Origin of the sequence: Pseudomonas sp. ICMP22404, from assembly GCF_006227205.1 — a bacterium.
Taxonomy (GTDB): Bacteria; Pseudomonadota; Gammaproteobacteria; order Pseudomonadales; family Pseudomonadaceae; genus Aquipseudomonas.
Window position 1 is genome coordinate 172,625 of record NZ_VCNG01000001.1, and the last position, 56,485, is coordinate 229,109.

The following is a 56,485-nucleotide window of genomic DNA, read 5'->3' on the forward strand; positions in this document are numbered from 1 at the left end:
ACCGAGACAGACCTGCAACGTTTGAGCGAAGGCCTGCAACAGCTGCGCGATACCCTGCCGCTATTGCCCCGGGATCCTTATCTACTGCTCAACCATAATCACTGGCAGAGCAACAATGTGCAGGACCATCCGTTGCCGGAGACCGAACAGGCCGTGGACGAAATCGCCCGAGCCGCCGAAGGCCTGGACCTGGTGGGGATCTACGCCGCCGGCCCCATCAGCCGCGGTTTCGCCAGTTCTTCGGGGGCATTTGGCTGGCATCAGGCCAACAGCTTCAACTTCGACTTCAGCCTGTTCCACGAAAACGGCCAGGCAGTGAAAGCCAGCTACGCCGGCCATGAGTGGAGCAGCGAAGGATTTGCCAAGCGCTTTGCCCAGGCCCGCGAGCAACTGGCGTTTCTCGGCCGGCCGCTGCGCACACTGCCACCCGGTGAGTATCGTGCCTACCTGGCACCGGCCGCGCTGGAAGAGATCATGGGCATGCTCAGTTGGGGCGGGTTCTCGGCCCGGACAATTGCCAGCAAACAGAGCCCGTTGCAGAAGTTCTACGCCGACGAGTCCACCTTCAGCCCCGTCGTAGGGCTGAGCGAGCAGGTGAGCGGCTCCTTGAGCCCGGCGTTTTCCGATGAAGGCTATCCGCGCGATGACCTGACGCTGATCGCCAAGGGCAAGGCCAACGCCCGGTTGGTCAATTCACGCAGCGCCGCCGAATACGGCCTCACCGCCAACGGCGCGAGCAGCTACGAATACCCTTCGGCGCTGGTCATGCAGGAAGGCCAGTTGGAGCAGGAGGACATTCTCGAGCGCCTCGGCACCGGTTTGTACATCAGCAACCTCTGGTACCTGAACTACTCGGACCAGCCAGCGGCACGCATGACCGGCATGACTCGCTTCGCCACGTTCTGGGTCGAGAACGGCCAGATCCAGGCACCGGTCAGCACCATGCGCTTCGACGACAGCGTCTATAGCCTGCTCGGCTCGCAACTCGAAGGCCTGACCCGGGAGCGGGAACTTCTGCTCTCGGCCAGCACCTACAGCCAGCGGGCCACAGCCTCGATGCTGTTGCCGGGGGCGTTGGTCAAGCGGTTGACGTTGACCTTGTAAAGCATCGCGGGCAAGCCTTGCTCCCACAAGGGCAATGACATCCGGTGGGAGCAAGGCTTGCCCGCGATAAAGCCACCACGAACACCCTGAGACACAGCAAGAGGCCCCATGCCCAACCGTGCACCGCTCGACGCAACCACCGCCCGCTGGCTTCCGTGGGTCGTGGCGATCGCTTTCTTCATGCAGTCCCTCGACGGGACGATCCTCAATACCGCCCTGCCTGCCATGGCCAGTGACCTGGCAGAGAACCCGCTGCGCATGCAGGGCGTGATCATCGCCTACATGCTCACAGTGGCGCTGCTGATCCCGGCCTCGGGCTGGATCGCCGACCGCTTCGGCACCAAGAAAATCTTCTTCGGCGCGATCCTGTTGTTCAGCTTCGGCTCGCTGCTGTGTGCCTTGTCCAGCTCCCTGACGATGCTGGTCGGCGCCCGGGTCATCCAGGGCCTGGGCGGCGCACTGATGCTGCCGGTTGGTAGGCTGGTGGTGCTGCGGGCCTATCCGCGCTCGGAACTGGTGCGGATCATGGGTTTCATCACCATTCCGGGCCTGCTCGGCCCGCTGATCGGCCCGACCATGGGCGGCTGGATGGTGCAATACCTGACCTGGCACTGGATCTTCATCATCAACCTGCCAGTGGGGGTGATCGGCTGCTACGCGGTATGGAAATTCATCCCCGACCTGCGCGGCAGCGAGCGCACCCGCTTCGACGGCGTGGGTTTCCTGCTGTTCGGCGCGGCGATGGTGCTGATCACCATTGCCATGGAGGGCCTCGGCGAGCTGCACTTGCCACACCTGCGGGTGATGTTGCTGCTGTTCGGCGGCCTGGCCTGCCTGGCGGCTTATTGGCTGCGAGCCGGACATGTCGAGAATCCGCTGTTCGCGCCGTCGCTGTTCAAGACCCGGACCTTCGCGGTGGGCATCCTTGGCAATCTGTTCGCCCGCCTGGGCAGCGGTGCCCTGCCCTTCCTGGTGCCGCTGCTGCTGCAAGTGGCCCTGGGTTATTCACCGTCCCAGGCCGGGATGAGCATGCTGCCCCTGGCGGCGGCGGCCATGGTCGCCAAATCCGTGGCCCGGCCATTGATCGAGCGGCTGGGCTATCGCATCGTCCTGACCGGAAACACCCTGGCCCTGGGCGTGATGCTGGCGAGCATGGGGTTGGTCAGCGAACAGACCCCGTACTGGCTGCTGTTGGCGCAACTGGCGGTACTGGGGGCGATCAACTCGCTGCAATTCACAGCGATGAACACCGTGACCCTGATCGACCTGGACGATGCCAGCGCCAGCAGCGGCAACAGCCTGCTGTCCGTGGTGGCGCAACTGTCCTTGAGCCTCGGCGTCGCCTGTGCCGGCGCCCTGCTCGGCGGCTTCACGGCCCAGGTGGGTAACGATGGTGTCGACACGGTGCTGGGCGCGTTCCAACTGACGTTCGTGACGGTGGGGGTCATGGCGATGCTGGCGGCGACGATTTTCTCCCAGTTGTCGAAGCAGGACGGGCGGCGGCAGAAACGTCACGATGAGCATATCGAGCATTAACCCAAGCTTGAGTGGCTTCGGTAAGTTTTTGTGGCGAGGGGATAAATCCCCTCGCCACAGGTTAATCACCCAGCCTTCCAAGAGCCCCATGGCTCGCACAGCTCGTCCAGAACTTTCGAAGAAAGTGGCACGAGGCTGCTACACTGCGCGACATTTTGTTTTGCAGGCCTGTCCCGTGACCACCATTGCCACCGCTTTCAACACTTTGCCGCTGTCCGCCGCCATGCTGGCTAACCTCGAATCTCTCGGTTATGCCCAGATGACGCCGATCCAGGCGCAGAGCTTGCCGGTGATCCTCAAGGGCCTGGACCTGATTGCCCAGGCCAAGACCGGCAGCGGCAAGACCGCGGCGTTCGGTATCGGCCTGCTGAATCCGATCAATCCGCGCTACTTCGGCTGCCAGGCGCTGGTCATGTGCCCGACCCGCGAATTGGCCGACCAGGTCGCCAAGGAAATCCGCCGCCTGGCCCGTGCCGAGGACAACATCAAGGTCCTGACCCTGTGTGGCGGCGTATCCTTCGGCCCGCAGATCGCCTCCCTCGAACATGGCGCCCACATCATTGTCGGCACACCGGGACGCATCCAGCAGCACCTGCGCAAAGGCTCGCTGGTACTCGATGGCCTCAACACGCTGATCCTCGACGAAGCCGACCGCATGCTCGACATGGGTTTCTACGACGCCATCGAAGACATCATCCAGCAGACCCCGGAGCGTCGCCAGACGCTGCTGTTCTCCGCCACGTACCCGGCGGGCATCAAGCAACTGTCTTCCAAGTTCATGCGTGATCCGCAGCAGGTGAAGGCCGAGGCACTGCATTCCGACGCGCAGATCGAGCAGCGTTTCTACGAGATCTCCCCCGAGGAGCGCATGGACGCGGTGGTCAAGGTACTGGCGCACTTCCGCCCGGCCTCTTGCGTGGCGTTCTGCTTCACCAAGCAACAGGTCCAGGAAACCGTCGACCATCTGACGTCCAAAGGCATTTCCGCCGTCGGCTTGCATGGCGACCTGGAGCAGCGCGACCGCGACCAGGTGCTGGCGATGTTCGCCAACCGCAGTACGTCGGTGCTGGTGGCCACCGACGTGGCGGCCCGTGGCCTCGATATCGATGCCCTGGACATGGTGATCAACGTCGAGCTGGCCCGGGACTCGGAAATCCATATCCACCGCGTCGGCCGCACCGGCCGCGCCGGGGAAACCGGTGTTGCCATCAGCCTGGTAGCGCCCTCCGAAGCCCACCGCGCCCAGGCCATCGAGCAATTGCAGAAGGCCCCACTAAGCTGGGACCAATTGGACAACCTCAAGCCCCAGGGCGGCGGCCCACTGCTGCCAGCCATGAGCACCCTGTGCATCGCCGCCGGTCGCAAGGACAAGGTTCGCCCCGGCGACATCCTCGGCGCCCTGACTGGCGACGCGGGCATCCCCGGCACCCAGGTCGGCAAGATCGCGATTTTCGATTTCCAGGCTTACGTGGCCGTTGAACGCGGGATCGCCAAACAGGCACTCAAGCGCCTGAACGAAGGCAAGATCAAGGGACGTTCGTTGCGGGTGCGAATCCTGTAACCATCCCAACCAACGAAGTTCCCCTGTGGGAGCGAGCCTGCTCGCGATTGCGGCGGGTCAGCCAACCTTTATTTGACTGACACACCGCAATCGCGAGCAGGCTCGCTCCCACAATGGGTTTTGTGGCGAGACTGAGAGGACACCGTTTTGCGCTCTACCGAAGTCGTGATCATTGGCGCTGGCGCCGCAGGGTTGATGTGCGCGTTGACCGCTGCGGGGCGCGGACGGCAGGTGATGTTGCTGGACCATGCCAACAAGGCCGGCAAGAAAATCCTCATGTCCGGCGGTGGACGCTGCAATTTCACCAATATGTACACCGAGCCGGGCAACTTCCTCTCGCAGAACCCGCACTTCTGCAAATCGGCCCTGGCCCGCTACACCCAATGGGACTTCATCGCTCTGGTGGCCAAGCACGGCGTGCCGTATCACGAGAAAAAACTCGGCCAGTTGTTCTGCGATAACAAGTCCAGCGACATTCTCGGCGTACTTCTGGACGAGTGCGAACAGGTCGGGGTCAATCTGCACCTGGACACCTCGATCGAGCACATCGAGAAAACCGACGGCGGCTATCGGCTGCAAACCACCCTCGGCGTCATCGCCTGCCAATCCCTGGTGATCGCCACCGGCGGCCTGTCGATCCCGACCCTGGGGGCAACCGGCTTTGGCTATCAGGTCGCCAGGCAGTTCGGCCACCAGCTATTGCCAACCCGCGCCGGCCTGGTGCCGTTCACCATTACTGATCAGCTCAAGGCCTTGTGCACCGAACTCTCGGGCACTTCGGTCGATTGCCTGGTGAGCTGCAACGACCAGAGTTTTCGCGAAAACATCCTGTTCACCCATCGTGGCCTCAGCGGTCCGGCCATCCTGCAGATCTCGTCGTTCTGGGAGCCGGGGGACACGGTGCAGATCAACCTGCTGCCGGACCACGACGTGCCCCAATGGCTGCAACAACAGCAGGCCGAGCGCCCCAACAGCGAACTGAAAACCCTCTTGGGCGAGTTGTTCACCAAGAAAATGGCCAACCTGCTGGCCGATACCTGGTTCGTCTCCAAACCCATGAAGCAATACACCCACGCGGAACTGGCGGACATTGCCGAGAAACTGGCGAGCTGGAACGTCATCCCGGCCGGCACCGAAGGCTATCGCACCGCCGAGGTCACCCTGGGTGGCGTCGACACACGGGAAGTCTCATCCAAGACCATGGAATCGCTGAAAAGCCCCGGGCTGTACTTCATCGGCGAAGTGCTGGACGTCACCGGTCACCTGGGCGGGTTCAACTTCCAGTGGGCCTGGGCTTCGGGCTATGCCGCCGCACAATACGTCTGACTACCTGTCCTGTGGGAGCGAGCCTGCTCGCGATAGCGGTGGTTCAGTTGGTAATGAATTGACTGACACGCCGCTATCGCGAGCAGGCTCGCTCCCACAGGGTTAAGTGTCGGATGACGGAACACTTTTTGCTGTCAGATGTGATCGCCGCCATTGCGTCGGCGTCATTACTGCCTCAATTTAGTGTCATCGCCCGTCAGGCCCTTGCATTTCATGTCATCGACCTCGTTCCGCCAGTCTCTGCGTCGCCTTTGGGCGTTGGATAAATTCAGTTATAGCGTGCGGGTGTTCATCGCCCTGACCGGCAGCATGGCGCTGTGCTGGTACCTGGATGAGATGACGCTGCTGATTCCCTTGTTCCTGGGCATCATCGCCAGCGCCCTGGCCGAGACTGACGACAACTGGCAGGGCCGCCTCAATGCGCTCGCTGTGACCCTGGTCTGCTTCACCGTCGCGGCATTGTCGGTGGAGCTGCTGTTTCCCTATCCCATCCTCTTCATCATCGCCTTTGCCCTGGCGAGTTTCGGCCTGACCATGCTCGGCGCCCTGGGCGAGCGCTATGGCGCGATTGCCTCGGCCACCTTGATCCTGTCGGTCTACACCGTGATTGGCGTGGACCAGCGCGGTGGCGCGGTCACCGATTTCTGGCACGAACCCTTGCTGCTGGTGGCCGGCGCGGCGTGGTACGGCATGCTCTCGGTACTGTGGCATGTCTTGTTTTCCAACCAGCCGGTGCAACAGAGCCTGGCACGATTGTTCCGCGAGCTGGGGCGTTACCTGAAGCTCAAGTCGTCGCTGCTCGAACCGGTCCGCCAGTTGGATATCGAAGCACGACGCCTGGAACTGGCCCAACAGAATGGCCGCGTGGTGGCGGCCCTCAACGCGGCGAAGGAAATCATCCTGCACCGCGTCGGCAACGGTCGTCCGGGCTCGAAGGTCAGTCGTTACCTGAAGTTGTACTTCCTGGCCCAGGATATCCATGAGCGTGCCAGTTCCTCCCACTATCCCTACAACGCCCTGGCCGAGGCGTTCTTTCACAGCGACGTGCTGTTCCGCTGCCAGCGCCTGCTGCGCCAGCAAGGCAAAGCCTGCCAGGCGCTGGCCGAATCGATCCAGATGCGCCAGCCGTTCGTCTACGATGATCGCTTCGCCGAGGCCTTGAACGACCTGCACGCGTCCCTGGAACACCTGCGTATCCAGAGCAATCCGGCCTGGCGTGGCCTGTTGCGTTCGTTGCGGGCCTTGTCGGCGAACCTCGGCACGCTTGATCGTTTGCTCAGCGACGCCAGCAACCCCGATGCCCTGGCCGACGCTACTGACAGCAGCCTGCTGGACCGCTCGCCACACAGCCTCAAGGATGTCTGGCTACGCCTGCGCACGCAGCTCACACCGACTTCGCTACTGTTCCGTCATGCCCTGCGCCTGCCCCTGGCGCTGAGCGTTGGCTACGCGATGGTGCACTGGATTCACCCGTCCCAGGGCTACTGGATCGTCCTCACCACACTGTTCGTCTGCCAGCCCAACTACGGCGCCACCCGGCGCAAACTCGGTCAGCGGATCATCGGCACCGCCATTGGCCTGACAGTGGCCTGGGCGCTGTTCGACCTGTTCCCCAACCCGCTGGTGCAGTCGTGCTTCGCCATTGCCGCCGGGGTGGTGTTCTTCACCAACCGCACGACCCGCTACACCCTGGCGACCGCCGCGATCACCGTCATGGTGCTGTTCTGCTTCAACCAGGTCGGCGACGGCTATGGCCTGTTGCTGCCACGGTTGTTCGATACCTTGCTCGGCAGCCTGATCGCCGGCCTGGCGGTGTTCCTCTTCCTGCCGGACTGGCAGGGCCGCCGACTGAACAAGGTCCTGGCCAACACGCTGACCTGCAACAGCATCTACCTGCGCCAGATCATGCACCAGTACGCCGCCGGCAAAAGTGACGACCTGGCCTATCGCCTGGCCCGACGCAATGCCCACAACGCCGACGCGGCGTTGTCCACGACACTGGCGAACATGCTGATGGAGCCGGGGCATTTCCGTAAGGAAGCCGACGTCGGGTTCCGTTTCCTGGTGCTGTCCCACACCTTGCTCAGCTACCTGTCGGGCCTGGGTGCCCACCGGGGGACCGAACTGCCAACGGATGTGCGCGAGCAGTTGATAGACGGCGCGGGGGTGAAGCTGGCCTCCAGCATCGACGAAATCGCCCAGGGACTGGCGACCAAAACGTCGATCGTGATCCAGAGTGACGAGGAAGAAGCCCTGGCCAACGAGCTTGAGCAGATGCCCGACGAAATTGATGAGGGCCAGCGGCTGGTGCAGACGCAACTGGCGTTGATCTGCCGTCAGCTTGGACCGTTGCGGACCTTGGCGGCGCATCTCATCAAGGATACGAGCGAGGCCTGAAAGCTGCGGCGGTCAATCGGGCCCCATCGCGAGCAGGCTCGCTCCCACAGGGGTATGCATTTCAATGTGGGAGCGAGCCTGCTCGCGATGGGGACCAGCATGGGCAGCGCAAAACTCGCTCACATACCGTGCATTTCCAGGATCCGCGCATAACTCCCATCCGCCTTCATCGCTGCGATCTCCCGATCGAACCCCGCCACGATCTGCTCATGCTCCGGGTTCTTCAGGCTGACCAGGATATGCAGGCTGTTTTCGCTCAACGGCTTGGGCAGGAACTCCACGGAATTACGCACCTTGGGCGATTCGCGGGCCAGGTAATAACGAGCGACATACTCGTCTTCCAGGGTCAACTTCACGCGGTCGGCAGCCACCATGCGCACTGCCATCGCAAAGTTATGCACGGGGACCTTCTGCATTTGCTGGTCCTCATCGAACGTCTTGGAATAGGCATAACCGCGAACCACGGCAATGGGGTAATCGTATAGCTGTTGCAGGCTGTCGAACTGGATCGGAGCGTCCTTGCGCTTGAGAAAGCGCACGCGATTGAGCAGGTATTCGGCCGAGAACTGGCCTATATGAGTGCGCTCCTCGCTGTACCAGGCGTTGACCAACACGTCATAACGCCCTTCGCCGATGCCCAGCATCGCCCGGGCCCAAGGCACCTGTTCAAACTCGGTGGCATAACCGGCACGCGCCAGGGCGGTGCTGACGATATCGGTCGCCAGGCCACCATTGACCAGCGTTGAGTCGGTAAAGGGTGGCCATCCATCCGCAACCAGGCGCAATTTCTGCGCACAGGCGTTGTGACTCAACAACAGCAACCCAATCAAAACAAGAGCTCGGTGCAATCGCGGCATGCCATACATCCTTGAAGGTTGCGAAGCCCATGTTTTTTGCCGAAATTCGGGAGATAAACAGAGACATCCCACCTAACATTAGCTCATTGAAACCGCTGCGCAGCGCTTGCACGAAGATTACATAAAGACGACAACGCTGCGAAAGCAGAATGATGGCAATTTGGCCTTTATCACATATTTTCGCTCACCCGGAAAAGAGACTTCCAGGCGCAACGCACTTAATATCGGCCTCGGGCTCTTCAGGAAATTCACAACATGGACATCGATTGGGTCTGCAAACACCACAGTGACCTGAGCAAGGAACAGCTGTACGCCATTCTCAAATTGCGCGCCGACGTGTTCGTCGTCGAGCAGAACTGCGCCTATCCGGACGTCGACGGGCTGGACCTGGAAGGCGACACGTTCCACCTGATGGCCTGGCGGGATAACCACCTCGTGGCCTACCTGCGCCTGCTCGATCCTCATTCCCAGAACAGCGACGTGGTCATCGGCCGCGTGATCATCGCCCCTGAGGCACGGGGACAAGGGCTGGGACATACCTTGATGGAGCACGGGCTCAAGCACGCCGAGAAGAACTGGCCTGGCACGTCGATTTCATTGTCGGCGCAAGCGCATCTGCAGGGGTATTACGGGCGGTATGGATTTGAAGTGGTGGGGGTCGAATACCTGGAGGATGGTATCCCGCACATAGGCATGCATCGACCTTGAGGCTATCGTCGCGAGCAGGCTCGCTCCCGCATTTGAAACACATCCCCCTGTGGGAGCGAGCCTGCTCGCGATGGGGCCAGTACAACCACTATCCCTATCAGGGGTAGTCGAGCACCGCCTTGATCCGTGGCAGATTGGCCTCGATCCACCCTCGATCAATCGCCCCCCAATCGCGGATCCGATAGCCACCGGCATGGTTGCGGGCTCCTTCCTGCTGCTCGAACTCGCACACGATATCCAGGTCCGTCAGCGCCGCGACGGTGTCCTGGGCGGTGCGTCGAGGCATGCCGGTCGCTTCCATGAGCGCCGGGACATTGCTGGCCACGCCGCTGTCGATCAGGTAAGCCACATACAAGCGGCGATAGAAGCTGCTCTTGGTCTTGCTGACATCCATCCGGTCATTCCTTCGGTTGTTGCAGATCGCGCCAGGTCAGGTACACCCGCAGGTCGAATTCCAGCTGGTGATACCCCGGGAGCATGTGCTCGCAGAGTTGGTAGAACGCCTTGTTGTGGTCCGATTCCTTGAAGTGGGCCAGTTCATGCACCACGATCATGTTCAGGAACTCGGGCGCTGCGTCCTTGAACAGCGACGCGATGCGGATTTCCTTCTTCGCCTTGAGCTTGCCACCTTGTACCCGCGAAACCGCAGTGTGCAGACCAAGGGCACGATGGGTCAGGTCGAGGCGGTTGTCGAACAACACTTTGTCGATGGCCGGCGCATTACGCAGGTACTGTTGCTTGAGCTCCAGTGCATAACTGTACAGCGCCTTGTCGCTCTGGATCGGATGTCGGCCCGGATAGCGCTGGTGCAGGTAATCCCCCAGGCGATCCTGGGCAATCAACTGCTGCACCTGGGCTTGCAGCGCGGCGGGGTAGGCCTGGAGGTACTTGAGCGCGGTCATCGAGCGGCGATACTGTGGAAAAAGACCGCCAGTGTAGCGAACTCAGACCGTTAGCGCGCCCCAGTCAAAGGGTCTGGCGAACGCATCGGTGTCTGCCGCCGTCAAGGGTCGCGCCACGAGGAATCCCTGCACATACTCACAGCCATGGTCCTTGAGCCACTGATATTGCTCCAGGGTTTCCACACCTTCGGCGATTACCCGCAAGCCCAATTGCGTGCACAGATCGATCACCGAGGCCGCCAGGGCCGCATCGCGCGGCGAATCCGGCAATCGGGCGATCAGGTGCCGGTCGAGCTTGAGGGTATCGAGCTCAAGGTCACGCAAATGAGTCAGGGAGCACGGTCCCGAGCCGAAGTCATCCAGCGCCACCCGCACCCCGAGATGGCGCAGCAGCCGCAACTGCTTCTGGGTTTCGTCGGGATTGCGCATCAGCGCGTCCTCGGTTACCTCGACCTCCAGTTGCCGGGGCTTCAGGGCATGGCGCTCCAGGACCTGACGCAACTCGGTCACCAGGTTCGGCATGCCGAACTGGGTACTGCTCAGGCTCACCCCCAGCACCAGGTCATCGGCGAAATTTCGCTCCCAGACTTTGCGCTGGGCCGCGCTACGATGATAAATCCAACTGCCTAGCCGGCTGATCAGCCGCGCTTCCTCCAACAAAGGCAGGAACAGACCCGGCGGCACATCGCCGACGCTCGGGTGCTGCCAGCGCAACAACGCCTCGAAGCCACGAATCCGCCCATCGTGGATATTCACCTGGGGCTGGTAGACCATATTGAAGTCGCGGTTCTCGATGGCCGAGCGCACGCTCTCCTCAAGCATCAGCCGTGAACGGGCTCGACCGTTCATTTCGTGGTCATAAAAACGATATTGCTGGCGGCCGGCACGCTTGGCTTCGTACATGGCAATGTCGGATGCGCGCAACAAACCGTCCAGATTGGCGCCGCAATCCGGGTAGGTCGCAATGCCGATACTGGCCCCCAACGCCACATCCATGCCTTCGATCTGCTGGCAGATCGCGACCCGTTCGATGAGTTTTTCCGCGATCTTGGCCGCCTGCTCCGGGAGCTCCAGGTCCAGCAGGGCCGTGAATTCGTCACCGCCCAACCGCGCCAGGATGTCGAAGGGACGCAGACAGGCTTTCAATTGTTCCGAGACCCAGCGCAACACCCGGTCACCGGCATCGTGCCCCAACGAGTCGTTGACGCGCTTGAAGCCGTCGAGGTCGAGGTACAACAGCACCCAGTTGCTTTCCAGTCGCTCGCTGCGCATCAGCAGGTTTTCGGCGGTCTGATAGAACCCCCTGCGGTTAAGCAAACCGGTCAGCGGATCCGTGACGGCCTGGAATTCGAGTTGCTGGTGCAAGTGCCGGATTACGGACATGTCCTGGAGTGTCACCACCATGGCCTTCTGTTCCGCGGGCAGCGGGGCGCAGGACAAGGCCACCGACACCTGTTGACCGGGCGCGGTGCGCAGGATCGCATCGTGCAGACGCCAGGTCTGGCCACGGCAATAGGCAGCATGAATATCGGAGTCGGCCCATTGTGGAATGTGGGGTTTCTGCAGGTAATCCAGGAAGGGCGTCCCCTGCAACTGCTCGGCCGTTGCATTGAGCAGACGGCAAGTGGATGGGTTGGCGAAACGGATGCAGCCGGCCTCGTCCACCACGAGGATCCCCTCGGCCGCGTTGTCCAGCACCGAGGCGTTGAACGCTCTGGCAGCCTCCAGGTCCTGACTCAGGCGCTGCAAAGCCCGGCGATTGCGCTGGTGCTCCAGCAACGCTTGCACCTTGGGCTTGAGGATCTGCGGATCGAAGGGTTTGAACAGATAGTCCACCGCGCCACTGGCATAGCCTTTGATCACCGCATCCTGGGATTGCTCATTGGCGGTCAGGAAAATGATCGGCGTGAGGCGCGTGCGCTGGCTGCCGCGCATCAGGCGCGCCACTTCGAAACCGTCCATGTCCGGCATCTGCACATCCAGCAGAACCAGGTCGATGTCATGTTCGAGCAGCAGGTCAAGGGCCTCGACACCCGAGGTTGCGGTCATGACTTGCCAATCCTGACGCTGCAACAACGCTCGCATGCTGAGCAGATTTTCAGGGTAATCATCAACAATCAAAAGGACGGAGTTGTTTTCACCAAGCGTAGGTTGCGCGCATTCCATGCTGCTTCTCTTATCGGGGCGCCATGTCCGTTTTTCGTAGCAAAACGGACAAATACTGTGATCTCACTCTAGACCGTGATTTTGAAAAGCAGTAGGTGTCATCACGCCATCATCCCGACAATGCCCGAAATAGCCGACTAACGGTCACCCTTCTCGGGCACAGAAACTGCAATAGACCACAGTGACGATCACTTGACGTCAATCATTCGCCGCAAAACGACAACAAGCTCAAACCGGTGCTATCAGGACGCCCCAACTCGCGGGCTAGAGCCTCGCGTTGTTGCGCCTAACATTTCACTGCAGGAACTGAACATGATCGACCTTAACACTTGGAATTTGAGCATCCCCGAAGGCAGCCCGGCGATGACCATCGAAACCCCTCGCCTCGCGCAAGGGTTCAAGGATCAGTACTTCAACGCCGAAACCGGCACGGTATTTTTCTGGGCGCCGGTGACCGGCACCAAGACCGAGAACGCGATCTACCCCCGTAGCGAACTGCGGGAAACCTACAGCGACGGTACCCTGCGAAACTGGCTGTACTCGGCGGCGGACAACACCCTGCGAGCGACGATAACCGTCAACCAGGTGCCCAGCAGCGGCAAGATCGTGATTGGCCAGATCCACACCAAGAACAGCACCAGTCCCTTGGTGAAACTGGAATACCAGTACAAGACCTACAGCACCACCGGCAACATCGTTGCCAAGGTACGGATGCGTCCCGACGACGAAACAGGCCAGGTCATCACCATTGCCACCGGCGTGAAGCTCGACCGTGCCTTCTCCTACATGATCCATCTCAGCCCGAAAGGTGCACTGGGCATTACCGCGGCGGGTTACAACTGGAGGACGACTATCGATCCGACCTGGAAAGACAAACCTCTGTACTTCAAGGCGGGCGTGTATGTCCAGGACAACACCGGCTACCCCACCGAGGGCGGAAAAGTGACGTTCAGCCTACTGGAAATCAAACACGTCACCCTCTGAATGTTGCGCCACCTGTGAAGGCATCCGTCTGCGGGTGCCTTTTTTTTGTGCATGAAAGGCAAAGCGTCAAATGGCCATCGCCCAATTGTTCCGAGAAAAATCCAACTAGCCGACCAACGGTCATCCGTCTCGGGCACAAAAGCGGCAAACGCCACTCTGACGGACTGTTGACGCCAACCCTCCGCCGGACGAACGTGCCAAATACCCGTTCGAGCCCCCTTCTGGCCTCAGCAAAAGCGCGTCTTAGAGCCTCCGGCTGTGGCGTAAATCATTTCTTCTTCTCAGAAAGGATCCGAACATGGTCGATCTTGCAACCTGGAACCTGAGCATCCCTGAAGGCAGTCCGCCGAAAACCATCGAAACCCCTCGGCTGGTGGATGGATTCCGGGACAAATATTTCAACTCCGAAGGCAGCACCGTGTATTTCTGGTCGCCCGTCACCGGGACCAAGACCGAAAACGCGATCTACCCACGCAGCGAATTGCGCGAGACCTACAGGGACGGAACCTTGCGCAACTGGCTGTATCCCGATGCCGATAACAAATTGAGCGCGACCCTGGTCGTCAATCAGGTGCCCAGCAGCGGCAAGATCGTGATCGGTCAGATTCATGCCAAGGACAGCAGCAAACCCATGGTGAAACTGGAATACCAGTACAAGGACGCCAGCGACACCGGCGACATCGTCGCCAAAGTCCGCATGCGTCCCGATGACAGCAAGGGCCGAGTCATCACAGTCGCCAGCGGTGTGAAACTTTCTCAGGCGTTCTCTTACCGGATCCACCTGGATCGTACCGGAGATCTGGGAATTACGGCGGCGGGTCGTAGCTGGTACACCACCATCAGTTCTACGTGGCGGGTCAAGCCGTTGTATTTCAAGGCCGGGGTGTATGTGCAGGACAACACGGGCTATACCAGCGAAGGCGGGAAAGTGACGTTCAGCAAGCTGGATATCGATCACAACACCTGATATCGCCTCAGGCGCCGCAGCAGCGAAATGCTGCGCGCCTGCCCTTCTGAAAATCTCGTAGGAAAACACCTACCGGGGCGAGGGAACTTGCTCCCGCTGGGCTGCGAAGCGGCCCCTTCTTTTGTCAGACTCACCCCTCACCTCAAGCTTTACGGCGGCTACGCCACCGAGCGGGAGCAAGCTCCCTCGCCACAGGGGTTGCGGGCGTCCTACAGGTCGGTTGTTGCGCCGAAAATCGCCTTCTATAGTTCGGCTCGTCTGCTGGCTTTGGTCAGGGACAGGGTTTCGCAGCCCGGGTGAGTTAGAATCACGACCGTCAAAAATCGACATAGGAAAATTTTCCTCGTTCGGCTTTTTATGGCGGCTGTGTGTGGGAGATCCTCGGATCTGCCGAGTTCCTAACTCCTCGGTCTGCGAACCTGCAGGGGCTGCCCCCCCCCCCAAACTCCACGCCTGCGCCAGCGAACGCCTGCACGCCACACTCGACTACCTGATGCTCATGGCCTGCGCCACCCTGCGCGATTTCGCCGCTGGCGGCTTCAATACCCTCACCAATATCGCCCGGATTCTGGTTCAGGATGTCACCGACGTGTTCGGGGTGATTGAACAACGCGGGCTCGAAGAAAAAATAAAGACCCTGTGGGGAGCGAGCCTGCTCGCGATGCGCTGGTTCAGCAACATGAAGGGTGACTGACACAGCGCTATTCCGAACAAGCTCGCACCTGGCGAATCTGGCTAGCGGGCGCCTGTCGGAAGCTGCGCTACTTCATATCGAATATCAAATACGCCAAAAAGTGCAAAAACCTATAAAGAACTGTCATCTATGACAGTAGTTTTCAACATTAAAAAGTTTCAGGCTGGCTCCACCCCGTTTGTAAACGGAGGCCCATACAAAGGGAGCTTATCTATGAAAAATAAATTACTGCTCCTTGCATCGACCCTGTTGTTGAGCGCAGCCGCCCATGCGCAGGCCGCCTGCGATGCAACACTCGTCAAGGACCTTATCGGCAACAAGTTCGACGCCGCTACTGAGAAAGATGCAAAGGCTCGAGCGGGAGCGGATATCGTAAGAAGCACACAGCCCGGAGGGATCTTTATGACTAAAGAAGGAAAAAAGGATAATCGCCTCAGCATTATGGTCGACGGAGAAGGCAATATAAAGAGCATCGACTGTAACTAGCCAGCCATGGAATATTAAGGCCCGGAAAAACGCAAAAAATATATAAATAACTATCAGTTATGACAGGTCACATGAACGCCAATTTTTCCATCATGAAACCAGCACCACTGAAACTCTAACGGTGCTTTTAACGAACGTTTATCATCGAAAATAAAAGGGAGTACATGACATGGCACAAACACCAGTCATCCACGGAAATGGCGGAGGTGGAGTTGGTCCTACACCCAGACTTTGGGGAACGGCAGAGCCTAACCACTCAGTTCGAATTGTTCAAGCTAATACTGGCGTAGTGTTTGGACAAGGGGTAGCGGGTCCCGATGGACAATGGGCCATCGACGTAAACCTCAATACCGACCAGTGGGTTCAACTTCAAGCTCAATCCTATGTAGTTCAAGGCGATCCCAGCACAGAATCAGGTTATAGCAACCCTATAAACTTACAAAGGTAACGGCATCACTTGCTGTTAATCATAAAAACCCGCATCTGCGGGTTTTTATGATTCCAAAGACTTAGTTGACCTTAGCGTTCAACTCACCCTTCAGATAACGCTGGAACATGGCTTCCAGGGAGATCGGCTTGATCTTCGAGGCCTGGCCGGCAGTACCGAACGCTTCATAACGCGCAATACACACATCACGCATCGCAGTCACGGTCGCGCCAAAGAACTTGCGCGGATCGAACTCGCTCGGGTTGGTCGCCATCAAACGGCGCATGGCACCGGTGGACGCCAGGCGCAGGTCGGTGTCGATGTTGACCTTGCGCACGCCGTGCTTGATACCTTCGACGATTTCCTCGACCGGCACGCCGTAGGTTTCCTTGATGTCGCCACCGTACTGGTTGATGATCGCCAGCCATTCCTGCGGCACCGACGACGAGCCGTGCATCACCAGGTGGGTGTTGGGAATGCGCTTGTGGATTTCCTTGATGCGGTCGATCGCCAGCACGTCACCGGTGGGCGGCTTGGTGAACTTGTAGGCGCCGTGGCTGGTGCCGATGGCGATGGCCAGGGCGTCGACCTGGGTTTTCTTGACGAAGTCGGCGGCTTCTTCCGGGTCGGTCAGCATCTGGCTGTGATCCAGCACGCCTTCGGCACCGATACCGTCTTCTTCACCGGCCATGCCAGTTTCCAGCGAACCCAGGCAACCCAGCTCACCTTCCACCGACACACCGCAGGCGTGGGCCATGGCAACGGTTTGTTGGGTGACGCGTACGTTGTATTCGTAGTCGGTCGGAGTCTTGCCGTCTTCGCCCAGGGAACCGTCCATCATTACCGAGCTGAAACCCAGTTGGATGGAGCGCTGGCAGACGTCAGGGCTGGTGCCGTGGTCCTGGTGCATGCACACCGGGATGTGCGGAAACTCTTCGATTGCCGCCAGGATCAGGTGACGCAGGAACGGCGCACCGGCGTATTTGCGGGCGCCAGCCGAAGCCTGGACGATCACCGGAGAGTCGGTCTTGTCAGCGGCTTCCATGATGGCGCGCATCTGCTCAAGGTTGTTGACGTTAAAGGCTGGGACGCCGTAGCCGAATTCGGCTGCGTGGTCCAGCATCTGACGCATGCTGATAAGTGCCATTGTGTGTCTCTCCCGTCGAGGGTCGTTAATCGTACCAGCCTGCCGTAGCGGCGGCGGCTATTCAAGTCATTGCGGGTCGGGGTTAGCCCTCGACCGCGAATTCGGTGTTACCTGTCTCTTCAGCGTTCACAGAACCCTGTGGGAGCGAGCCTGCTCGCGATAGCGGTAGATCAGTCGACATCCGATTGGATGATATATCGCTATCGCGAGCAGGCTCGCTCCCACATGAGTCCATGGGTTCAATTACTGCGCCTTGCAACCCCGACCAATCAAATCATTGGTGGCAACCCAGTACGCCAGGCCTTCGTCACCATTGATGTGGAACGCCAGCATGTCGTCGCTGTACAGCGCGCCCGACGCACCCGGCTCCTGCTTCAGGCGGTAAACCTGCTCGGCCCCGCCGAGGCGCACGTCGACGGCCTTGCGGGTGCCATCGGTATAGCGCCAGAGCACCTTGGCCTCGCTGTCACACGTCCAGGTCGTCCAACCTGCCACGGGCTCGGACGCGCTCGAAAAACCCAACTGCGCGCAACCGGCCAGCAATGCCAACGCCACAACGGCGATCAAGCCTTTCATCCGTGTTCCTCGACCGGCGACGCATGCCGCCAGCCATGAGTTAAAGGGTCAGACCCGTCAAGGACAACCATGTTCCTTGGTCGGGGTTTGCGTTTCGTATTTGTCCAGACCATCCGGCCCGGAACGCTTGTTCAGCACCGGGTTGGTTTCCGCCTGCCAGTCCGCCTGGTAGCAGCCAGGCTCCGGATCGCTGGCGGCCGGTTCCGGCGTCGCTTGCGGGTGACTCCCGCAAGCGGCCAGGGCCGCGGTCAACAACAAAAGCGTCCACGTCTTGACCATAAAAACACTCCCTTGCCTGGTCAATGCAGGCTCAGGCCTTGGCCCGGCTTTCCAGGACTTCAACCGCTGGCAGCACCTTGCCTTCGACGAACTCGAGGAACGCACCGCCGCCCGTGGAGATGTAGGAGATCTGTTCGGCCACGCCATATTTGTCGATCGCCGCCAGGGTGTCACCGCCACCCGCGATGGAGAACGCAGCGCTGTCGGCGATGGCCTGGGCCAGGACCTTGGTGCCGTTGCCGAACTGGTCGAACTCGAACACACCGACCGGGCCGTTCCACAGAATAGTCTTGGAAGATTTCAACAGTTCGGCAAAGTTGGCCGCCGTCTGCGGGCCGATGTCCAGGATCATGTCGTCGTCGGCCACATCAGCGATGGCCTTGACGGTAGCAGCAGCGCTTTCAGCGAATTCCTTGGCAACCACCACGTCCACTGGCAGCGGCACGCTGACCTTGGCGGCGATTTCGCGGGCGGTGTCCAGCAGATCCGGTTCGTACAGGGACTTGCCGACCGGGTGACCGGCTGCGGCGAGGAAGGTGTTGGCAATACCGCCGCCGACGATCAACTGGTCGCAGATCTGGCTCAGGCTGTTCAGCACGTCGAGTTTTGTCGACACCTTGGAACCAGCGACGATGGCGGCCATCGGCTTGGCCGGCGCGCCCAGGGCCTTGCCCAGTGCGTCCAGTTCAGCGGCCAGCAGCGGGCCGGCCGCGGCGACCTTGGCGAACTTCGCCACGCCGTGGGTCGAACCTTCGGCACGGTGGGCGGTGCCGAAAGCGTCCATCACGAATACGTCGCACAAGGCTGCGTATTGCTGGGCCAGCTCATCGGCGTTCTTTTTCTCGCCCTTGTTGAAGCGCACGTTTTCGAACAGCACGACATCACCGGCCTTCACGTCGACACCGCCCAGGTAATCAGCCACCAGCGGCACTTCGCGACCCAGGGCACGGCTCAGGTAGTCGGCCACGGGCTTGAGGCTGTTTTCGGCCGAGAACTCGCCTTCGGTCGGACGGCCCAGGTGGGAGCAGACCATCACGGCCGCACCTTTTTCCAAGGCCAGCTTGATGGTCGGCAGCGAAGCCAGGATACGCGCATCGCTGGTGACGACACCGTCCTTGACAGGGACGTTGAGGTCTTCGCGGATCAGTACGCGCTTACCTTGCAGATCGAGGTCGGACATCTTCAACACGGTCATGGGTCGCAATTCCTGGATAACTGTTTAGGGAGCAGATTGGTTGGAAACAGAGGCCGCCGTCTGCAGATAATGTTCGGCAACATCGAGCATTCGGTTGGCAAACCCCCATTCGTTGTCGAACCAGGCCAGGATGTTCACCAGCCGCGGGCCGGATACACGGGTCTGGCTGGCATCGACGATGGCCGAATGTGGGTCATGGTTAAAATCACAACTGGCATGAGGCAACTCGGTGTAGGCCAGCAAGCCTTTGAGCGGGCCGCGGGTAGCAGCTTCGCGCAGGATACGGTTGACCTCGGTGGCGTCGGTATCGCTCACGGTCTGCATCGTCATATCGAGGCAGGACACGTTGACCGTCGGCACCCGCACGGCTTTGGCCTGAATTCTCCCCGCAAGTTCCGGCAGCAGCCGTTCAATGCCTCGCGCCAGACCAGTGGACACCGGAATCACCGACTGGAACGCCGAGCGGGTGCGGCGCAAGTCTTCGTGATGGTAGGCGTCGATCACCGGCTGATCGTTCATCGCCGAATGGATGGTGGTGATCGATACGTATTCCAGGCCAATGGCCTGATCCAACAGGCGCAACAGCGGCACGCCGCAGTTGGTGGTGCAGGAGGCATTGGATACCAGCAGTTCGTGACCGGTCAGGCAATCCTGGTTGACGCCGTAGACGATGGTGGCGTCCACATCCGCCTCACTGGCCATCGGTTGGGAAAACAGCACCCGCGGCGCACCGGCAGCGAGGAAACGCTCACCGTCTTGGCGGGTGTGGTAGGCCCCGGAACACTCGAGCACCAGATCGACGCCCAAGGACGCCCAATCGATGCCTTCGGGGGTGGCACTGCGCAGGACTTTCACGCAGTTGCCCTTAATGTGCAGACAATCGCCCTCGACCCGCACTTCGCCGGGGAACCGGCCATGGGTGGAGTCGAAGCGTGTCAGGTATTCGATGCTGGCCATGTCGGCCAGATCGTTGATGGCCACAATTTCGAAGCCGGCCTCTGCCCCTCGCTCGAACAACGCACGCAAGACGCAACGACCAATCCGGCCGTAGCCGTTGAGTGCAACTTTGTAGGAACGCGGTTGGGGCATGGGGTCTCTGACCTGAGTGAATCCATGAATATGGCGCTGAACATTGGATTGCCATCGCGGGCAAGCCTTGCTCCCACAGGTTGGCATTTCCCTGTGGAAGTGCACATCCTGTGGGAGCAAGGCTTGCCCGCGATAGCGTCAGAACAGGCGATACATTCCTGGGCTTAGTCTTCCAGCAATTCTTCAGCCTGACCCAGGATGTTTTCCAGGGTGAACCCGAATTCCTCGAACAACGCCGGGGCAGGCGCCGACTCGCCGTAGGTGGTCATGCCGATCACGCGGCCTTCCAGGCCCACGTACTTGTACCAGTAATCGGCATGGGCAGCCTCGATAGCGATTCGGGCGCTGACCTGCAGTGGCAATACCGACTGCTTGTAGCCGGCGTCCTGGGCATCGAAAACGCTGGTGCAAGGCATGGACACTACGCGCACGTTGCGGCCCTGCTCGGTCAGCTTGTCGTAGGCCTGGACAGCCAGGCCGACTTCGGAACCGGTGGCGATCAGGATCAGCTCAGGCTCGCCGATGCAATCCTTGAGCACATAACCGCCACGGGCGATCTCGTCGATCTGGCCGACTTCGCGGGCCTGATGCTGCAGGTTCTGACGGGAGAAGATCAGCGCCGACGGGCCGTCGTTGCGTTCGATGGCGTACTTCCAGGCCACTGCCGATTCCACGGCGTCGCATGGGCGCCAGGTGTCCAGGTTCGGGGTGCAACGCAGGCTTGCCAGTTGCTCGATCGGCTGGTGAGTCGGGCCGTCTTCGCCCAGGCCGATGGAGTCGTGGGTGAATACGTAGAGCACGCGCTTCTTCATCAAGGCCGACATGCGCACGGCATTGCGGGCGTATTCCATGAACATCAGGAAGGTGGCGCCGTAAGGCACCAGGCCGCCGTGCAGCGCAACGCCGTTCATGATCGCGCTCATGCCGAACTCACGAACGCCGTAGTACATGTAGTTGCCGCTGGCGTCTTCGGCGGTGACGCCCTTGCAGCCTTTCCACAAGGTCAGGTTGGAACCGGCCAGGTCGGCCGAACCGCCCAGCAGTTCCGGCAGCAATGGACCGAAAGCATTCAGGGTGTTCTGGCTGGCCTTGCGGCTGGCAATGGTTTCGCCCTTGGCCGCGACTTCGGCGATGTAGGCCGAGGCTTTTTCGGCGAAGTCGGCCGGCAGTTCACCGCTGAGGCGACGTACCAGTTCGTTGGCCAGCGCAGGGAACTCGGCGGAGTAGGCAGCGAAACGCTGATCCCAGTCGGCTTCGAGGGCACGGCCCTTTTCCTTGGCATCCCATTCGGCGTAGATGTCTGCCGGAATCTCGAACGGACCGTGCTCCCACTTCAACGCAGCGCGGGTCAGGGCGATTTCCTCGGCACCCAGGGGAGCGCCGTGGCAGTCTTCCTTGCCTTGCTTGTTCGGCGAGCCGAAACCGATGGTGGTCTTGCAGCAGATCAGGGTCGGCTGGGCGCTCTTGCGGGCCGTCTCGATGGCGGTCTTGATCTCTTCTGGATCGTGGCCATCGACATTACGGATCACCAGCCAGTTGTAGGCTTCGAAACGTTTCGGCGTGTCATCGGTGAACCAGCCTTCGACTTCACCGTCGATGGAAATGCCGTTGTCGTCGTAGAAAGCGATCAGCTTGTCCAGACCCAGGGTGCCGGCCAGGGAAGCGACTTCATGGGAAATACCTTCCATCATGCAGCCATCACCGAGGAACACATAGGTGTGGTGATCGACAACGTTATGACCCGGACGGTTGAACTGAGCTGCCAGGACTTTTTCCGCCAGGGCGAAGCCCACGGCATTGGCCAGGCCCTGACCCAGTGGACCGGTGGTGGTTTCCACGCCTGGGGTGTAGCCGTATTCGGGGTGACCCGGGGTGCGGCTGTGCAATTGACGGAAGTTCTTCAGGTCATCGATCGACAGATCGTAGCCGGTCAGGTGCAGCAGCGAGTAGATCAACATCGAGCCGTGGCCGTTGGACAGCACGAAGCGGTCACGGTCAGCGAAGGATGGATTGCTCGGGCTGTGTTTGAGGTAGTCGCGCCACAGCACCTCGGCGATATCCGCCATGCCCATCGGGGCACCTGGGTGGCCGCTGTTGGCTTTCTGCACGGCATCCATGCTGAGGGCACGAATGGCATTGGCACGCTCACGACGGCTGGGCATCGCTGATCTCCTGGGTTTGAATAACGAAACTGAAAAAAGGCGTGCATTTTCCCTCACCCACCCGCCCGGGGCAATGAGAGATAGTCATCCAGAGCGGTTTTTCCGGTGGATAAAGTCGCTTTCGCCAGGTGAAACCTTTCCGCTGATGGTGTGTAGAGTAAAGCCCGTTTCCAGAAGTGCCATTTATCGAGCAATATCAAAACTTTTTGATATTGACCTTGCGGTGTTCCAGACCCATCACTAGACTGCCGCCCTATGAACTTACGCGTGCCGTCCATTCGCCATGAAGACAGCGATGAACTGGCGGCCCTTTGCAAGGCCGGCGGTGATCCGCTGCGGCTCAATGTATTGCGTGCACTGGCCAACGATTCGTTCGGCGTGCTGGAGCTGGCGCAGATCTTCGGCATCGGCCAATCTGGCATGAGCCATCACCTCAAGGTCCTGGCCCAGGCCGACCTGGTGGCAACCCGCCGCGAAGGCAACGCCATTTTCTACCGCCGCGCCCTGCCCCACACCGATCTGTTGGGTGGCAAGTTGCATGCGGCATTGCTGGACGAAGTGGACGAGCTGCACCTGCCGGCGGACGTGCAGGCGCGCATCGCCCAGGTGCACGGGCAACGGGCCGCAGCCAGCCAGGATTTTTTCGCACGGGTAGCGGAAAAGTTCCGGGCCCAGCAGGACCTGATCGCGGGACTGCCGCAATACCGTGAGAGCGTCGTGGCGCTGCTCGACAAGCTGAGCTTCGGGCCTGCCGCCACCGCCATTGAAGTGGGTCCCGGCGACGGTGCCTTCCTGCCGGAACTGGCGCGGCGCTTCAGCCAGGTGACGGCGCTGGACAACAGTCCGGCCATGCTCGAACTGGCGCGCCAGGTATGCGAACGTGAACAGCTGACTCATGTCAGCCTGCAACTGGCCGATGCCTTGGAAGGTGTAAGTCTGCAGGCCGATTGCGTCGTATTGAATATGGTACTGCATCATTTTGCCGCACCGGCCGATGCGCTCAGGCACATGGCCGGCCTGCTGCAACCAGGCGGTAGCCTGTTGGTGACAGAGTTATGCAGCCACAACCAGAGTTGGGCCAGGGAGGCCTGCGGTGATCTATGGTTGGGGTTTGAACAGGACGATCTGGCCCGTTGGGCCACCGCTGCGGGCCTCGTGCCCGGGGAAAGCCTCTATGTAGGCTTACGTAATGGTTTCCAGATCCAGGTTCGCCATTTTCAGCGACCGGCTGGCGACACTCACCATCGGTAACTTGTAGGAAAACATCGAGATGAGCGAATACTCCCTTTTCACCTCCGAGTCCGTGTCTGAAGGGCATCCGGACAAAATCGCCGACCAGATTTCTGATGCGGTGCTGGACGCCATCATTGCTGAAGACAAGTTCGCCCGCGTGGCGTGCGAGACTCTGGTGAAAACGGGCGTGGCGATCATCGCCGGCGAAGTCACTACCTCGGCCTGGGTCGACCTGGAACAGATCGTCCGCGACGTCATCCTGGGCATCGGCTACAACAGCTCCGACGTCGGCTTCGACGGCGCGACCTGCGGCGTGATGAACATCATCGGCAAGCAATCGGTGGACATCGCCCAAGGCGTTGACCGCAGCAAGCCGGAAGACCAGGGTGCTGGCGACCAGGGCTTGATGTTCGGCTATGCCAGCAACGAAACCGACGTGCTGATGCCAGCCCCGATCACCTTCTCGCACCAACTGGTGCAGCGCCAGGCCGAAGCTCGCAAATCCGGCCTGCTGCCGTGGCTGCGTCCGGATGCCAAGTCCCAGGTCACCTGCCGTTACGAAAATGGCAAGGTGGTGGGTATCGACGCAATCGTGCTGTCGACCCAACACAACCCTGAAGTTTCCTACAGGGACCTGCGCGAAGGCGTGATGGAGCTGATCGTCAAGCACGTGCTGCCTGCCGAGCTGCTGAACAAGGACACCCAGTTCCACATCAACCCGACCGGCAACTTCATCATCGGTGGCCCGGTAGGCGACTGCGGCCTGACCGGTCGCAAGATCATCGTCGACAGCTACGGCGGCATGGCCCGTCACGGCGGTGGCGCATTCTCCGGCAAGGATCCATCGAAGGTTGACCGTTCAGCGGCCTACGCCGGTCGCTATGTGGCCAAGAACATCGTCGCCGCCGGCCTGGCCGAGCGCTGCGAGATCCAGGTTTCCTACGCCATCGGCGTTGCCCAGCCTACGTCGATCTCGCTGAACACCTTCGGCACTGGCAAGATCAGCGACGACAAGATCATCAAGCTGGTCCGTGAAGTGTTCGACCTGCGTCCATACGCCATCACCACCATGCTCGACCTGCTGCACCCGATGTATCAGGAAACCGCAGCCTACGGCCACTTCGGTCGCACGCCGCAAACCAAGACTGTCGGTGGCGACACCTTCACCACCTTCACCTGGGAAAAAACCGACCGCGCCGACGCCCTGCGCGCCGCTGCCGGCCTGTAATACCTGCTGTCATGAAAAAGCCCCTGGCGACTTGGTCGCCAGGGGCTTTTTCATGTCTGGTATCAGCTGCCACAAGAGCCAGCAGACCTTCAGGAACGCCGCGCCACCAGCAGGAACGAAGCCGCGCTCGCCAACAGCCCCGCACACATTCGGTTGAACAAGCGCTTGCCACTGGGCTGGGAAAACAGCTTTCGCGCATAAATGCCCATGTAGCAATACAACCCGATGGCAATGCACTCCAACGTCAGGAACAGCCCACCCAATACGGCGAATTGCTGGGTGACGGTGCCCGAGCGATCAACGAACTGCGGCAAAAACGCGGTAAACAACAGGATCGCCTTGGGATTGCCAATTGCCACCAGGAACTCCTGGCGTGCCAGTTGCCCCATGCCCCTCGAACCCATCGCGGCTTCGCTACCGGCCTCGGGTCGAGCCAGCCACAACTGCACGGCGAGGTAGAACAGGTACCCGGCCCCCACGAGCTTGATCCCCAGGAACAACAACTCCGAGGTATGCAGCACAGCCGTCAGCCCCACCGCCGCCAAGGCGATCATGATGGCGAACGCCAGCAGCCGACCAATACCGCCGCCGCACGCCCGGACGAAGCCATAACGCGAGGCGTTGCTGATGGATAACAGGTTATTCGGCCCTGGCGCCATGTTCAGGGCGAAACAGGCCGGAATGAAAACAGCGAGTGTCGTCAGCTCCATCGGGGGCACTCCTGGCAGCGCGGATCGGGAGGTCCATTCTGCGCCGGCCAGCAATGGGTTCAAGAGACAGTTTCGCAATCAAATCGCGCCCCACTGTACCGCCGTAGCGGAGCCATCAGCCTTGGCAAAATCCGGTAACCATCCAACCCTCGCCTCCTCTGCGTCAGTGACTAGCCTTCAGGCACATCACCCAGCAAGGATGCTTCGATGCTGCCGCTATTGTGTGCACTCACTGTTCTGATCCTCTTCCCCATCCCCGTCATTGCCGCACCTTGCCCCGATTGGCCCGAGGAGCGCGCCCGGTCGGAAGTTGCGGCCCTGCAACGGCAAATCGACGCCTGGGACGACAGCTATCACCGTCTCGGCCGGGCACTGGTCGTCGATGAACTTTACGATCAGTCCCGCATGCAACTGGGCCAGTGGCGCACCTGCTTCGATCTTGCGGCACCCACCGACCCGCTGCGCTCGGCGGGTGGCAAAGTCCGGCATCCGATCCCTCATACGGGCCTGGACAAACTGAAGGACGCCGACGCCGTGCGGGCCTGGCTGCAAAATCGGGAAGACATCTGGGTCCAACCGAAAGTCGACGGTGTAGCGGTCACCCTGATCTATCGTGAAGGTCGCCTGCATCGGGCGATCAGCCGCGGCGACGGCGTTCAAGGCCATGACTGGACGCCGACGGCGCGCAAGATCGACGCCATTCTCCAGCGCCTGCGCCAACCTTCCGACCTGCTCGTTCAAGGGGAGTTGTACTGGCGACTGGACAATCATGTGCAGGCCAGGGATGGCAGTCTCAATGCCCGGTCAACCGTAGCGGGCTTGATGGCCCGCAAGGACCTGACGACTGAAGAGGCCTCGGGTATCGGCCTGTTCACCTGGGACTGGCCCGAAGGCCCCGCCACCCTGCCCGAACGCGAGGCCGCATTGGATGCCCTGGGCTTCGCCGGCACCAGCGGCTACAGCCAGCCCATCCAGGCAGCGGCCGACGCCGAACGCTGGCGCGACCACTGGTATCGCACGGCGCTGCCGTTCGCCAGCGACGGGATCGTCCTGCGCCAGAGCCGCCGACCACCCGCCAATCGCTGGCAGGCCAAGGCGCCATTCTGGGGCGTGGCGTGGAAATACCCTTACGCCCAGGCACTGGCCGAGGTACGCAAGGTGCACTTCAAGGTCGGACGCACCGGACGCATCACACCGCTGCTGGAGCTCGATCCCGTCATGCTCGACGACCGACGGATCCGCCGGGTGAGCGTCAGCTCCCTCAAGCGCTGGGAGGAGCTGGATATTCGTCCGGGAGATCGGGTAGCCATCAGCCTGGCCGGGCTGACCATCCCGCGACTCGATGACGTTGTGCTGCGCAGTGTCGAGCGGCCGGACATCACTGCGCCCGTGGCGGCGGATTATCATCCGCTGAGTTGCTGGCAACCGACGCCCGGCTGCGAAAGCCAGTTCCTGGCGCGCCTGAGCTGGCTCAGCGGCAAGCAAGGCCTCGCCCTGCCCCATGTCGGCCGCGGAACCTGGGAAAAACTCCTGGCGGCGGGCCGACTCGACGGATTGCTGGATTGGATGACCCTCGATGCCGCCGAGCTTGCTAACATGAGCGGCTTCGGTGAACGCGCCAGCGCCCGCCTGCTCGTCAGTCTGCACAGCGCCCGACAACGTCCGTTCGGTCAATGGCTCAAGGCCCTGGGTTTACCGCCCGCCGGAGCGACCAGCCTGGAGGGGCCATGGCAGGTGCTGGCCGAACGGACGACCGAACAATGGCAAGCCGAAACTGGCATCGGGCCGGGACGCGCCGCGCAACTGAGCGCTTTTTTTCGCGACCCGCACGTGCTGGCGCTGAGTGAAGTATTACGCGCTGCCGGGGTCGACGGTTTCTAACATTGTCCCGCGCAGTTGAACCCAAGGGGCGAACGTGCGTTCCAACAGCGCATCTGGACCGACCGCTCGCAAGTTTTTACGGAGTTGCTATGAATTTCCTGCCCCCTTTTGCCCTGCTGGTGTTGTGCGCCACCCTGGCCGCGCCCCTGATGGCGGACGAGCAAACCCCGGAACTTACCGGTTGCGCAGCCAAGCGCCAGGGCATCATCAACCAGATCGAACTGGCCAAGTCCCGAGGCAATGCAGAGCAGCAGGCAGGCCTGGAAACCGCCCTGAATGAAGTCACCACCCATTGCACCGACGCATCCTTGCGCAAGGAGCGTGAAACCAAGGTGCTCGATGCCAAGCACGAAGTCAGCCGCCGCCAGGCCGACCTGGAAAAAGCCATGAAAAAAGGCGACCCCGAGCGGATCAACAAGCGCAAGGACAAACTGGCTGCCTCCCGCAAGGAACTGCAGGAAGCGGTGGATGAGTTGGATAAATAAGCGGCAAGCTTCGAGCTACAAGCTTCAAGTAACGGCAGACCGTGAGCCCTTTATTTGCAGCTTGTAGCTGGCAATTTGAAGCTGCCTCACCTCAATGATCCCGAAATTCCTTATGACAGGCACTGCAGGCATCCTCGACCTTCTGCACCGCAGGCCCCAAGTAACTGGCGCTGTAGGGCTGAACCTTGCTGGCCGTTACCAACTCCCCGGTGGCCGCTTCAAGATTGTGAGCCAGTTCCTGGAAACGTGCCTGCTTCTGCCAGACTTCATCTTTGGCGCTGGTGTGGTCCTGCTCGCGTACTGGCGGGAAGTGTTTCCACGGTTCATGGGACAGTTGGTCAAGCTGCACGGCACCCTCGGCGAAGCGCGCACCGTCGAACGGAACCCGGCCACGCAACATGCCGCCCAACTCTTCGTTGGTCTTGAGCATTTGCTTGAAAATAGCCTTGCGCTGGCCCAGTGGGGAGTTGGGATCGACACCGCCGCAGGCGGACAGCATCAGACAGACCAGCATGACCATGGAAAATCGTTTTACAAGCATCTTGGCCTCGGGACAGGAAACGGCGGTTAGTATCCTCGGGTCATCGGTAAAGACCAATGGCCTTATTTACAATACGGGTTGTTCGAATGCCTGACAGCGCTCGAATGACTGCAAGGAAAAATTTCATGAACAGCCGCTTCAAGACCTGGCACAAAGGCCTGGCGTTGACCCTACCGCTGATCGCACTGTTGGCCGGGTGCAATCGCGGCGAAAAGGTCGAAGAGCCTCGGACGCATGCCCTCGCGACGTATGTCAGTGCCTCCTGGGAAGCGCTGCCGGTGGTATCAGATGAAGACCTGCTGGCCGGTTTCGGCTCCTGGCGCAGCGCGTGCACCCGGCTCAAGGCCGACACGACCTGGGGGCCGACCTGTGCGGCGGCTACCAATGTGCCGCAGACCGCTTCCTCTGTGCGCAATTTCCTGAAACAGAACCTGGACGTCTACGGCCTGCGCTCGGGGGACAACAGCCCCAATGGCCTGATCACTGGTTATTACGAGCCGGTCTACCCGGGCAGCCTCACCCAGACCGCCAGTGCCAACATTCCGGTGTACGGCGTACCGGAAGACATGATCATCGTCGCGCTGGACAGCCTCTACCCCGAGCTCAAGGGCAAACGCCTGCGCGGTCGCCTCGAAGGCCGGGTGCTCAAGCCCTACGACGACGCGGCCACCATCGAAACCAACGGCGTGAAGGCCCCCGTCATCGCCTGGCTGACGGACCCGATGAACCTGCAATTCCTGCAGATCCAGGGCTCGGGCCGTATTCGGCTCGATGACGGTCGCCAGTTGCGCATCGGCTATGCCGACCAGAACGGTCACCCTTACCGGCCAATCGGACGCTGGCTGGTCGAACAGGGCGAACTGAAGAAAGAAGACGTGACCATGGGCACCATCAGTGCCTGGGCCAAGGCCCATCCGACCCGCATCCCCGAATTGCTGGGCAGCAACCCCAGCTATGTGTTTTTCAACCGCAACCCCGACAGCAACGAAGGTCCGCGGGGCTCGTTGAATGTGCCGCTGACCGCCGGCTATAGCGTAGCGGTGGATCGCAAGGTCATTCCGCTGGGCAGCCTGCTGTGGCTCTCAACGACCCGCCCCGACGGCAGCGCATTGAACCGACCGGTCGCGGCCCAGGACACCGGCGGCGCCATTGCCGGTGAAGTACGGGCGGACCTGTTCTGGGGCACCGGCGACGCCGCGGGGCAATTGGCCGGGGACATGAAACAACAGGGGCAGATCTGGATGTTGTGGCCCAAGGGCATGGCGTTGCCGCAAGTGCCACAGGTGGCGAATGCCGTCACCGCCAATCCCTGAGGAGGGTATTGTCTGTGCCGACGCCTTCGCGAGCAGGCTCGCTCCCACAGTTGATCTTCAGTGGACAACGATTTTGTGAACACCCGAAATCAATGTGGGAGCGAGCCCTGCTCGCGAAGGGGCCTCCACGGCCCCGGGACTCAACAGCCAGGCTCAGACAGAAACACAGAAGAAACTGACGATCAGCCCCACTCCCACGAACCACACCAGCGACCGCAGAATCGCCCAGTCCGCCAGGTAGCAAATGATGTACAGCAGGCGGCTGGTGATGAACAACACCGCCAGCACATTGATGGTCACCAGCTCGGCGTTGCCGGCCAAGTGCGCAACAATCACCGCGGCAGCGAATGCCGGGGCAATTTCAAAGCTGTTGAGCTGCGCGGCGTACGCGCGCCGGGGAAAGCCCTCTAGCGTCTCCAGGAAGTCCCGCGGATCGTGGTTGTCTCGCAGCCGGTATCGTCCACCGATCTTGGCGATGGCGATACACAGGTAAGGCAGGATGATGGCGATCAAAATACACCACAGGGCAACCGTCATGACGCAGTTCCTTCTTTGAGTTTATGGAGAATCGAAAATCGGGAAGTTGCTCAGAATTTCATCACCAGCATGCCAATCAGCACCAGCCCGCAGGCTAAGAGCCGCGGCCGACCGAAAGGTTCTTTCAGGTAGCGCATACCGAACAGCACCACCAGGATCACACTGATCTCCCGCAGCGCCGCCGCTTCGGCGATCGACCCCAGTTGCATGGCCCAGAGCACCAGAGCGTAGCTGAACAACACGCAGAGTCCGACCGCCAACCCGAGCCGCCACTGTTCGCGCCAGAACCGCACGAACGCCGGTCGTTTGCTCACCACGGCCAATAGCGGGAATGGCCAGGCGCAGAACAGGGTGATCCAGACCAGGTAGTCCAGCGGATGGGACCAGCGCCGCAGGGCCTGGCCATCGATGTAGGTGTAGCAGCCGATGCACAAGCCGATCAGCAACACCACCGGCAGCATCGACCAGGGCAGTCGCTCGCCACCCCCACCCTGCCACAACAGGCACAACATGCCGAACGGGATCAGCAGAATGCCGAGGGTCTGCTGAGTCGTCAGCACTTCGCCGGCAAAGACCAGTGTCAGAGCCAATACCACCAGCGGCGACAAACCGCGCATCAACGGATAGACCAGCCCCAGGTCCCCGACCCGATACGCCTGGATCAGCAGATAGCGATACAACAGTTCAAAGGCTGCCGACGCCAGGATCCACGGCCAGATTTCCATCGGCGGCAGCACCACGAAGCCCAGGGCCGACACGGCGAACAGCAGCGCGACGCTGTCCATGCACGCCACCACCAGAAGACGCTCGCCACTGAATTTGATCAACGTATTCCAGGCGGCATGCAGCAGCGCAGCCACCAACACCAGAGCCGTTGCAAGCACGGCACGCTCCTTATCCCCACGGGCAGCGGGGCGATGAATTGATTCGCGATCCGTCCGCAGCTGTTTATACTGCAAGCGACCACGCCGCATTCAGTTGCGCATAGCCAATTCCAATAATTCTGTCGTTGCCCCTCTTATGTTATGCGGGCCACGGCATGCGTATGCCTGATCAGAGCGTCAAGACTACAGACAGAGACCTCGCGCATGCCACTCGCCTTGCTTGCTTTGGCCGTTGCCGCTTTCGGCATCGGCACCACTGAATTCGTCATCATGGGGTTGCTGCCCGATGTCGCCCGCGACCTGGCGGTGAGCATTCCCCAGGCCGGCCTGCTGATTACCGGCTATGCCCTGGGCGTGGTGTTCGGCGCGCCGATCCTGGCGGTCGGCACCGCCAACATGCCGCGCAAGGCGACATTGCTGGGCATGACGCTGATGTTCATTCTGGGCAACATGCTCTGCGCCCTGGCACCGAACTACGCCACGCTGATGGCTGCCCGCGTCATCACCGCACTATGCCATGGCGCATTTTTCGGCATCGGCTCTGTGGTGGCGGCCGGGCTGGTAGCGCCGAACAAACGCGCCCAGGCCATTGCAATGATGTTCACCGGCCTGACCCTGGCCAACGTCCTCGGCGTTCCACTGGGCACTGCGCTGGGTCAATACGCCGGCTGGCGCTCGACCTTCTGGGCGGTGTCGGTGATCGGCGTCATCGCTGCCATCGCCCAATGGGCGTGGCTGCCCAGGGAGATCCCCATGGAGAAGGCCAACCTGGCCAGCGAATTCAAGGTGCTGGGCAAGACCAGCGTGCTGCTGGCCCTGGGCATGAGTGTGCTGGCGTCCACCAGCCTGTTCAGCGTGTTCACGTACATCGCACCGATTCTCCAGGACATCACGGGAGTCAGCCCCCACGGCATCACCCTCATGTTGCTGTTGTTCGGGGTCGGCCTGACGGCAGGCAGCTTCCTCGGCGGGCGCCTGGCGGACCGGCGCCTGCTGCCGTCACTGGTGGGCATGGCCCTGGCCGTGGTGCTGGTGCTGGCCGCGTTCAGCCAGACCAGCCGCTCGGTGATTCCGGCAGCAATCACGTTGGTGTTGTGGGGGATCTTTGCCTTCGCCCTGTGCCCGATCCTGCAGCTGCTGATCATCGATCAGGCCCATGAGGCACCGAATCTGGGCTCGACGCTGAACCAGAGTGCCTTCAACCTGGGCAACGCGGCTGGCGCCTGGATCGGCGGGCTGGTGGTCGGCAGCGGCGTCGACCTGGCCGAGCTGCCCTGGACTGGAGCCCTGGTGAGTGGGTTGACCGTGCTGACGGCCCTGTACTTCATTCATCACCAACGTCGCCTGGGCGCTCCGATGGGTGCGACCGATTAGGCGTGCCGCTCTCGCTGCGCACTTGCGCATGGCTGAGCAACGCGAAGATGAAGCTGCCGCCGATGATGTTTCCCGCCAGGGTCGGCGCGGCGAACACCAGCCAGAAGTCTTCCCACGACAACTGCCCTGCGAATACCAGATACGACACTTCGGCGGAGCCGACGACAATGTGGGTGAAATCCCCAAGCGCCATCAGGTAAGTGATGAGGATGATGATCCACATCTTGGCGCTTTCCATGGAGGGGATCATCCAGACCATGGTGGCGATCATCCAGCCGGAAATGATGCCCTTGGCAAACATCTGGCCGGTGTCGTTTTCCATAACCTTGCGACCGATCTCGAGGAAAGCCAGGTCGGTGCGCGGGTCGAAGATCGGCAAGTGCAGCATCACATAGGCCACCAGCAAGGTGCCGCACAGGTTGCCCACCAATACGACGCCCCACAGCCGCAACAGCCGACCGAAATTGCCCAGGGTGGGTTTGCTCATGATCGGCAACACAGCGGTCAGGGTATTTTCGGTGAACAACTGCTGGCGGGCCAGGATCACCGCGAGAAAACCGGCGCAATAGCCAAAACTGGCGATCACCTTGAAGGCCTCGCCCTCCGGCAATCGGGAATTGAGCAACCCCATCGCCATCAGCGACAGGCCCATGGTCAATCCGGCCGCCAGGGCCGACCACCAGAGCGCGGCGATACTGCGCTCCAGCTCCTGATTGCCCTGGGTGCGAATGATTTCATGCAGCACCGCCGCCCGCGGCGGTTGGTTGCGGTCGACTTCGTGCTTTTCCTGGGCGGAAAGGTCGGGGGTCTTGCCGTCGTCGTGGGTGTCCATACAGTTCCTGAACCGGTGGCGTGATGAATCTACGACACGTGGCGTTCGGAGCTGTTCAGTGCTGACTCAAGCTTGATTGGGACTTGGGATTTTCAGTGTTTGAAACCCGCTATCGCGAGCAGGCTCTCTCCCACAGGAGAATGGGGGCTTATGTGGGAGCGAGCCTGCTCGCGATGGGTACACCGCCCATCTCACTCGCTGGCAATATCGTCCTTGAACTGATCCTTCACGTACTTGATCTCGGTCCGCCCATGGGGCGCCGGCAGACCATCCTCGCCAAGATTGACGAAAACCATTTTCTCCACGGTCAGGATGCTCTTGCGGGTGATCTTGTTGCGCACCTCACAAGTCAAGGTAATGGAGGTGCGACCAAATTCGGTCGCGGTAATGCCCAGCTCGATGATATCGCCCTGGCGCGAGGCGCTGACGAAGTTGATTTCCGAGATGTATTTGGTCACCACGCGCTGGTTGCCCAGCTGGACGATGGCGTAGATTGCCGCTTCTTCGTCGATCCAGCGCAGCAGGCTGCCACCGAACAGCGTGCCATTGGGATTGAGGTCTTCGGGCTTGACCCATTTGCGGGTGTGGAAATTCATGATCGCTCCTGAGCGTCTGGCCAATGAATGCCTGCATCATGGCAGACCGGACAGGCAGGCTCTACGCCGCTGCTTCAATAACGGTCATCGGCAATTTTGATTTGCCGACAGAAACCCTTTGGAAGATCCGATTAGCCCGCTATAATCGCCCTCGCTTTACCCGGTCCACGCTTTGGACCGTTCCCGCCACCTGTCCGAGGGGCGCTGCAGCAGGCAAGACCTGTCAGGCTCGGATGGGGCGTTGTTCGTTCGGGGCTCCCGCATGGACACTAAACGCACAACGGCGCCCATTCGCATACATTACGAATGGAGGCTCTTCATGAGCGCTGTTATCACGCCTGCAGATTTTACCGATTACAAAGTCGCCGATATGTCCCTAGCCGCCTGGGGCCGCCGCGAAATCATCATCGCCGAATCCGAAATGCCGGCCCTGATGGGTCTGCGTCGCAAGTACGCCGGTGAACAACCGCTCAAGGGCGCGAAGATCCTCGGCTGCATCCACATGACCATCCAGACCGCCGTGCTGATCGAAACCCTGGTCGCCCTGGGTGCCGAAGTGCGCTGGTCGTCCTGCAACATCTTCTCGACCCAGGACCAGGCCGCTGCCGCCATCGCCGCCGCCGGTATCCCGGTGTTCGCCTGGAAGGGCGAGACCGAGCAGGAGTACGAGTGGTGCCTGGAGCAGACCATCCTCAAGGATGGCCAGCCGTGGGACACCAACATGATCCTCGACGACGGCGGCGACCTGACCGAATTGCTGCACAAGAAATACCCGGCCGTCCTGGACAAGGTCCACGGCGTGACCGAAGAAACCACCACCGGCGTGCACCGTCTGCTGGACATGTTGGCCAAGGGCGAGCTGAAGATCCCGGCCATCAACGTCAACGACTCGGTGACCAAAAGCAAGAACGACAACAAGTACGGCTGCCGTCACAGCCTCAACGACGCCATCAAGCGCGGCACCGACCACCTGTTGTCGGGCAAGCAGGCGCTGGTGATCGGCTACGGTGACGTGGGCAAGGGCTCGGCCCAATCCCTGCGTCAGGAAGGCATGATCGTCAAGGTGTCCGAAGTCGACCCGATCTGCGCCATGCAGGCCTGCATGGACGGTTTCGAACTGGTTTCGCCGTTCATCGACGGGATCAACGACGGCACCGAAGCCAGCATCGACAAGGCCTTGCTGGGCAAGATCGACCTGATCGTGACCACCACCGGTAACGTCAATGTCTGCGACGCGAACATGCTCAAGGCCCTGAAGAAGCGCGCCGTGGTGTGCAACATCGGTCACTTCGACAATGAAATCGACACCGCTTTCATGCGCAAGAACTGGGCTTGGGAAGAAGTGAAGCCGCAGGTTCACAAGGTTCACCGCACCGGCACCGGCAGCTTCGACCCACAGAACGACGACTATCTGATCCTGTTGGCCGAAGGCCGCCTGGTGAACCTGGGCAATGCCACCGGCCACCCAAGCCGGATCATGGACGGTTCGTTCGCCAACCAGGTCCTGGCCCAGATCTTCCTGTTCGGCCAGAAGTACGCCGACCTGTCGCCGGCCCAGAAAGCCGAGCGCCTGACCGTGGAAGTACTGCCGAAGAAACTCGACGAAGAAGTGGCCCTGGAAATGGTCCGCGGTTTCGGTGGCGTGGTCACCAAGCTGACCAAGCAACAGGCTGACTACATCGGCGTGACCGTCGAAGGCCCGTTCAAGCCGCACGCCTACCGCTACTGATTGGCATTGCATGCCCCTGATGTGGGGCCTGTGGGAGCCGAGCTTGCTCGCGATGCAGACACCTCGTCCTGTCTGTCGGACCGAGGCGATTCTGATCGCGAGCAAGCTCAGCTCCCACGCAAGCCCGCTCCCACATTGTGATGTGCAAGGCTTCCAGGCTTACGAGTTTCCAAGGATATGACCATGTCCCAAGACCGTCGCTACAGCTTCGAGTTCTTCCCGACGAAGACCGATGCTGGACATGAAAAACTGATCGCCACTGCCCGTCAGCTGGCGAGCTACAACCCCGACTTCTTCTCCTGCACCTATGGCGCCGGCGGCTCGACCCGTGACCGCACGATGAACACCGTGTTGCAGCTGGAAAGCGAAGTCAAGATCCCGGCCGCCCCGCACCTGTCCTGCGTAGGCGACAGCAAGGACGACTTGCGCACCCTGCTGGCCCGGTACAAGGCCGTGGGCATCCAGCGTATCGTGGCCCTGCGCGGTGACCTGCCCTCGGGCATGGGCATGGCCAGTGGCGAGTTGCGCCATGCCAACGACCTGGTGAGCTTCATTCGTGAAGAAACCGGCGAGCACTTTCACATCGAAGTCGCCGCTTATCCGGAAATGCATCCCCAGGCGCGTAATTTCGAGGACGATCTGCGCAATTTCGTCAACAAGGCCAATGCGGGCGCCAACAGCGCGATCACCCAGTACTTCTTCAACGCCGACAGTTATTTCTACTTCGTCGAACGCGTACGCAAGATGGGCGTGGACATTCCTGTCGTGCCGGGAATCATGCCGATCACCAACTACAGCAAGCTGGCGCGCTTCTCCGACGCATGCGGTGCAGAAATCCCACGCTGGATTCGCAAGCAGCTGGAGGCCTATGGCGACGACACCTCGAGCATCCAAAGCTTCGGCGAGGAAGTCATCACGCAAATGTGCGAGCGCTTGTTGCAGGGCGGCGCACCGGGGCTGCATTTCTATACCCTTAACCAGGCCGAGCCCAGCCTCGCGGTATGGAACAACCTCAAGCTGCCGCGCTGATTGTCTTATATGCGGCGGTACAAAGAGGCCTTGGCGAGAACCAAGGCCTTTTTTCATTCAGTTGTCCGCGCCCCAAGGTAAAGGCGTTCGCATTGGGTGAACGCCGCGAGGCATCCGTGCGCACCAAAGGCAAACAAAAGGCAGTCAAGGTGCAGGCCAGAGCGCTCTAGCTATTTGATGAGCTCTCGTCGTAACCTCAGGCCCATGCCCGCCATTGTCCAGCTGCTGACCGCCCTTATCCTCTCGTGCCTGAGCCTGACCGCCCAGGCCGAGAAGTTGCGCATTGTCACCGAGCCCTGGGCCCCTTATGTCTACGAAGAGAACGGCAAGATGCTTGGCCTGGACTACGAAACCACGGCCGTTGTGTTCAAGCGCCTGGGCATCGACGTGGAATGGCAGTTCCTGCCCTGGAAGCGTTGCCTGGCGATGCTGGAACAGGGATTGGCGGACGGTGCACTGGACATCTTCCACAGCGATGAGCGCGATGCGATGCTGCTTTACCCCAGCGAACCGCTGTCGGACGTGGAGTTCGTGATGTTCTACGCCAACGCCCGGCCCCACCCGTTTCGCACGCTCGATGATCTGGGCGGCCTGACCGTCGGCACCTCGCCCGGTTACCTGTACAGCCAGGCTTTCAGTGAGTCGACCCTGTTCAAACGTGAAGCGGCGCCCACCCACGAAGCCAATTTCGGCAAGTTGCAACTGGGTCGGATCGACCTGCTCATCACCGACCGCAGGGTTGGCCGGCATGTGCTCGAGCAAATGCAATTGGGCGACCAGATCACCGAAAACTCGGTGGTGGTAAGTCGTCAAAGCCAATACCTGGCCGTGCGGCGCAGTGCCGGGATGGATTTGCTGGTGCAGCGTTTCAGTGCCGAACTCAAGCGTTTCAAGCGAGAACCGGCCTATGCCGAGCTGAGCGCACGCTACGGCGCAGGTGCCATGACCAAGGCTCCTCGCCCAGCCAGGCCAGTGCAGAAATAAACCGTTGAGCAGCAGGAAAGCGGCGCACGGCGTTTGCTCTGTTATACTCGCGCCTTCCCGCCAGGCTCACGCCCGGACGCCCGGTCTTGCAAAAGGCATCCCGACACCGCTACAGCGCAGCTTCCAGCCAGCGCGAGCCTTGTCCGGAGCTGTCTTCCAGACCCGGCAGGACCGGACGGGATGACGTCTTCTTTTGAACGTCATTCGCGCCAGGCAAGACTATCCCATTGGGCCAGGCCCTCACTAAAACAGGATTACTCATGTCCTTTGCTTCCCTCGGTCTCTCCGAGGCTTTAGTCGGCGCCATCGAAGCCGCTGGCTACACCGAGCCTACCCCGGTGCAACAGCGGGCCATTCCCGCCGTGTTGCAAGGTCGCGACCTGATGGTCGCCGCGCAGACAGGTACTGGTAAAACCGGCGGTTTCGCCCTCCCGATCCTGGAGCGGCTGTTCCCTAACGGTCACCCGGACAAATCCCAGCGTCACGGCCCGCGCCAACCGCGCGTGCTGGTCCTGACCCCGACCCGGGAGCTGGCTGCCCAGGTGCACGAGAGCTTCAAGATCTACGCCCGTGACCTGAAATTCGTCAGTGCCTGCATTTTCGGCGGCGTTGGCATGAACCCCCAGGTCCAGGCCATGGCACGCGGCGTCGATGTGCTGGTGGCCTGCCCCGGCCGCCTGCTGGATCTGGCTGGCCAGGGCAGCGTCGACCTGTCCCACGTTGAAATCCTCGTGCTGGACGAAGCCGACCGGATGCTCGACATGGGCTTTGTCCATGACGTGAAGAAAGTCCTCGCCCGCCTGCCCGCCAAGCGGCAGAACCTGCTGTTTTCGGCAACGTTCTCCAAGGACATCACCGACCTGGCCGGCAAGCTGCTGCACAACCCGGAACGCATCGAAGTCACGCCACCGAACACCACGGTCGAGCGCATCGAACAGCGCGTATTCCGCCTGCCAGCCAGCCATAAACGCAGCCTGCTGGCACACCTGATCACCACCGGTGCCTGGGAACAGGTCCTGGTGTTCACCCGCACCAAGCACGGCGCCAACCGCCTGGCCGAGTACCTGGACAAGCATGGCCTGCCGGCCGTGGCGATCCACGGCAATAAAAGCCAGAACGCTCGCACCAAGGCCCTGGCCGACTTCAAGGCCGGCGAAGTCCGGATCCTGGTAGCCACCGACATCGCCGCCCGCGGCCTGGACATCGACCAGTTGCCCCACGTGGTCAACTTCGAACTGCCGAACGTCGATGAAGACTACGTGCACCGTATCGGTCGTACCGGCCGGGCCGGTCGTTCGGGCGAAGCGATCTCGCTGGTCGCACCGGATGAAGAAAAGCTGCTCAAGAGCATTGAGCGCATGACCCGGCAGAAGATTCCCGATGGCGACCTGATGGGCTTCGATGCCAGCACCATCGAGGCCGAGAAGCCTGAAGTGCGTGAGCGTCCGGACGTGCGCAACCCGCGCAATCCACGCGGCCCACGGGGCGACGGTCCGAATGGCGGCGGTGGCGGTCGCAAGGACAAGGGCAAGGACAAAGGCAAGGAAAAGCCGGCCGGCAGCAGTCGTGGAGAACGCCCGGCGCGCGAGCAGAAGCCTCGCGAAGGCACGCCAGCCCGTGAGCAACAGCGCCCAGCCCCTCGTGCCGCCGCTGATCGCGCCCCGGACGAGTTCCTGGATGACGATATCGACAACTTCGGTAACCGCGTCGACTACGTGCCGCAGCAGAAACCGGCCCAGGGTCGTGGTCGCCGTCCGGGTGCCCCGGCCCAGGGTGCTGGCGCAGGCGCGCCACGCAGCGGTCAGTCGCAGGGGCGCCAGAACGGTCCGCGCAACAGCAACGGCTCGACCACCGGCACCCCGCCCGCCAAGCGCAACGGCCCACGCAATGGCGGCCCTCGCGATGGCCAGGCGCGTCGCGAAGACTCCCGCCCTCGCCGCCCGGCCCGCGATGACCAGGCGAGCCAGGAACCTGCAGTGCAGAACCCTCGTGGCAACCAGCCGAAAATCATGCACAAGGAATCGAAGCTCGATCGTTTCCCGACGCCTGAACAGCTGGACCAACTGCCAAGCCGCCCACGGGGTGAAAAACCTGCATTGCTGACTCGCAATCGCTGAGTTCTTCCAAACCGTAAAATGCCCCTGATCTCACGATCAGGGGCATTTTTTTTCGGTCGCCACAAAATCCCTTGTGAGAGCGAGCCTGCTCGCGATAGCAATCCAACTTTGACGACTATGTTGACTAACGCACCGCTATCGCGAGCAGGCTCGCTCCCACAGGAAAGCTCGGTGGAAGGAATCCGGGGCAATAAAAAACGCCCCCGATCGCAGGATCGGGGGCGTTTTTTTAGGCGCGAATATTACTTCGCCTTGACGCCTTCAAACGAAACGTACAGCTCGACCACGTCGGACGATGGGCCCAGGTCTTTTTGCTTGCCGAAGTCGGAACGCTTGATGCTGGTGGTGCCTTCGAAACCGGCACGGTAGCCGCCCCATGGATCCTTGCCTTCGCCCAGGAAGGTAGCCTTGACCACCACTGGCTTGGTCACGCCCAGCAAGGTCAGGTCGCCGGTAACATCGGCAGTTTCCTTGCCATCGGCGTTCTTGCCTGTGGATTTGACGCTGGTGGAAACGAAGGTAGCCTTGGCAAACTTGCCCGCGTTCAGGAAGTCAGGGCTGGCGATGTGCTTGTCACGTTCGGCGTGGTTGGTAAATACGCTGGCGGTGTTGACGTTGAACTCAACCTTGCTGGCTTCAGGCTTGGCGGCATCGAAGCTGAACTTGCCGTCGATATCCTTGAAAGTACCGGTGATGTAGCTATAGCCCAGGTGGCTGATCTTGAAGTCGACGAAGGCATGCTGGCCTTCCTTGTCGACCACATAGTCGGCAGCCATGGCCTGGCCGGCCGACAACAGTGCAGAACCGATTGCCAGGGCGGCGAGCGTCTTTTTCAACATGCTTTCTATTCCTTTGGAGTCGAGGTTGAACATCAGGCTTGGCGCCCCAGCATTCGCTTGAGGGTCGCGTCACGGTCGATAAAGTGGTGTTTCAGTGCTGCCAGTGCATGAAGGCCGGAAAAAACGACCAGCGCCCATGCCAGGTACAGGTGGATCTGGCCGGCGACGTCTGCCTGGTCTGGCAATCCGGACACCAGCGCGGGTACTTCAAACAAGCCGAACACCGGGATCCCGACACCGTCTGCGGTGGAAATCAGGTAACCGGCAACCATCACGGCAAACAACCCGAGATACAGGGCACTATGACCGAGCTTCGCACCGATACGGGTCATGCGCCCATAGGTGTCCAGGGTCGGTGGCGGTGGGCTGATAAAACGCCAGATCACCCGCAGCAGCATCACCGCCAGCAACACCAGGCCAATGCTCTTGTGCAGGTCCGGCGCGTCTTTGCGCCAGGTGCTGTAGTAATCCAGTCCGACCATCCACAGCCCCAGCGCGAACAACCCGTACACCACCAGCGCGACGCCCCAGTGCATGACGATGCTGACCCAGCCGTAGCGAGAAGAAGAGTTGCGTAGCTGCATTGCTCATATCCTGTAAAAACTGCGACCAAGACTAGCGAGTTATCTATCGATTTAAAGCGGAAATTTTCGCTTTGAAATATCGAGAAATACGATCATCAGTCTGGGTGGGGTGGGTTAAGGAAAGATTAAAGCGAATGGATGGTGTCACGGCGGATAAGACAGGTCTTTCGGTAGCCATCGCGGGCAGGCCCCGCTCTGCCGTGGGCCGTGCCGCCCGGGCTCCCGATCCGCTCAGAACATCAATTGACCGAGCATTCAGGCTTATAGGGGTCTATCTCGCATCTATAGGCTAATTGAGGGTCCCGCTTCGGAATCATTTTTGCCTTTGTAATGAACTCATCAGATACGCAACCAGCAAGAGCCGCCAGGATTATTACGATTGTTGTTACTTTCATGTTCAGTGCTCCGGTTTTCTACGCAGCCTAAAACCTGCGATCCGGGCCAACCCATCATTCCGTTCCGATTCCCCTGTGGGAAGTATCTGATATACCCAATGCCTGAACATCGAGCTTGATAGCAGGCAAAAAAAAGCGCGACCCTTGGGCCGCGCTTTCTTTACGCCTGGACGTTACTGAGCCGGGGTCTCAGTGGTTGTCGCCGGTTTGGCCGCTGGCTTCTTCGCCGGTTCAGCCTTTTTCGCTGGCGCCTTGGCCGGGGCTTTTTTTGCCGCGGGTTTGGCTGCCGGCTTCTTCGCCGTGGCTTTGGTCGTGGCCTTTTTGGTCGGCTCGGCTTTTACCGGCGCGGCAGGCTTCGGCGCTTCCACAGGCGCTGGGGCCGGGGTTGGCGCTGGAGCAGGGGCCGGGGTCGACGGAGCGACCGGCTCGGGTGCCTTGGCCGGCTCTGGCTTCTTCTCGTCATCCGAACCACCGAACAGGTTGGTGAAGAAGTTGCCTTTCTTCGCTGCCACCGCACCTGCAGCCGCCGCTGTCGCGGCCGGTGCGACCTTGGCCGGTTCGAACGACTTGCCCGCCGCCAGGTCTTGCACTTGGCTGGCCGCGCGCTGGCCGCTGCGCAACGCGCCTTCCAGGGTGCCCGGGTACAAGGCGTCCGTGTGTTCGCCGGCAAAGGCTACGCGCTGCAATGGTTTTTCCCACAGACGCCAGTACTTGCTGATCTGGCCCGGACCAAAGGCCAGGTACGAACCGCCCGTGGACGGGTCGGTGCTGTAGCGGCGGATTTCGTACCCGGTGAAAGCCCCACGAGCCTGTGGATAGAACGTGTGCAGGCGGATCAGTACCTGGTCGACCATCTGCTTGTCGCCAAAAGCCTGCATCACCCGGGCACTGTCGCCCGAGAGATTGATGATCACATTGGCACCGCCCTTCACGGCCGGTTCGATCCACATCATGCCCAGGCCGGTATTGCTGAAGATTTCACCCGACATGCGCGCCTTGCTGTCCCAGACCGGGGTCTTGAACTTGAGCATGATCTGGTCGCGCCAGCCGTAGTTGGTGCTCTTGATCGCGCCAAGGTGCTGGGCGTCCAGGGCCGGGGTCAGCTGGATCTTGTTCAGGGCGCGCAGCGGTACGGCCAACACCACGTAATCGGCCTGGTAGCCGACGCTGCCGACCTTGACGGTCACGCCGTCCTTGTCCTGGGAAATGGCTGACACCGGAGAATCGGTTTTGATGGTTTTCAACTGCTTGAGGAAAGCCTGGGCCAGCACCTGACTGCCGCCGAGCAAACGCGAAGCCCGCAGGTCGCGGTCGGATACGCCGCGATTGACGCGGTTCTGCTGTGCGAAATACAGCAGCGACAGGCGCGACGGTTCGTCGTAACGGGTACGGATCTCCTGATTCACCAGCTGACGTGCAGTGGCCGGCAGTTGCAAGCGATCGAGCCAGGCAGACACCGTCATCTGGTCCAGAGCGTGCAACGTGCTGGTAGCCGTCGGGTTCAACGGGTCTTCGATGGAGCGCGCCAGCTCGTCCAGGGTGGTTTCGTAGCGCTTGATGGCTTCGGCGGTGGCTGGCTGCTTCGCGGCCAGGTCAGCGGCGGTGAAGTAAGTGCCGTCGATCAGATAGCTGGGGGTGCGCACGAACTCGGGGGCCGGGGTGGTGCCCAGCTTGAACGTCGAGACATATTTGTTGAGCACCGGCTGTGTCTTTTCGTTGCCGATCCACTCACTGGTGGCCATGCCCGAACGACCGCCCACGCTGGGTTTGGCTTCCAGCAGGGTCACCACCCAGCCTTTGTTCTGCAACTCATAGGCCGCTGTGAGCCCTGCCAGGCCGCCACCGATGACGATGGCCGTCGGTTGCTTGTCCTTCGCCAGCGCCGTAACGCTGAACAGCCCTATCATTACCAACGCACACGCGCGCAGCCAACCAGCAGACATTCAGCGAACTCCGGAATAAAACAGGGAAATTTCAGGTTTCGAGCCAGTCGGCTCAGAGAACGGCGAAGAATACGCCAGCCATCAAAACGCCGCCAGCGACGTCTATCGCCTCGCTCAAAGCAGCAGGAACGACACAATGGGTTGTTCGCAGGGCCGTCATTGCATAGGCTTGCCCGATTGTTTGGCCCGCGCCCGCCGCGAGCCGCCTCGAGGAGACTGTAAATGGGCCTGAATAACCAGTGGATGCAACGCGACCTCGCGGTGCTGTGGCATCCCTGCACCCAGATGAAAGACCACGAACAACTGCCGCTGATCCCCATCAAGCGCGGTGAGGGCGTGTGGCTGGAGGACTTCGAAGGCAAGCGCTACCTCGACGCCGTCAGCTCCTGGTGGGTCAATGTATTCGGCCATGCCAACCCGCGCATCAACCAGCGGATCAAGGACCAGGTCGACCAGTTGGAGCATGTGATCCTCGCCGGTTTCAGTCACCAACCGGTGATCGAGCTGTCCGAGCGCCTGGTGAAGATGACGCCTGAAGGTCTGACACGGTGTTTCTACGCCGATAACGGCTCGTCCTGCATCGAAGTGGCGATGAAGATGAGCTTCCATTACTGGGTCAATCGCGGCCGTTCCGACAAGAAGCGCTTCGTCACCCTGAGCAACAGTTACCACGGCGAAACGATTGCGGCGATGTCGGTGGGCGACGTACCGCTGTTTACCGAGACCTACAAGGCGTTGCTGCTGGACACCCTCAAGGTACCGAGCCCCGACTGCTACCATCGCCCCGAGGGCGTGAGCTGGGAAGAGCATTCACGCACGATGTTCGCCGCCATGGAACAGACCCTCGCCGAACACCACGACACCGTGGCTGCGGTGATCGTCGAGCCGCTGATCCAGGGCGCCGGCGGCATGCGCATGTATCACCCGGTGTACCTGAAGCTGCTGCGCGAAGCCTGCGACCGCTATGGCGTGCACCTGATCCATGACGAAATCGCCGTGGGCTTCGGCCGTACGGGAACGATGTTCGCCTGCGAGCAGGCCGGTATCACGCCGGACTTCCTGTGCCTGTCCAAGGCCCTGACCGGTGGTTACCTGCCACTGGCGGCGTGCCTGACCACCGACGACGTCTACAGCGCGTTCTACGACGATTACCCCACCCTGCGCGCCTTCCTGCATTCCCACAGTTATACCGGTAACCCGCTGGCCTGCGCGGCCGCCTTGGCCACGCTGGATATCTTCGAAGAAGACCACGTCATCGACAACAACAAGGCCCTGGCCCAGCGCATGGCGAGCGCAACCGCGCACCTGGCCGATCACCCGAACGTGGCCGAAGTGCGCCAGACGGGCATGGTGCTGGCCATCGAGATGGTCAAGGACAAGGCGAGCAAGACCGCCTACCCCTGGCAGGAGCGGCGCGGCCTGAGCGTGTTCCAGCATGCCCTGGAGCGCGGTGCGTTGCTGCGGCCACTGGGCAGTGTGGTGTATTTCCTGCCGCCGTACGTCATCACCCCGGAGCAGATCGACTTCCTGGCACAAGTGGCCAGCGAAGGCATCGACATCGCCACCCGGGATACGGTCAGTGTGGCGGTGCCGAAGGACTTTCATCCGGGTTATCGCGATCCGGGCTGAGCCTGGGCCACCGCCATCGCGGGCAAGCCTTGCTCCCACAGAGAAATGCGAAACCACTGTGGGAGCAAGGCTTGCCCGCGATGAGGCCGGGCGCTTCAACCACGATCATTTTTTTCTTGCAGAGACTCCACATGAGACTGTCCCGCTTCTTCATCGACACCCCCCTGAGCCTCGGCGATCACGAGTTGCCCGAAGCCCAGGCCCATTACATCGGCCGTGTGCTGCGCATGGCCGAAGGTGATGCGGTGCAGGTGTTCGACGGTTCGGGCCAGGAGTTTCGCGGTAGCCTGGCTGAAGTCGGCAAGAAGCGCGTGCGGGTGCAACTGGACGAACAGTTCGCCGGGCAGCCTGAATCGCCGTTGCGTATCCACCTTGGCCAGGGCCTGTCCCGGGGCGAACGCATGGACTGGGCGATTCAGAAAGCCACCGAGCTGGGAGTCAGCGAGATCACACCGATTTTCAGCGAACGCTGCGAAGTGCGCCTCAAGGACGAGCGCGCCGACAGACGCCTGCTGCACTGGCGCCAGGTGGCGATCAGCGCCTGTGAGCAATGCGGACGCTCGACCGTACCGGTGATCCATCCGCCGTTGCTGCTGGCCGACTGGCTGAAGCAGGCCGACGCCGAGCTGAAGCTGGTGCTGCACCCGGTGGCCGAACCGCTGGTCAGCCACGCCAGACCCTCGACGCTGGCGTTCCTGATCGGCCCCGAGGGCGGTTTGTCCGAGGCCGAAGTCGAACAGGCCCAGAGCGCCGGTTACCACGCCGCCCGCCTCGGTCCCCGTGTGCTGCGTACCGAAACCGCGCCGGTGGTGGCGCTGGCAGTGGCGCAGCAGTTGTGGGGGGATTTCTAGACCCGTCGAAGTTTCACTTGTGGGAGCGAGCCTGCTCGCGATAGCGGTGTATCAGTCAATCACCTCCTGATTGACACGCCGCCTTCGCGAGCGGGCTCGCTCCCACAATGGTTATTGGCATTGCCGATTATTGCACCGGATCACTCACCGGCCTGGCGATAATCGCCTTCAGCTCGCTGGTCATCGGGAACTCCAGGTTCAGGCCCTTGGGGGGAATCGGTTTCTGGAACCAGCGGTCGTAGATAGCGTTGATCTCACCGGACTTGTACAGGTCCCCCAGGGTCGCATTGACCAGTGCCAGGAATTGCGGATCATCCTTGCGCACCATGCAACTGTAGATTTCCCGCGACTGTTCTTTGCCCACCACGACCCAGTTGTGTGGATCGCGTGCCTTGGCTCGTTCGCCATAGAGCAGCGCATCGTCCATGTAAAAAGCCGCCGCCCGGCCGGTCTCGAGCATCTGAAACGCCTCGCCATGGTCTTTCGCACTGATGATGAACATGTCGGCCTGGTTGTCCTGGTTGTAGCTTTTCAGGAAACGCTCGTTGGTGGTGCCTGCGGTGGTCACCACGTTCTTGCCGCGCAGGTCGGCAAAGCTGTGGATGCCGCTGTCCCTGGCCGTCAGCAACTGGCCCTTCACGTAGATGAAACCGTAGGAAAACGCCACTTGCTTCTGCCGCTCGGCCGTCACCCCGGTGGAGCCACATTCCAGGTCGACGGTGCCGTTCTGCACCAACGGGATGCGGGTCTGGGAGGTGACCAGGTTGTACTTCACCTCCAGTTGCGGCAGCGCCAGTTGGGCCTTGATCCGCTCGACGATTTTGTTTGCCAGGTCCACCGAGTAGCCCATCGGTTTGCCGCTGCTGTCGCCTATGTAGGAAAACGGCACCGAAGCGTCGCGATACCCCAGGGTGATGCCATGGGTGCTGGCGATTTTCTCCAGCGTGCCGCTCGGAGGTGCTTGTGTAGCGTGGGCATGGGCGCTCAACAACAGGCTCAGGGTGCAGCCGATCAACGTGATTTTTTGCATTGTTATTCTCCGTTGCGGGGTGGGTCAGGCGGCGCGGGGCGTGAGGCCCTGCAAATCTATGGACGGTGTGCGCTGGCGGATCAGTTCGCTGAGCAGGCGAGCGCTGCCACAAGCCAGGGTGAAACCCAGCGCCCCATGGCCGAGGTTGAGCCACAGGTTGCGATAGCCGGTGGCGCCGATCAGTGGCACACCGCTGGGAGTGGCCGGGCGCATGCCGGCCCATGCGATGGCGTGCTCGTAATCCCCGGCCAGGGGAAAGGTTTCCTGGGCCTGGCGCTTGATCAGGGCCAGGCGTCGCGGATCCGGCGTCGGGTCGAAGCCGACGATATCCACCATCGCCGCCACCCGCAAATACTCGCCGATTCGCGCATAGACAATCTTGCGGTCATAGTCAGTGATGCTCAGGTCCGGGGCCCGATGCGCTGCGCCAATCGGCACGGTCAGGCTGTAACCCTTGAGCGGGTACAGCGGCATTCGCACTCCCGGTAACGCCAGGGTCGCGCTGCGGTGACCGGCGGCAATCACGAGGCTGTCCACCGGCAAGCGCTGTCCATTCAATTCGATGGCGTGCACCTGTCCATCGGCGTGGCAAATGCCGGTCACCGTCTGCCCCAACAAGAATTCACAGCGCCCCGACGCCTGCAGGCGTGCGGCCAGTTGCTGGCAAAAAGCGTGGCAATCGGCGACCTCCTCGTCCGGCGTGTAGATCCCGCCCACCAACGGCACGCCCGCCAGCGCCGGCTCCAGGCTCGCGCACTCGGCGGGCCCGAGCACCTGCTGGTGCACGTTGTCCGCCAGTCGCCGCCGGGCATGGTGGAAATGGGCTGCGTCACGAAACGTCACCAACTTGCCATTGCGCCGCCAGTCGAAGCCATCGAGGCGATCGTCTTCGCGCCAGCCCTGCATGGTGGCCTGGCTCAGCAGTGCCAGGCGTAACAGGTGGGCGCTGTTGCGTCGGTTGATCGACGTCCGGCACGCCGCGATGAACGCAGCCATCCAGCGCCACTGGGCAGGATCCAGGCGGGGCCGCAACCTGAGTGGCGAATCCCCGCGCAACATCCAGCCGAGCGCCTGCCAGGGCACCCCAGCATCCGCCAGGGGGGCAACGTAGCGATAGGACAATTGGCCACCGTTGGCAAAGCTCGTCTCGCTGCCCAGCGCATCCCTGGCTTCCACCAGCGTCACGTCGACGCCGTCGCGAACCAGTGCATAAGCCGTCGCCAGCCCGACCACGCCACCGCCGATGATGCACACCCGTTGTCCCATGTCCGCCTCACATCCGTTTCCGATCAGTCGAGATTAGGGGCAGGTGACAGCCTCGGAACAATGAATAAAGATGGAGCACCTATAAACAAAGGTTATGGGCCCGCCATGCGCCTTCGTCATATCGAAATTTTCCAGGCCATACGCCAGGCCGGCTCCATCAGCGGCGCCGCGCAGTTGCTGCACGTTTCCCAACCGGCGGTGACCAAAGTGCTGCAGCACGCCGAGCAACAGCTGGGATTTGCCCTGTTCCTGCGGGTGCGCGGCAAGTTGCAGGCGACCCCCGAAGCCCTGGAGCTGGAGCGCGAAGTCGACAAGGTCAGCGAAAGCCTGCAAGGCGTGCGGCGACTGGCCCAAAGCCTGCGCCGCGAGCCCGGTCACAACCTGCGCATCGGCGCGACCCCGGCCCTGGCCCTGTCGCTGCTGCCGGCGGCCATTCATCAATGGACCCGGCACTACCCGGACATTATCTGTGAACTGTCCAGCGCCCACAGCCGTGAACTGGTGCAGAACCTGTTGATGCGCGAGATCGACGTCGCCCTGACCTTGCAGCCACCTGATCATCCGGGGCTCAAGGCCCAGCCCCTGGCCAGCGGGGTGCTGGTGGCGCTGGCGCCAAAGGGGCACTGGAGCGACGCGGCGGTGGGTAAACCGATGTCGTTGCAGGAACTGGCCGGCGCGCCCCTGATTGGCCTTTCCAGCGCCGATCCGCTCTCGGCCCGACTGGACGGCTATCTGGAAGCGGTGGCCCCTGCGCCACGCATCAGCATCGCCGTGCAGACCTATTCGCTGGCCCGGGCCATGGTGGAATCAGGCGCCGGCATGGCGGTGATCGACCCGTTCACGGCCCTTGGCGCCTCGAAGACCTGCACGGCGATCCGACCGTTGTCGCCACCGCTGCCCATCTCGCTCTACGCCGTGACCCGGGCCAATGAAGCGCCGGCACATACCCTGGGCGCCCTGCTGGAGATTTTCGCCAGTCAGGCCCAGGAGCAACTGGATCGGTTGTTCACGGCTGCCCACTAAAGGACGTAGAACAGAATCGCCACGAAGTGCAGCAGGCTGCCGGCGATCACAAACAGATGCCAGATGCCATGGGCATGACGCAATCGTTTATCGAGGGCGAAGAAAATGATGCCCACGGTGTACAACACCCCACCCGAGGCCAGCCAGGCGAAACCGGCGCTGCCCAGGGCCGCCAACAGCGGCTTGACCGCCACCAGCACGATCCAGCCCATCACGGCGTAGATCACGATCGACAGGATCCGCGCCTCGGAACGCGGCTTGATCTCTTGCAGGATGCCGATCAATGCCAGCCCCCAGACGATCCCGAACAACGTCCAGCCCCACGGCCCACGCAGGGTCACCAGACAGAACGGTGTATAACTGCCTGCGATCAGCAAGTAGATCGAAAAATGATCGACCTTCTGCATGATCGCTTTCTTGCGCCCGCGCACGCTGTGGTAGACCGTCGAGGCGCTGTACAGCACCAGCAGGGTAAACCCGTAGATCGCCACGCTGACGATCTTCCATGGATCGCCGGTCAGCCCGGCAAGCACCACCAGCCACACTCCGCCGATAAACGCCGCAATCGCTCCAACCAGGTGGGTCCAGGCGTTCAGTCGCTCCCCATGATACATCGATTCCTACCCCTCCATGATGAAACACGCGCCAAGGCTCAGGCCTGGGGCGCAAAAGTGCAATGGTTTGCTGTGAGTTGCGATCATCTGTAAATCTCCTCGCACCCAGGTTCATTGGGGCACAATCGGATGACACGAATAAGAGTCCGCCCCATGCTGATCGACGAAGAATTGACCCTGAAGAAACTCGAGGTGTTCCTGGCCTTCATGCGCACCGGCAACCTGGCGCGGGCAGCGGCGGAGTTGCAGACCAGCAATGTCAGCGTGCACCGGGCGATTCATTCGCTGGAAAGCGCCCTGCGCTGCCCGCTGTTCAAGCATGAAGGCCGCAACCTCACACCGCTGGAAAGCGCCTATGTGCTGGAGGAGCGGGCGCAGAAGCTGATCCAGGATGTGGTCGAAAGCGTACGCCTGACCCGCGAAGCCGCCGGGTTCTCCGCCGAGCGCTTCAAGCTGGGGTCGCTGTACTCGCTGACGGTCAAGACCGTGCCGCAGTTGATCATGGGCCTGAAGATCCGTCGCAGTGAACTCAACATCGATCTGATCATGGGCTCGAACATCGACCTGCTGTACAAGCTCAAGAACATGGAAGTCGATGCCATCCTGGTGTCCCTGGACGACAGCGTCAACGACCCGGATTGCGAACACATCGCCCTGTTTTCCGACGACATATTCCTCGCCACGCCGGCCGACTCACCGTTTGCCCAACGCAGCGAAGTCGACCTGGCCGAAGTCCGTGACGAGACGTTCATCACCCTGACCCAGGGCTTCGCCACCCATCAGGACGGGGTACGGGTATTCAGGCAGGCGGGGTTCGAGCCGAAGGTGGCGATGCAGGTCAACGACATCTTCACCCTGCTGAGCATGGTCAGCTCAGGGGTGGGTTATGCCTTGCTGCCGGGCAGGATTGCGGCCGTGTACGAGAACCGGGTGAAACTGATCCCATTGCAGGAGAAGTACCGCTTGCAGCAACACATTGGCGTGGTCTTCCTCAAGGCCAAGGAGCGCGATCCGAACCTGCTGGCGTTGCTTGCCGAATGCCGGATGTATGCCAATCGCCAAGCCATCCCATGATCGTCCCCACGCTCTGCGTGGGGATGCTGCCCGGGACGCTCCGCGTCCCAAAAGCGTGACGCGGAGCGTCAAAAGAGGCATTCCCACGCAGAGCGTGGGAACGATCAAACTGCAGCCTGCAAAACTAGCCCATCAGCCCGCGCATGATCAGGAACAACACCGAAGGGCCCAGCAAACAACCCAGCGCGGTATAGAACGCCGCCGTCAGGCACCCATACGGCACCAGTTTCGGATCGGTCGCCGCCAGCCCGCCGGCCACGCCGCTGGAGGTGCCCATCAACCCGCCGAAGATCACTGCACTGCGTGGATTGTTGAGGCCAATCATCGGTGCCACGAAAGGCGTCGCCACCATCACCAGGATCGCCTTGATCAGCCCGGCGGCAATGGACAGCGCCATCACCTCGGAACTGGCGCCAATGGCCGCTCCGGTAACCGGTCCGACGATGTACGTGACCGCCCCAGCGCCGATGGTAGTCAGGCTCACCGCATCGGTGTATCCGAAGGCCATCGCCACACCCACGCCGGCAATGAACGAGGTGCCCACACCGACAAACAGCGCCAGCACCCCGACGAAACCGGCACGCTTGAGCTCCTCGACACTCACCCCAAAAGCCGTGGCGACAATGGCAAAGTCCCGCAGCATGGCGCCGCCCAGCAAGCCAATTCCGGAAAGCAGTGGAATATCCACCACGCCCTTTTGCCCCCCGGTCATCGCCCCGCCGATATACGACAGTATCAACCCCAGCAAAATCGCGATGGCCGAACCGTGCAGGCGGCCCTTGGTGAACGTGTTGCTGATCCAGTACGACACCCACATGGTGATACCGACAATCGCAAAACCACTGATCAGGCCGTAGCCGGTAATCACTTTCATCATTGATTCGTACATGGCGATCACCCTACCGTCTTCACGGAAACGTTGGCTTCAGGCCCTTTGTTGCCGATGCGCACCAGCACCGGCACCAACGCAAAGGCAATCACCACCGCCAGGGTCCCGGCCAGAATCGCCATCGGTCCGCCCTTGAGCGCACCATAGACATTTTGCTGGGCCGCCATGGCAACCACGATGGGAATGTAGATCGCACTCCAGAATTCCACGCCGGCCTCGGATTTGCCCTTGAACAGACCGCGCTTGCTCAGATAACTGCCCAGACCGATCAACAGCAGCATCGCAATGCCGACGCCGCCGACGTTGGCCGGCACGCCGATCAGTTTGCCCAGCAGCTCACCGATGAAAATACCCGTCAGGGTACAAAAGGCCAGAAATGCCACACCGTAAATAATCATTGTCGTAGTCCTCAAAGTGCATCGTCGAAGTTGTTGTTTTTGTGCTTCGCCAGCTTGAGTCGGTGGTCTAGGGTTGGCGGCTTCCCTCCTCTGCGAGCAGCGCTTGCAGGGTATCGAGCCGGGCACCGTCGAAGGCCATGACAGTGCCTTGCTCGAACACCCGGCGTGCCAGCCCGGTCAGCACCGCACCGGGTGGCAGCTCGATCTGCAAGCGCACGCCTCGCTCATAGGCACTTTGCACCGTACCGCGCCAATCGACGACGCGGCACATGTTGAAAGCGAGGTCGTCGCGCAAGGCGTCGGGCTTTGTCACCGGCCGGGCGCGGCTGCCGCTGAGATAACCCAATGCGGGAGTTCGCAACGATACGTCGGCAAATGCCTCGGCCAATGTTCGCGCGGGTCTTTCCAGCAATGGGCAATGGGATGGCACGCTCACTGCCAGGCGGCACGCCTTTCCGGCGCCCTGGCGGCGTGCGTGGCTGGCAACGACCGCCATGGCCTCGTCGCTGCCGGCGATGACCACCTGGCTATCGGCATTGATATTGGCCAGGTAGACCGGCGTTGCGTCGCTGTGTATCTGGGCCAGCAACCCTTCCACGGCGGCGAGGTCCAGGCCGATGATCGCGGTCATGCCATAGCCTTGCGGATAGGCCTGCTGCATCAGTTCGCCCCGCAGGCTGACCAGCCGCAATGCATCCTCGAACCCCAGCGCACCCGCCACCACCGCCGCCGGATATGCGCCGATGGACAGCCCCGCCACGTAGTCCGGCGCCGGGGCTTGCTCCAGCAAGCGGCGCGACGCCGCCACACCCGCAATCAACAGGCACAACTGCACGGCGCGGGTCGATTGCAAGGCCTCGGCGCCGTCCAGTTGCAGCACGTCTTCACCGAGCACATCGCTCGCCTCGGCCAACACATGCGGCGCCAGGCCATGGAGCATGCCCGTGCGCTGCGCACCCTGGCCGGGGAATACCAGGAGGCTGCTCATGCGACCTGCTCCAGCGACGGCTGCCAGGGATTGCTCACCAGCCGGGCCTGGACGTCATCCTTGAGCAGCACCCGGCGTGACGAACCCGCCCACTCGCGCAGGGCTACAGCGCCGAACGGGGTCTGCAACTGCATGTCCACGGCACACGCCGAGCCCTCCAGTCGCGCCAGTAAATCCCTGGCCTGGACGCGATCCATCGGCTGCGGCGTGCGCAGGATCAGATCCAGGTCGCTGCGCTCATGCAGTGCCTCGATGCCGCTGGCGAGTTCGAATCCGGCGCTGCCGCTGATACCCCAGGTCCAGCCGCAGGCGTCGAGCATCGGCCGCAGGCGGGACAGCGCCCGCAGGGCCGGCAAGTCCCGTTGGCAGTCGATGTGGCACAGGTCTTCCGGACGTACCCGACGCTGGATCGCTGACAGCTGCATCAACGTGGCGTAACGCTGCTCCCGAGTCCGACCACGAACACCCACCGCCACCTGTCCCGGCGCCGTCAGCGCCCGCCGCACCACCACCGGTTGGCCGAGGCCGAGGGCTTGCATAGCCCACGCCGGCGCATCCGCTGGCAACTGCTGCGGGGTCATCCCCCAGAGCAGGTCGTGCGCCAGGAAGGTGTTCACCACTGCGCGCTCAGCAACTGGCGAACATGGCTGGAAGCGGCCCGATGGGGCGCCCCGAGGCGGCTGCTCAAATTTCGAGGCGCACCGGCCACATCGTTGATCGCTTGTTGCAGGCAATCGGTGACCCGGGCCAGATCGGTCGCCGATGGCTGTTCGATCTGCTCGACCGACAGGGTTTCCCACAACAACCCCAGACTGGCATAGCTGTCGATGTCATAGGCCATCGGCGGCACGCTGGCAGCCAGGGCTTCCAATTCCTCGACACTGCGCAGGGTCACCCGCGCCGCCGAGGCCTTGCCCATGGCGTGGACCATCACCCCAGGATCGCGCAATGCAATCAGCCGGTTGGCCTGGTAGCCGTGGGCCAGGAACGCCCCGGACATCGCCTTGCCCACCAGCAAGCCGATCACCGGGTGACCGGCCAACCGGGCACGGGCATAACTGTCCACCGCACCAGCCAACGCCTGATGGATGCCCAGGGCTTCTTCCCGGCGACCATAAGCCTGGCTGGGTACATCGACAATGGCGATCAGCGCACGCTTGCTGGACGCCTCGCGGTCAGCCTCGATGGCGTCATCCACCGCCTTGGCCAGGCCCCAGCCTTCCAGCAGGCCGACCTCTCCGTTGCGAGCCCGGGGAAAACGATTATCGGGATCGGCCACCACCGCCAACAGGCGCACGGTCTGCCCGCCCAACCTGGCATCGGCCGCCTTCACCGAAGCGGGCAGTCCCGACAGCGGCTCGGCGCCACCACTCAAGGCTTCGAACCAGCGCAAGCCTCTCAATGAATACGAACTCATGGGCGTTCTCCCTGATACAACTGGCGAACCGCTGCCGGTTCGATCTGCACGTCAGTGTCCAACCGGGCCAGGCGTTGCAGGAACAACTCGGCCTGGCCGCTGCGGTGCTCGGCGGGCACGCCCAGATGCAACAACTGGCTGACCTGCTGGCGGATCTGCTGCACATCATCGGCGCAATAGCGATCCACCAATCCCGTGGCGAAGCGTTGCTCGCCACCGGTCAGGCTCCAGATAAACGGGCGATCCCGGGCGTCGTATTCCTCGATTCCGGCCTCCTGCTCGATCACTTGCGGGCCGTTCAATCCCAGCCGCGCTTCCTGGGTCACCAGCAGATAACTGCACAGCCCGGCGGCGATGGACATGCCGCCAAAGCAACCGACACTGCCAGCCACTACACCGACCACCGGCTGGTACTGACGCAAGTCGACAATTGCCGAATGAATTTCGGCGATGGCCGCCAACCCCAGATTGGCCTCCTGCAGACGCACACCGCCGGTTTCCAACAGCAGCACCGCACGGGTCGCAATGCCCTTGCGGTTGTCCTCGGCGGCCAGTTCCAGGGCGCCGGCGATCTTCGCCCCACCCACTTCGCCAAGGCTACCGCCCTGGAACGCACCTTCGATGGCGGCGAGCACCACCGGCAGGCCGTCGATGCTGCCCTTGGCGATCACCACGCCGTCGTCGCTTTGCGGCACCACGCCTTGACGCAGCAGCCACGGCGACATGATTCGCTGGAACGGGTCGAGCAGTTCGCGAAACGTGCCGTCATCGAGCAAGACCTTCGCCCGTTGCCGGGCACCGAGTTCGACGAAGCTGTGCTTGTTAAGCAACGCTGCACTGTCAGTCATGGCCGATCTCCTCGAAACCCTGCTCCAGGCGCAGACGCACCACGCCGGGGGTGGCGCCGAAATCATGGATGTCGATGGACAGCGCGGGTGGCGTCTGGCCGTCGAACATCCGGCTGAAGAGATGCTGCCAGCGTTGTTCGCTGCCATTGACCGAGGTCTGCACCTGGATGGTCAACTTGCCCGCCAGCCCCGGCTCGATCAGCACTTCCAGGTCGCCCGAGCCGACACAGCCCACCAGCGCCCGGCCCCGTGGCGGCTGTCCGGCGGGAAATTCAAAAGATAAGGTTTCCATCAGCAAACTCCCTGGATGACGCTATCACCCGACTCGATACGGTCGATGAACAGGCAGGCCGCGAGCAGGTCGGCGGCGCCGCCGGGCGAGGCGTTCAATGCAATCAGTTGTTGGTCCAGTGCGTGCAATCGGCGACGACCGTCGAGGCTCGCACTGCCACCGGCATCCAGCACCGCCTGGGCACCGGCCTGCATGGCCCGCAAACCGGGTTCGCCGGCGCGGTACAGCACACAGGTGTCCGCCAGTTGGGTCATGATCGCCAGTAAGGCGTCGAGGCGGGCGTTCTGCTCGCCATGGGCCTGGGTGCGGCTGCGTCTGAGTTGCGGCAGTGCGCGTTGCATGATCGAAGGAAAGCCCAACTGCGCTTCT

General features: G+C 61.5%; 53 protein-coding genes, 1 pseudogene and 1 riboswitch (2 of these 55 cut by a window edge). Of the genes and pseudogenes, 24 read left to right on the forward strand and 30 right to left on the reverse strand.

All coding sequences use genetic code 11. The features are described 5' to 3' along the window. The 5 genes from FGE05_RS00760 to yccS form a co-directional block, all read left to right on the forward strand. Positions 1–1,104, forward strand: partial view of a TldD/PmbA family protein gene (locus FGE05_RS00760; RefSeq protein ID WP_139640765.1) — the 3' portion only. The gene continues 234 nt to the left of window position 1, outside the view; 1,104 of the gene's 1,338 nt are visible here — the last part of the coding sequence; its start codon lies beyond the left edge, outside the window; it ends in the stop codon at positions 1,102–1,104. Between the two features lie 108 nt (positions 1,105–1,212). Beyond that, positions 1,213–2,640, forward strand: a complete 1,428-nt coding sequence (gene mdtD, locus FGE05_RS00765; protein WP_139640767.1) for a multidrug transporter subunit MdtD — start codon at positions 1,213–1,215, stop codon at positions 2,638–2,640. A gap of 223 nt (positions 2,641–2,863) precedes the next feature. Continuing rightward, positions 2,864–4,201: an ATP-dependent RNA helicase DbpA gene (gene dbpA, locus FGE05_RS00770; RefSeq protein WP_257225576.1), complete on the forward strand. Its 1,338-nt coding sequence runs from the start codon at positions 2,864–2,866 to the stop codon at positions 4,199–4,201. A 147-nt stretch (positions 4,202–4,348) separates the two neighbouring features. Next, a complete protein-coding gene (locus FGE05_RS00775; RefSeq protein ID WP_139640770.1) occupies positions 4,349–5,527 on the forward strand; it encodes an NAD(P)/FAD-dependent oxidoreductase in 1,179 nt (392 codons plus the stop codon). Between the two features lie 213 nt (positions 5,528–5,740). Continuing rightward, the gene (gene yccS, locus FGE05_RS00780) at positions 5,741–7,924 is read left to right on the forward strand and encodes a YccS family putative transporter (protein WP_139640772.1); all 2,184 of its coding nucleotides are present in this window, start codon (positions 5,741–5,743) and stop codon (positions 7,922–7,924) included. Between the two features lie 119 nt (positions 7,925–8,043). On the opposite strand, the gene FGE05_RS00785 is transcribed toward yccS, so the two are convergent. Beyond that, positions 8,044–8,781 (reverse strand): ABC transporter substrate-binding protein, encoded by a 738-nt coding sequence (locus FGE05_RS00785; protein ID WP_139640775.1) that lies wholly within the window; start codon positions 8,779–8,781, stop codon positions 8,044–8,046. A gap of 255 nt (positions 8,782–9,036) precedes the next feature. On the opposite strand from FGE05_RS00785, the gene FGE05_RS00790 reads away from it, so the two are divergent. Further along, a complete protein-coding gene (locus FGE05_RS00790; RefSeq protein ID WP_139640777.1) occupies positions 9,037–9,489 on the forward strand; it encodes a GNAT family N-acetyltransferase in 453 nt (150 codons plus the stop codon). 97 nt (positions 9,490–9,586) lie between these two features. Here the strand turns inward: FGE05_RS00790 and FGE05_RS00795 are convergent, their stop codons facing one another. Genes FGE05_RS00795 through FGE05_RS00805 form a run of 3 tightly spaced genes read right to left on the reverse strand, consistent with a single transcriptional unit; the run spans position 9,587 to position 12,557 of the window. After that, positions 9,587–9,883: a helix-turn-helix domain-containing protein gene (locus FGE05_RS00795; RefSeq protein ID WP_139640779.1), complete on the reverse strand. Its 297-nt coding sequence runs from the start codon at positions 9,881–9,883 to the stop codon at positions 9,587–9,589. Between the two features lie 4 nt (positions 9,884–9,887). Next, positions 9,888–10,391, reverse strand: a complete 504-nt coding sequence (locus FGE05_RS00800) for a YgjP-like metallopeptidase domain-containing protein (protein WP_024778831.1) — start codon at positions 10,389–10,391, stop codon at positions 9,888–9,890. Between the two features lie 42 nt (positions 10,392–10,433). Next, on the reverse strand, positions 10,434–12,557 hold the full coding sequence (locus FGE05_RS00805; protein ID WP_139640781.1) for a bifunctional diguanylate cyclase/phosphodiesterase: 2,124 nt from the start codon (positions 12,555–12,557) through the stop codon (positions 10,434–10,436). 312 nt (positions 12,558–12,869) lie between these two features. On the opposite strand from FGE05_RS00805, the gene FGE05_RS00810 reads away from it, so the two are divergent. The 4 genes and pseudogenes from FGE05_RS00810 (at position 12,870) to FGE05_RS00825 (ending at position 15,688) form a co-directional block, all read left to right on the forward strand. After that, positions 12,870–13,541 (forward strand): polysaccharide lyase family 7 protein, encoded by a 672-nt coding sequence (locus FGE05_RS00810; protein WP_139640783.1) that lies wholly within the window; start codon positions 12,870–12,872, stop codon positions 13,539–13,541. Between the two features lie 298 nt (positions 13,542–13,839). Then, on the forward strand, positions 13,840–14,508 hold the full coding sequence (locus FGE05_RS00815; protein WP_139640785.1) for a polysaccharide lyase family 7 protein: 669 nt from the start codon (positions 13,840–13,842) through the stop codon (positions 14,506–14,508). A 430-nt stretch (positions 14,509–14,938) separates the two neighbouring features. Next, positions 14,939–15,202, forward strand: a pseudogene (locus FGE05_RS00820) (hypothetical protein); the annotation flags it as partial. 213 nt (positions 15,203–15,415) lie between these two features. Then, complete coding sequence (locus FGE05_RS00825) at positions 15,416–15,688, forward strand: I78 family peptidase inhibitor (protein ID WP_176562967.1); 273 nt, start codon at positions 15,416–15,418, stop codon at positions 15,686–15,688. Between the two features lie 509 nt (positions 15,689–16,197). On the opposite strand, the gene fba is transcribed toward FGE05_RS00825, so the two are convergent. From fba to tkt, 6 genes are all read right to left on the reverse strand, one after another. Further along, positions 16,198–17,262 carry a class II fructose-bisphosphate aldolase gene (fba, locus tag FGE05_RS00830; RefSeq protein WP_040071386.1) on the reverse strand — a complete coding sequence of 355 codons (1,065 nt, stop codon included), beginning with the start codon at positions 17,260–17,262 and terminating at the stop codon, positions 16,198–16,200. A 243-nt stretch (positions 17,263–17,505) separates the two neighbouring features. Next, positions 17,506–17,838, reverse strand: a complete 333-nt coding sequence (locus tag FGE05_RS00835; protein ID WP_139640788.1) for an MliC family protein — start codon at positions 17,836–17,838, stop codon at positions 17,506–17,508. 57 nt (positions 17,839–17,895) lie between these two features. Beyond that, positions 17,896–18,117, reverse strand: a complete 222-nt coding sequence (locus FGE05_RS00840; protein WP_041020081.1) for a hypothetical protein — start codon at positions 18,115–18,117, stop codon at positions 17,896–17,898. A gap of 31 nt (positions 18,118–18,148) precedes the next feature. Beyond that, the gene (locus FGE05_RS00845; RefSeq protein WP_139640790.1) at positions 18,149–19,312 is read right to left on the reverse strand and encodes a phosphoglycerate kinase; all 1,164 of its coding nucleotides are present in this window, start codon (positions 19,310–19,312) and stop codon (positions 18,149–18,151) included. A gap of 24 nt (positions 19,313–19,336) precedes the next feature. After that, positions 19,337–20,401: an erythrose-4-phosphate dehydrogenase gene (epd, locus tag FGE05_RS00850; protein ID WP_139640792.1), complete on the reverse strand. Its 1,065-nt coding sequence runs from the start codon at positions 20,399–20,401 to the stop codon at positions 19,337–19,339. Between the two features lie 164 nt (positions 20,402–20,565). Next, on the reverse strand, positions 20,566–22,563 hold the full coding sequence (gene tkt / locus FGE05_RS00855; protein WP_139640794.1) for a transketolase: 1,998 nt from the start codon (positions 22,561–22,563) through the stop codon (positions 20,566–20,568). 255 nt (positions 22,564–22,818) lie between these two features. Between tkt and FGE05_RS00860 the strand changes: the two genes are divergently transcribed. Then, positions 22,819–23,814: a metalloregulator ArsR/SmtB family transcription factor gene (locus tag FGE05_RS00860; RefSeq protein ID WP_139640796.1), complete on the forward strand. Its 996-nt coding sequence runs from the start codon at positions 22,819–22,821 to the stop codon at positions 23,812–23,814. 19 nt (positions 23,815–23,833) lie between these two features. Continuing rightward, positions 23,834–25,024: a methionine adenosyltransferase gene (gene metK / locus FGE05_RS00865; RefSeq protein WP_139640797.1), complete on the forward strand. Its 1,191-nt coding sequence runs from the start codon at positions 23,834–23,836 to the stop codon at positions 25,022–25,024. 89 nt (positions 25,025–25,113) lie between these two features. Here metK and FGE05_RS00870 read toward each other — a convergent pair whose 3' ends face one another. Beyond that, positions 25,114–25,734, reverse strand: a complete 621-nt coding sequence (locus tag FGE05_RS00870; RefSeq protein ID WP_139640799.1) for a LysE family translocator — start codon at positions 25,732–25,734, stop codon at positions 25,114–25,116. Positions 25,735–25,941: 207 nt separating this feature from the next. Between FGE05_RS00870 and ligB the strand changes: the two genes are divergently transcribed. Continuing rightward, positions 25,942–27,615 (forward strand): NAD-dependent DNA ligase LigB, encoded by a 1,674-nt coding sequence (gene ligB, locus FGE05_RS00875; RefSeq protein WP_139640801.1) that lies wholly within the window; start codon positions 25,942–25,944, stop codon positions 27,613–27,615. Positions 27,616–27,704: 89 nt separating this feature from the next. Continuing rightward, complete coding sequence (locus FGE05_RS00880; protein WP_139640803.1) at positions 27,705–28,100, forward strand: DUF1090 domain-containing protein; 396 nt, start codon at positions 27,705–27,707, stop codon at positions 28,098–28,100. Between the two features lie 91 nt (positions 28,101–28,191). Here the strand turns inward: FGE05_RS00880 and FGE05_RS00885 are convergent, their stop codons facing one another. After that, positions 28,192–28,641 (reverse strand): cytochrome c, encoded by a 450-nt coding sequence (locus tag FGE05_RS00885; RefSeq protein ID WP_139640805.1) that lies wholly within the window; start codon positions 28,639–28,641, stop codon positions 28,192–28,194. A gap of 125 nt (positions 28,642–28,766) precedes the next feature. Between FGE05_RS00885 and FGE05_RS00890 the strand changes: the two genes are divergently transcribed. Beyond that, complete coding sequence (locus tag FGE05_RS00890) at positions 28,767–29,954, forward strand: murein transglycosylase A (protein WP_139640806.1); 1,188 nt, start codon at positions 28,767–28,769, stop codon at positions 29,952–29,954. Between the two features lie 153 nt (positions 29,955–30,107). Here the strand turns inward: FGE05_RS00890 and FGE05_RS00895 are convergent, their stop codons facing one another. Next, positions 30,108–30,491, reverse strand: coding sequence for an MAPEG family protein (locus tag FGE05_RS00895; protein WP_139640808.1), 384 nt, complete (start codon positions 30,489–30,491; stop codon positions 30,108–30,110). Positions 30,492–30,541: 50 nt separating this feature from the next. Next, positions 30,542–31,375, reverse strand: coding sequence for an EamA family transporter (locus FGE05_RS00900; RefSeq protein ID WP_139640810.1), 834 nt, complete (start codon positions 31,373–31,375; stop codon positions 30,542–30,544). Between the two features lie 204 nt (positions 31,376–31,579). Between FGE05_RS00900 and FGE05_RS00905 the strand changes: the two genes are divergently transcribed. Beyond that, a complete protein-coding gene (locus FGE05_RS00905) occupies positions 31,580–32,749 on the forward strand; it encodes an MFS transporter (protein WP_139640812.1) in 1,170 nt (389 codons plus the stop codon). On the opposite strand, the gene FGE05_RS00910 is transcribed toward FGE05_RS00905, so the two are convergent. Both FGE05_RS00910 and FGE05_RS00915 read right to left on the reverse strand, forming a co-directional pair. Then, positions 32,700–33,581: a formate/nitrite transporter family protein gene (locus tag FGE05_RS00910; RefSeq protein WP_139640813.1), complete on the reverse strand. Its 882-nt coding sequence runs from the start codon at positions 33,579–33,581 to the stop codon at positions 32,700–32,702. The two genes, FGE05_RS00905 and FGE05_RS00910, sit on opposite strands and share 50 nt — an antisense overlap. A gap of 191 nt (positions 33,582–33,772) precedes the next feature. Beyond that, positions 33,773–34,177: an acyl-CoA thioesterase gene (locus FGE05_RS00915; RefSeq protein WP_024778852.1), complete on the reverse strand. Its 405-nt coding sequence runs from the start codon at positions 34,175–34,177 to the stop codon at positions 33,773–33,775. 190 nt (positions 34,178–34,367) lie between these two features. Further along, positions 34,368–34,473: riboswitch (S-adenosyl-L-homocysteine riboswitch) on the forward strand. 23 nt (positions 34,474–34,496) lie between these two features. Here FGE05_RS00915 and ahcY point away from each other — a divergent pair. From ahcY to FGE05_RS00935, 4 genes are all read left to right on the forward strand, one after another. Then, positions 34,497–35,906 carry an adenosylhomocysteinase gene (gene ahcY, locus FGE05_RS00920; RefSeq protein ID WP_024778853.1) on the forward strand — a complete coding sequence of 470 codons (1,410 nt, stop codon included), beginning with the start codon at positions 34,497–34,499 and terminating at the stop codon, positions 35,904–35,906. Between the two features lie 183 nt (positions 35,907–36,089). Next, positions 36,090–36,935, forward strand: coding sequence for a methylenetetrahydrofolate reductase [NAD(P)H] (gene metF, locus FGE05_RS00925; RefSeq protein WP_139640815.1), 846 nt, complete (start codon positions 36,090–36,092; stop codon positions 36,933–36,935). Between the two features lie 204 nt (positions 36,936–37,139). After that, the gene (locus tag FGE05_RS00930) at positions 37,140–37,919 is read left to right on the forward strand and encodes an ABC transporter substrate-binding protein (protein ID WP_139641637.1); all 780 of its coding nucleotides are present in this window, start codon (positions 37,140–37,142) and stop codon (positions 37,917–37,919) included. Between the two features lie 260 nt (positions 37,920–38,179). After that, positions 38,180–40,036: a DEAD/DEAH box helicase gene (locus FGE05_RS00935; protein WP_139640817.1), complete on the forward strand. Its 1,857-nt coding sequence runs from the start codon at positions 38,180–38,182 to the stop codon at positions 40,034–40,036. Between the two features lie 242 nt (positions 40,037–40,278). Here the strand turns inward: FGE05_RS00935 and FGE05_RS00940 are convergent, their stop codons facing one another. The 3 genes from FGE05_RS00940 to FGE05_RS00950 form a co-directional block, all read right to left on the reverse strand. Beyond that, the gene (locus tag FGE05_RS00940) at positions 40,279–40,875 is read right to left on the reverse strand and encodes a YceI family protein (protein ID WP_139640819.1); all 597 of its coding nucleotides are present in this window, start codon (positions 40,873–40,875) and stop codon (positions 40,279–40,281) included. Positions 40,876–40,907: 32 nt separating this feature from the next. Continuing rightward, positions 40,908–41,459, reverse strand: coding sequence for a cytochrome b (locus tag FGE05_RS00945; RefSeq protein WP_139640821.1), 552 nt, complete (start codon positions 41,457–41,459; stop codon positions 40,908–40,910). 568 nt (positions 41,460–42,027) lie between these two features. Then, positions 42,028–43,797 (reverse strand): flavin monoamine oxidase family protein, encoded by a 1,770-nt coding sequence (locus FGE05_RS00950; RefSeq protein ID WP_139640823.1) that lies wholly within the window; start codon positions 43,795–43,797, stop codon positions 42,028–42,030. A gap of 222 nt (positions 43,798–44,019) precedes the next feature. On the opposite strand from FGE05_RS00950, the gene FGE05_RS00955 reads away from it, so the two are divergent. Next, entirely contained in the window at positions 44,020–45,426 is a 1,407-nt protein-coding gene (locus FGE05_RS00955; protein ID WP_139640825.1) for an adenosylmethionine--8-amino-7-oxononanoate transaminase, read from the forward strand. 131 nt (positions 45,427–45,557) lie between these two features. Continuing rightward, entirely contained in the window at positions 45,558–46,277 is a 720-nt protein-coding gene (locus tag FGE05_RS00960) for a 16S rRNA (uracil(1498)-N(3))-methyltransferase (RefSeq protein WP_139640827.1), read from the forward strand. Positions 46,278–46,404: 127 nt separating this feature from the next. Here the strand turns inward: FGE05_RS00960 and FGE05_RS00965 are convergent, their stop codons facing one another. Both FGE05_RS00965 and FGE05_RS00970 read right to left on the reverse strand, forming a co-directional pair. Then, positions 46,405–47,307, reverse strand: coding sequence for a transporter substrate-binding domain-containing protein (locus FGE05_RS00965; protein WP_139640829.1), 903 nt, complete (start codon positions 47,305–47,307; stop codon positions 46,405–46,407). 24 nt (positions 47,308–47,331) lie between these two features. Next, positions 47,332–48,573, reverse strand: a complete 1,242-nt coding sequence (locus FGE05_RS00970) for a D-amino acid dehydrogenase (RefSeq protein WP_139640831.1) — start codon at positions 48,571–48,573, stop codon at positions 47,332–47,334. A gap of 105 nt (positions 48,574–48,678) precedes the next feature. Here FGE05_RS00970 and FGE05_RS00975 point away from each other — a divergent pair, with 105 nt between their 5' ends. Then, a complete protein-coding gene (locus tag FGE05_RS00975; protein WP_139640833.1) occupies positions 48,679–49,596 on the forward strand; it encodes a LysR family transcriptional regulator in 918 nt (305 codons plus the stop codon). Here the strand turns inward: FGE05_RS00975 and FGE05_RS00980 are convergent. Then, a complete protein-coding gene (locus FGE05_RS00980; RefSeq protein ID WP_139640835.1) occupies positions 49,593–50,210 on the reverse strand; it encodes a hemolysin III family protein in 618 nt (205 codons plus the stop codon). The genes FGE05_RS00975 and FGE05_RS00980 overlap by 4 nt on opposite strands. 153 nt (positions 50,211–50,363) lie before the next feature. Between FGE05_RS00980 and FGE05_RS00985 the strand changes: the two genes are divergently transcribed. After that, positions 50,364–51,284 carry a LysR substrate-binding domain-containing protein gene (locus FGE05_RS00985; protein WP_139640836.1) on the forward strand — a complete coding sequence of 307 codons (921 nt, stop codon included), beginning with the start codon at positions 50,364–50,366 and terminating at the stop codon, positions 51,282–51,284. Positions 51,285–51,408: 124 nt separating this feature from the next. Here FGE05_RS00985 and madM read toward each other — a convergent pair whose 3' ends face one another. The 8 genes from madM to FGE05_RS01025 form a co-directional block, all read right to left on the reverse strand. Beyond that, positions 51,409–52,173: a malonate transporter subunit MadM gene (gene madM / locus FGE05_RS00990; protein WP_139640838.1), complete on the reverse strand. Its 765-nt coding sequence runs from the start codon at positions 52,171–52,173 to the stop codon at positions 51,409–51,411. A gap of 5 nt (positions 52,174–52,178) precedes the next feature. Continuing rightward, positions 52,179–52,571, reverse strand: coding sequence for a malonate transporter subunit MadL (gene madL / locus FGE05_RS00995; RefSeq protein ID WP_139640840.1), 393 nt, complete (start codon positions 52,569–52,571; stop codon positions 52,179–52,181). Between the two features lie 67 nt (positions 52,572–52,638). Continuing rightward, positions 52,639–53,559, reverse strand: coding sequence for a malonate decarboxylase subunit epsilon (mdcH, locus tag FGE05_RS01000; RefSeq protein WP_139640842.1), 921 nt, complete (start codon positions 53,557–53,559; stop codon positions 52,639–52,641). After that, positions 53,556–54,176 (reverse strand): malonate decarboxylase holo-ACP synthase, encoded by a 621-nt coding sequence (locus FGE05_RS01005; RefSeq protein ID WP_139640844.1) that lies wholly within the window; start codon positions 54,174–54,176, stop codon positions 53,556–53,558. The genes mdcH and FGE05_RS01005 overlap by 4 nt, the downstream gene beginning before the upstream one ends. Next, a complete protein-coding gene (gene mdcE, locus FGE05_RS01010) occupies positions 54,173–54,976 on the reverse strand; it encodes a biotin-independent malonate decarboxylase subunit gamma (RefSeq protein WP_139640847.1) in 804 nt (267 codons plus the stop codon). The genes FGE05_RS01005 and mdcE overlap by 4 nt, the downstream gene beginning before the upstream one ends. Further along, the gene (locus FGE05_RS01015) at positions 54,973–55,824 is read right to left on the reverse strand and encodes a biotin-independent malonate decarboxylase subunit beta (protein WP_139640849.1); all 852 of its coding nucleotides are present in this window, start codon (positions 55,822–55,824) and stop codon (positions 54,973–54,975) included. Before FGE05_RS01015 ends, mdcE begins: the two co-directional genes overlap by 4 nt. Further along, positions 55,817–56,116: a malonate decarboxylase subunit delta gene (locus FGE05_RS01020; protein WP_024778873.1), complete on the reverse strand. Its 300-nt coding sequence runs from the start codon at positions 56,114–56,116 to the stop codon at positions 55,817–55,819. Before FGE05_RS01020 ends, FGE05_RS01015 begins: the two co-directional genes overlap by 8 nt. Continuing rightward, a protein-coding gene (locus FGE05_RS01025; protein WP_139640851.1) for a triphosphoribosyl-dephospho-CoA synthase crosses the window boundary here: on the reverse strand, positions 56,116–56,485 show its final stretch. The gene runs 506 nt beyond the window's last position; only the last 370 of its 876 coding nucleotides appear in the window; its start codon lies beyond the right edge, outside the window — the gene reads right to left on this strand; it ends in the stop codon at positions 56,116–56,118. Before FGE05_RS01025 ends, FGE05_RS01020 begins: the two co-directional genes overlap by 1 nt.

Coding starts and splice junctions, on each gene's coding strand:
- FGE05_RS00905 (WP_139640812.1), top strand. CDS start 31,580: ATGCCACTCGCCTTGCTTGCTTTGGCCGTTGCCGCTTTCGGCATCGGC.
- FGE05_RS00935 (WP_139640817.1), top strand. CDS start 38,180: ATGTCCTTTGCTTCCCTCGGTCTCTCCGAGGCTTTAGTCGGCGCCATC.
- metK (WP_139640797.1), top strand. CDS start 23,834: ATGAGCGAATACTCCCTTTTCACCTCCGAGTCCGTGTCTGAAGGGCAT.
- epd (WP_139640792.1), bottom strand. CDS start 20,401: ATGCCCCAACCGCGTTCCTACAAAGTTGCACTCAACGGCTACGGCCGG.
- FGE05_RS00970 (WP_139640831.1), bottom strand. CDS start 48,573: ATGGGACAACGGGTGTGCATCATCGGCGGTGGCGTGGTCGGGCTGGCG.
- FGE05_RS00890 (WP_139640806.1), top strand. CDS start 28,767: ATGAACAGCCGCTTCAAGACCTGGCACAAAGGCCTGGCGTTGACCCTA.
- FGE05_RS00885 (WP_139640805.1), bottom strand. CDS start 28,641: ATGCTTGTAAAACGATTTTCCATGGTCATGCTGGTCTGTCTGATGCTG.
- FGE05_RS00930 (WP_139641637.1), top strand. CDS start 37,140: ATGCCCGCCATTGTCCAGCTGCTGACCGCCCTTATCCTCTCGTGCCTG.
- tkt (WP_139640794.1), bottom strand. CDS start 22,563: ATGCCCAGCCGTCGTGAGCGTGCCAATGCCATTCGTGCCCTCAGCATG.
- ahcY (WP_024778853.1), top strand. CDS start 34,497: ATGAGCGCTGTTATCACGCCTGCAGATTTTACCGATTACAAAGTCGCC.
- fba (WP_040071386.1), bottom strand. CDS start 17,262: ATGGCACTTATCAGCATGCGTCAGATGCTGGACCACGCAGCCGAATTC.
- FGE05_RS00950 (WP_139640823.1), bottom strand. CDS start 43,797: ATGTCTGCTGGTTGGCTGCGCGCGTGTGCGTTGGTAATGATAGGGCTG.
- madL (WP_139640840.1), bottom strand. CDS start 52,571: ATGATTATTTACGGTGTGGCATTTCTGGCCTTTTGTACCCTGACGGGT.
- FGE05_RS00810 (WP_139640783.1), top strand. CDS start 12,870: ATGATCGACCTTAACACTTGGAATTTGAGCATCCCCGAAGGCAGCCCG.
- mdcH (WP_139640842.1), bottom strand. CDS start 53,559: ATGAGCAGCCTCCTGGTATTCCCCGGCCAGGGTGCGCAGCGCACGGGC.
- FGE05_RS00790 (WP_139640777.1), top strand. CDS start 9,037: ATGGACATCGATTGGGTCTGCAAACACCACAGTGACCTGAGCAAGGAA.
- FGE05_RS01015 (WP_139640849.1), bottom strand. CDS start 55,824: ATGACTGACAGTGCAGCGTTGCTTAACAAGCACAGCTTCGTCGAACTC.
- FGE05_RS00785 (WP_139640775.1), bottom strand. CDS start 8,781: ATGCCGCGATTGCACCGAGCTCTTGTTTTGATTGGGTTGCTGTTGTTG.
- FGE05_RS00975 (WP_139640833.1), top strand. CDS start 48,679: ATGCGCCTTCGTCATATCGAAATTTTCCAGGCCATACGCCAGGCCGGC.
- FGE05_RS00960 (WP_139640827.1), top strand. CDS start 45,558: ATGAGACTGTCCCGCTTCTTCATCGACACCCCCCTGAGCCTCGGCGAT.
- FGE05_RS00880 (WP_139640803.1), top strand. CDS start 27,705: ATGAATTTCCTGCCCCCTTTTGCCCTGCTGGTGTTGTGCGCCACCCTG.
- FGE05_RS00805 (WP_139640781.1), bottom strand. CDS start 12,557: ATGGAATGCGCGCAACCTACGCTTGGTGAAAACAACTCCGTCCTTTTG.
- FGE05_RS00895 (WP_139640808.1), bottom strand. CDS start 30,491: ATGACGGTTGCCCTGTGGTGTATTTTGATCGCCATCATCCTGCCTTAC.
- ligB (WP_139640801.1), top strand. CDS start 25,942: ATGCTGCCGCTATTGTGTGCACTCACTGTTCTGATCCTCTTCCCCATC.
- FGE05_RS00940 (WP_139640819.1), bottom strand. CDS start 40,875: ATGTTGAAAAAGACGCTCGCCGCCCTGGCAATCGGTTCTGCACTGTTG.
- FGE05_RS00945 (WP_139640821.1), bottom strand. CDS start 41,459: ATGCAGCTACGCAACTCTTCTTCTCGCTACGGCTGGGTCAGCATCGTC.
- metF (WP_139640815.1), top strand. CDS start 36,090: ATGTCCCAAGACCGTCGCTACAGCTTCGAGTTCTTCCCGACGAAGACC.
- FGE05_RS00840 (WP_041020081.1), bottom strand. CDS start 18,117: ATGGTCAAGACGTGGACGCTTTTGTTGTTGACCGCGGCCCTGGCCGCT.
- FGE05_RS00870 (WP_139640799.1), bottom strand. CDS start 25,734: ATGGAGCTGACGACACTCGCTGTTTTCATTCCGGCCTGTTTCGCCCTG.
- FGE05_RS00825 (WP_176562967.1), top strand. CDS start 15,416: ATGAAAAATAAATTACTGCTCCTTGCATCGACCCTGTTGTTGAGCGCA.
- FGE05_RS00965 (WP_139640829.1), bottom strand. CDS start 47,307: ATGCAAAAAATCACGTTGATCGGCTGCACCCTGAGCCTGTTGTTGAGC.
- dbpA (WP_257225576.1), top strand. CDS start 2,864: ATGCTGGCTAACCTCGAATCTCTCGGTTATGCCCAGATGACGCCGATC.
- FGE05_RS00795 (WP_139640779.1), bottom strand. CDS start 9,883: ATGGATGTCAGCAAGACCAAGAGCAGCTTCTATCGCCGCTTGTATGTG.
- FGE05_RS00980 (WP_139640835.1), bottom strand. CDS start 50,210: ATGTATCATGGGGAGCGACTGAACGCCTGGACCCACCTGGTTGGAGCG.
- FGE05_RS00985 (WP_139640836.1), top strand. CDS start 50,364: ATGCTGATCGACGAAGAATTGACCCTGAAGAAACTCGAGGTGTTCCTG.
- FGE05_RS00845 (WP_139640790.1), bottom strand. CDS start 19,312: ATGACCGTGTTGAAGATGTCCGACCTCGATCTGCAAGGTAAGCGCGTA.
- madM (WP_139640838.1), bottom strand. CDS start 52,173: ATGTACGAATCAATGATGAAAGTGATTACCGGCTACGGCCTGATCAGT.
- mdtD (WP_139640767.1), top strand. CDS start 1,213: ATGCCCAACCGTGCACCGCTCGACGCAACCACCGCCCGCTGGCTTCCG.
- FGE05_RS00835 (WP_139640788.1), bottom strand. CDS start 17,838: ATGAAAGGCTTGATCGCCGTTGTGGCGTTGGCATTGCTGGCCGGTTGC.
- FGE05_RS01020 (WP_024778873.1), bottom strand. CDS start 56,116: ATGGAAACCTTATCTTTTGAATTTCCCGCCGGACAGCCGCCACGGGGC.
- FGE05_RS00860 (WP_139640796.1), top strand. CDS start 22,819: ATGAACTTACGCGTGCCGTCCATTCGCCATGAAGACAGCGATGAACTG.
- FGE05_RS00910 (WP_139640813.1), bottom strand. CDS start 33,581: ATGGACACCCACGACGACGGCAAGACCCCCGACCTTTCCGCCCAGGAA.
- FGE05_RS00800 (WP_024778831.1), bottom strand. CDS start 10,391: ATGACCGCGCTCAAGTACCTCCAGGCCTACCCCGCCGCGCTGCAAGCC.
- FGE05_RS00955 (WP_139640825.1), top strand. CDS start 44,020: ATGGGCCTGAATAACCAGTGGATGCAACGCGACCTCGCGGTGCTGTGG.
- mdcE (WP_139640847.1), bottom strand. CDS start 54,976: ATGAGTTCGTATTCATTGAGAGGCTTGCGCTGGTTCGAAGCCTTGAGT.
- yccS (WP_139640772.1), top strand. CDS start 5,741: ATGTCATCGACCTCGTTCCGCCAGTCTCTGCGTCGCCTTTGGGCGTTG.
- FGE05_RS00915 (WP_024778852.1), bottom strand. CDS start 34,177: ATGAATTTCCACACCCGCAAATGGGTCAAGCCCGAAGACCTCAATCCC.
- FGE05_RS00815 (WP_139640785.1), top strand. CDS start 13,840: ATGGTCGATCTTGCAACCTGGAACCTGAGCATCCCTGAAGGCAGTCCG.